The following is a 55,453-nucleotide window of genomic DNA, read 5'->3' as shown; positions in this document are numbered from 1 at the left end:
CCGCGCGCGGCGTGCTCGAAGTGCGCTGCCATGAGGCGCCCTTTGTTCTGGAGGACGGACAAAGCGTGGGCCGCCTGGTCTACGAGGCGATGTCCGAGGTGCCGGAACAGCTCTACGGACAGGACATCGCGTCGAACTATCAGGGCCAGGGTTTGAAGCTGTCGAAGCACTTCGCCGCCCCTTAGGCGTCGTGCAACGCGCCGCCAGCGACCACGAGAAACAGGCAACGGGCGCCGTCCGGGTCGCGGATGAAGACCGTAAGGAACCGAGAACAGATTGTCCCGGTCCGGCACGGCGTCCTGCGCAGGCCTGCCCGGGACGTCCCGGTCATTCGGACGGCGCCGCACGGTCGAGCAGATCACCCTGCGGATCCTGACGCCGCTCGGCGCGGACCATGTCGGTGATCGTCGTGTCGGCGGCGACCGGCTCGGCCTTCGGAGCGGGCGGCTTCGCTCCGGGTTCGCCCTCGGTCGCGACGAGCGCGTCCGGACGGTTCGCCCGGTCCGGCATGTCGAGCACGGGCAGCCCCCCGCCCGGGATGCTCAGCCGGTAGCCCGGCTCCGGCAAGCCGATCCCGGCCCGTGTGAGGGCGCCCATCACCACCCGCAGCGCCTCGCCCCGGGCCGCGTTGAACGCCGTCGTCCGCTGGTCCAGCCAGCCGTAGAACTCCATCGTCACCGTGCTGTCCCCCGCCTCCGCCACCCAGACCTGCGGCGCGGGCTCGTCGAGCACGAAGTCGAGCGAGGCGAGCGTTTCCGCCCCGATGCGCTTCGCCGCCGCCAGATCGTCGTTCGGGTCGATGCCGAGCGCGAAGCCGAAGCGGCGCTCATGGTTGCGGGTGTAATTGACGATCCTGGCCTTGAAGACGACCGCGTTCGGCAGGCGGACGTGGTTGCCGTCCGAATCGAGAAGGATCGTCGCGCGGCTCGTCAACCGGATCACGGTGCCGAGCGAGCCTTCGATGTCGACCACGTCGTTCGGCTGGAACGGCTGGCGCAGCGAAAGCATGACGGAGGCGATGAAGTTCTCCACCGTGTCGCGGACCGCGAAGCCTACGGCGAGGCCGACGATCCCCGCGGCGCCCAGCAGCGTGGAGAGAAGCGCCGTTGCGTTCAGAATGTCGAGCGCCACGACCACGCCGATCACGACGAAGGCGAGGCGCAGGATGGTGCGGTAGATCTCCGCGATGAACGCGTTGGGCGCGAGCCGGGTCCAGGGTCGCTCCCAGCGGGCAAGCGCGAAGCCCGCCGCAGCCACGAGCCCGCCCGCGACGAGCGCGATGACGAGGAGCGGCAGGTAGCTTACGGCCTGCGCCAACCGCTCGCGGAACCGGTCGAGCACCGGGTCGATCCGGCGGCTCACGTCCGTGTCCTCCGCCACGTCGTTCTGGATCGCGACCACGCCGTCCACACGCGCCGCGATCTCGTCGAGGCGCGGCACCTGACCCGCGTCGAGGACCTCGCCCGAGAAGGTCACGATTCCCTGTCGGACCGCGACATCGACCGTCTCGAACCCGTCGAGTTCGCCGATGATCGCGCGGATGCGCGCGCCGATCGCCGCGTCGTCGCCCGCGTCCCGCTCGGTCGCGATCTCGTCGGTAGGCTGCGACTGCGCCGTCCCCTCCTCCTGTGCGAAGACGGGGGCGGCGAAGAGGATTAGGAAAGCGGCGAGCCAGGCGCGCATGCCTTAGAAGGTCTGGTCGTAATCGCCGACATTCGGCTCCTCGCGGATGATCGCGTCCAGATCCTCGAAGATCGCGCGCAGCTCCTCCTGCGACTCGGGGCTTTCGCAGACCACGACGAGGTTCGGCGTGTTCGACGACGCCCGCACGAGGCCCCAACCGCCGTTCTCAAGCATGACCCGGGCGCCGTTCACCGTGATGACGTCGACGATCTTGCGGCCGCCGAGCGATCCCTCGCCCTTCATCGGGACAAGCCGGTCGACGATCCGCTGAAGCGTGTCGTACTTCTCCTCGTCGGCGCAGAAGGGGCTGAGCGTGGGCGTGTTCCAGACCTTGGGGAGATCCTTGCGCAGGTCGCTCATCGACTTGTCGGGGTTGCGGTCGAGCAGCTTGCAGATCTCCACGGCGACCCGCATCCCGTCGTCGTAGCCGCGTCCCACCGGCTCCGCCAGAAAGAAGTGACCCGACTTCTCGAACCCGGCCAACGCGCCGATCTGATGAACGCGGCGCTTCATGTGGCTGTGGCCGGTCTTCCAGTAATCGGCCTTCGCGCCATTCGCCTGCAGCACCGGATCGGAGGCGAAGAGGCCGGTGGACTTCACGTCGGCCACGAAGGTCGCGTTCTCGTGCAGCGCGGACAGGTCGCGGGCCATGATGACGCCGGTGATGTCGGCGAAGATCTCCTCGCCCTCGTCGTCCACCACGCCGCAGCGATCCCCGTCCCCGTCGAAGCCGAGCGCGAGGTCGGCGCCGGACGCTTTCACCGAGGCCGACATGTCGTGCAGCATCTCCATCGCTTCGGGATTCGGGTTGTAGTTCGGGAACGTGTAATCGAGCCGGTTGTGGCTATCGACGACCTCGACCCCGATCCGCCGCAAGACCTCAGGCGCATAGGCCGCCGCGGTGCCGTTGCCGGTCGCACAGACGATCTTGAGCTTGCGCGACATCTGGAAGTCGCCGACGAGGTCGTCGAGATAGGCCTCCATCACGCCGTCGACGCGCTCCCACTTGCCCCCGTCGCGCGCCTCGCCCCGGCCGTCGAGCACGATGTCGCGCAGCTCCGCCATCTCCTCCGGCCCATGGGTGAGAGGTCGCTCGAAGCCCATCTTCACGCCGGTCCAGCCGTTCGGGTTGTGGCTTGCCGTGACCATCGCCACAGCGGGCGCGTCGAGGTGGAACTGCGAGAAATAGGCCATCGGCGTGATCGCCGGCCCGATATCCTGCACGTGGATACCGGCCTGCACGAGGCCCAGGATCAATGCGTTCTTGATGGCGAGGGAGTAGTCCCGGTAATCGTTGCCGACCGCGATCCGCGGTTCGATCCCGCGCATCTGCATCTGGGTCCCGAGGCCAAGGCCGAGCGCGGTGACGCCGGGCAGATTGATCCCCTCGGGATACTTCCAACGTGCGTCGTACTCGCGGAAGCCTGTCGGAGCGATCATCGGGTCGCGCAGGAATTCCCAGGTGTTCGGGGTGACGTCGGCAATCGGCTTCATGAAAGGTCCTCGGGGTGAATGACGTGTCGAATCCCAACTAGCTTTCACACGGCGCTTTGCAAAGCGCGACGACGGCGGAGGGCGCGGGCGGCATGCACTGACTCAGGGAAATGGTTGAGCTTGGGGGCGAAGCCGATGGCTCACCCTCCCGGGCGCGTGCGGGGGGCTCCGGTCCGTCGTCGAGGCTCCGCCTGTTGGAAATCGAGCGCACCTGACGCGTTTCCGGGAAGCCTTCTTCCCCTCCGGGCGCGCTTCCCTGCGGGCCGGGCGAACTCGCGTTCGTCCCGTTCGGCGCGAGGACCGTCCACAGGACGCCCCTCCGGGCGCGCCTCACCCCGAAACCTGCTCGCGGAGAATGGCGGCGGTGAGGGAGACCATGAGGTAGATGCCCGAGAAGACGAGAAAGGCGAGGATCGTGTTCTCGAAGGCGCGCGGATAGGTCGGCTCGTCGGGCGCAAGGGGCGGCACCGGGGTGGAAAGGTACCGCACCTGACGGTTCGCCTGTATCCGCGCCGTTTCGAGCTGCTGCGCGGATTGCTGCAGCATCAGCTGGCGCGTGACGAGGTCCTGCTGCGCGACCTGCAGCTCCGCCGTGGCACGCGCCAGGTTCGCATTCCCGGTGCTGGCCGAAGCCAGTTCCCCGCGCAGCGCCCCGATCTCCCGCTGGAGCCGCGCGATGTTCGCCTCCACGACCGCCACCCGCGTCGGGTTCGGCCGGTCGTTCTGGCGCAGGCGGTCGAGGCGCATCCGCTCTCCGCGCAGCTCGGTCTCAAGCGCGCCGATCTGGGCATAGCTGTTGGAAACCTCCGCATCCGCCGAAACCACGCCCAATCGCTCCTGAAGCGCGACGATTCTCTGCTGGCTTTCGCGCATGCGGCTGTCGGCATTGGTGTAGCTCGCCTCGGCTCCCTCCATCTGATCGCGGCGCAAGCGGGCGGTCAGCTGGTCCACCCATTCCTCTGCATATCCGATCAGGGCCTCCGTGAAGGCCAACGAGACCTTCGGGTTCGCGGCGACCACCTCCATCTTGATGATGCCTTCCGTGGGATCGAAGCCGATCTTCACCTTGCGCTTGTAAAGCCGGTACGCGTCCTCCTGCGTGCCGTCGGGTTCGAGCCGCTGAAGCGGATCGATCTGCTCTCCGGCGAAATGGCCCTGGAAATCGAGGTCCTCGTCGAGCCGCTGCAGCGCGGCGCGGGACAACAGATAGGCCTGCACGTTGGTGCTGTCCTCGTCCATCGCGAGCCCGGTGCCGGAGAACAGCCCGCCGAGCCCGCTGATGCCGCCCTCCGCCGGGCTGGCCTGCTGGATGATGAGCTGGGATTCGGTGGCGTACATCGGCGTGGCGATACGGAAGTAGTAGATGCCCGCCAGCAATGTCGGCAGCCCGACGAAGAACAGCAGCCGCGTCACAAGCAGTGCCAACCGCCGGCGTCGCCGCCGCGCGATGTCGCGCTGGATACGGATGATTTCGCCTGCCCGCTGGTCGTCCGTCGAGACCGGAAGCATCGGCTGCGCGGGCGGGGGGGCATCGCGGTGCAAGGCGGGCAAGTTCCGGGCGTCCTCGACGCCCTTTCCCGGCACGAGTTGCAGCATGTTCGCGCGTTCGAACGGGTCGATGCCGCGTTTCCGCAAGGCTTCGACCGCCTCCTGATCCGTCGACGCCTTGATCCCATGCCGAAGCGCGATGCGGCGGGCCATGCGAAGCTGCCGTCCCGTCGGCTGGTCCGCAGGCGCGGATTCGGGATCCGTCTTCGCCGGTATCGCTATCTTCAATGGCATGGGCACGTCCATCTCGTCCTGGGCGGCCGCGACGGGCCCCTGCGGCAAGGTCTCGGGGACGGACGCCCCCGGGCGGTTGAAGCCGTCATCCGGCCGGATGCGATATTTCCGGGCTCTAGGCATCGTACTCATAGAGCCTCCGGGCTTCGTCGAGCGTGTCAAAATGATAAAGCCGCCCGTCGCGAAGAACGGCCGCGGTCGTCGCGAAACGTTCGAGCACCTGCGGTTGATGACTGACGATCACGACCGTCGCCTCGCGCAGTCGATCCTTCAGGATCGACCCGGCCTTGCGGTTGAACTCCGCATCCGTCGTGGTCGGCATGCCCTCGTCGATCAGGTAGATGTCGAATTCGAGCGCCAGCATGAGCGCGAAGGCGAAGCGCGCCCGCATTCCTTGCGAAAATGTACCGACCGGGCGGTCGAAATATTCCTCGATCCCGCAAAGATAGCGACAGAACGCCTCCACGTAGTCAGCGTCGAGGCCGTAGAGCGTAGCGATGTAGCGCGCGTTCTCGGTCGCCGTGTTGCGGTTGATGACGCCGCCCATGAAGCCAAGCGGAAAGCTCACGCGGGACGTACGGCGGATCTCGCCCTCGTCGGGCTTCTCGAGCCCCGCCATCATGTTGACGATGGTCGTCTTGCCGGTTCCGTTTGGCGCGAGGATGCCGACCGACCGTCCGAGCTCCACGCGGAAATCCGCGCGATCGAGGATCACCTTCCTCTGCGTACCCGTCCAGAAGGATTTTGAAACGTTCTCGAACTCGATCATCAGGCCGGAATCATCCGAATCATTCTGCGCTTTGCCCGTTGTTACCGTTCCCTGTTGCACGGATCGTTAACATGCGGGGAATTTCATGACGGCGCGGCCGTTTGCCCGGCCGTGCGTGGTGCCGTTCCGGCGTCGAGCGGCATGCGGATATAGCGAAACACGACGTCGTATGGGCCGCCCCCGGCCAGCGGACTGGCCCCTTCACGTCATTGCATCCGGATATGGAAAAGCAAAGGGCACCCCGAAGGGTGCCCCGCCGTTTCGTCATGTATAGCTTCGGTCAGATCCAGTAGGGCGCGACGCCGTAATTCTCGTAGGTCCGCGTTTCCCAGTCCCGGTTCGATTCCCAGCCCTGTTCGACCTCGGGGGCTCCATTGAGCTGCGTTTCGGTGATCGAGGTGCGGAACCCGCCGAGCGAGGTGTCGTAGGTCAGCGTGTTCCACGGCACGGGACGTTCGTCACCGCCGATGCCGAGGACGCCGCCGAAACTCATCACGGCATAGGCAACCTTGCCCGATTGCTTGTCGATCATGACGCGATCAATGGTGCCGACCCGCTCGTCGTTCGCACCGTAGACCACCGTACCGGAAACGTCGCCCGCGGCGACAAGATTCGCATTGTCATGGGTCATCGTCTTCCTCCGATTCTCTGGAACAGCCGCATTCGGCTGCTTTGAATCAAACGCGGGGAGTCCGCGGGCGTTCCGAAAACTCTCCGAAAGCCCGGCCGGGGCAATACGGGCGCCAGCCAGAGCGGAACCGGGGTCGGGCCTGCCCTCGCCCGACAAAAAGGGCCCCCGAAGGGACCCTTTCCGCCGGTCATGCCGGTCGGTCTCGCGGCGCCCGGGACCGGGCCCGGACGCGCGACGATTGTGGGGGTGGCTTACATCATGCCGCCCATGCCGCCCATGCCGCCCATGTCGGGCATGCCGCCACCCTGGCCTTTCGGCTCAGGCTTGTCGGCGACCATCGCTTCGGTCGTGATGAGCAGACCGGCAATCGACGCGGCGTCTTCCAGCGCGGTGCGGACGACCTTCGCGGGGTCGATCACGCCGAACTTGAACATGTCACCGTATTCCTCGGTCTGCGCGTTGAAACCGAAGGACAGGTCCGACGATTCGCGCACCTTTCCGGCGACGACCGAGCCGTCGACGCCCGAGTTCTCGGCGATCTGACGCAGCGGCGCCTCGAGCGCCTTGCGCACGATGGTGATGCCCGCAGTCTGATCGGCGTTCGCCCCCTGGAGGCCTTCCAGCGCCTTGCCGGCCTGAACCAGCGCGACACCGCCGCCGACGACGACACCTTCCTGAACCGCGGCGCGGGTGGCGTTCAGCGCGTCGTCGACGCGGTCCTTGCGCTCCTTCACCTCGACCTCGGTCATGCCGCCGACGCGGATGACGGCGACACCGCCGGCCAGCTTGGCGACACGCTCCTGCAGCTTCTCGCGGTCGTAGTCAGAGGTGGTCTCCTCGATCTGCTGACGGATCTGGCTGACGCGGGCCTCGATCTCGGCCTTCTCGCCGGCACCGTCCACGATGGTCGTGTTGTCCTTCGTGATCGAGACGCGCTTGGCGGAGCCCAGCATGTCCATCGTGACGTTCTCGAGCTTCATCCCGAGGTCTTCCGAGATCACCTGACCGCCGGTCAGAATCGCGATGTCCTGCAGCATGGCCTTACGACGATCGCCGAAGCCCGGCGCCTTGACGGCCGAGATTTTCAGGCCGCCGCGCAGCTTGTTGACGACCAGCGTGGCCAGAGCCTCGCCTTCCACGTCCTCGGAAATGATCAGCAGCGGCTTCTGCGACTGGATCACCGACTCGAGCAGCGGCACCATCGGCTGCAGCGACGAGAGCTTCTTCTCGTGCAGCAGGATCATGCAGTCTTCCAGATCCGCCGTCATCTTTTCAGGATTGGTCACGAAGTAAGGCGACAGGTAGCCGCGATCGAACTGCATGCCCTCGACGACGTCGGTCTCGGTCTCGAGGCCCTTGTTCTCCTCGACGGTGATGACGCCCTCGTTGCCGACCTTCTGCATCGCATCCGCGATCTGGCGGCCGATCTCGGCTTCGCCGTTGGCCGAAATGGTCCCGACCTGAGCGACCTCGTCGCTGTCGGTCACGTCACGGGCGGCGGCGCGGATGGCCTCGACGACCTTCGAGGTGGCCATGTCGATGCCGCGCTTGAGGTCCATCGGGTTCATGCCGGCGGCGACCGACTTCATGCCCTCGCGGACGATAGCCTGCGCCAAGACCGTCGCGGTGGTGGTACCATCGCCGGCCTCGTCGTTGGTGCGGGAAGCGACTTCCTTCACCATCTGCGCGCCCATGTTCTCGAACTTGTCCTCGAGCTCGATCTCCTTGGCGACGGTGACGCCGTCCTTGGTGATCCGCGGGGCGCCGAACGACTTGTCGAGGACCACGTTGCGGCCTTTGGGGCCCAGCGTGACCTTGACGGCGTCGGCCAGAATGTTGACGCCCTTCAGCATGCGATTGCGGGCGTCGGTTTCGAACTTCACGTCCTTGGCGGCCATGTTATTCTCCTAGAATGTAATGCGTTGAGGGGCGATATTCAGGTAATCGCGGCGATCAGCCGATGATCCCGAGAATGTCGCTCTCCTTCATGATCAGAAGTTCTTCGCCGTCGAGCGTGACTTCCGTGCCGGACCACTTGCCGAACAGGATACGGTCGCCGGCCTTCACGGACGGCGCGATCAGCTCGCCGGAATCCTTGCGGGCGCCATCGCCCACGGACACGATCTCGCCCTCGGCCGGCTTTTCCTTGGCGGTGTCGGGAATGATCAGACCACCCTTGGTCTTCTCGTCGGATTCGACGCGACGGACCAGAACGCGGTCGTGCAACGGTTTGAAAGCCATCGTCAGCCTCTCAGCTTGGTATTTCGGGCCTTAGCACTCACCTTGGGGGAGTGCCAACAACCGGCTAGGTAGGAGAGGTGGCGAGGCCTGTCAACAGCGCGTTCATTGTTTTCCCGCGGCTGCCCCACGGACCCGCGGCGGACCGCCGTGGACAGGGTGCGGAGGCAGGGAATCCGCGCAGCGCCCGGCTCGCATCCCGGCTTGGCAAGCGCAAGGATCGTCCTGTCGGTGCAAGGAAAACGACGCGTTCGGCCCGCCCGCGGACCTGCGGCGGCCACGGCATGTTCGCCGCAGGCTCTTTTTCGGTCCCGCCGAACATCAACGGGATCTTAAAACGAGCGCCGCTCCATCCTACGTGCTGGAACCATGACCGTGACATCCGAGATTGCAGCCTGCCGAATTTGCGCCGGGCGGTTCGCCGCAACGGCTTCCGCGCACCGTCCCCAACCCGTCGTCTGGTTCCGCCCCGGCGCGCGCGTCCTGATCGCGTCGCAGGCGCCCGGCATGCGCGCGCATGTCTCCGGCAAGCCCTTCGACGATCCCTCCGGCAAGCGGCTCCGGGAATGGATGCAGGTCGACGACGAGACATTCTGGGACCGCGACAAGGTGGCCATCGTGCCGATGGGGTTCTGTTTTCCCGGCTACGACGCCGCCGGGGGCGACATTCCGCCCCCGCGGATCTGTGCCCGGACTTGGCGCGATCGGGCGCTGGCGCATGCCGGCGATGTGCCGGTGACGCTCCTGATCGGCGGCTACGCGCAAAGCTGGCATCTGGGGAAAGGCCGCGTCACCGACCGGGTGACGCACTGGCGCGACTACGCTCCGCGCATCTTCTGCCTGCCGCATCCGTCCTGGCGGAACACCGCCTGGCTCAAGAAGCATCCGTTCTTCGAGGCGGAGACCCTGCCCGCCCTACGCGCCGCGATCCAGGAGGCCCTTGCATGACACCGATCGACGAGGCCCACCTTCGGGCGGAGACGGCAGGGACCGACGAGGCCCGGCTCGCCTTTTACGAGCGTCTCGCGGAGGCGGAGCTGCACCTGCTTCTCCAGTCCTCCGACAAGGAGACGATGTCCCCCCGGCTACTCGATTTCGAGGGCGCGCGTTACGCTTTCGCCTTCGACCTGCCCGACCGTCTGGAGGCGTTCGCGGGGGAAGCGGCGACGGCGACATTATCCTGCCGGCAGCTTGCGCGGATGCTCGCCTCGGAACGGCTGGGCCTCGCCCTCAACCTCGAAGACGCCCCCTCGGCGCAACTCCTCCCGCCCGAAGCCATCGACTGGCTGCTGCGGACGCTGTCCCATGCGCCCGCGGAGGAGGAGCGGCGGGTCTCGACGATCACGCCGCCGGGCAACCTGCCGGAGCTTCTGCTCGTGGCGCTCGACTCGAAACTGCGACTCGCGGCCGGACTCGCGCGGCAGGCCTACCTTGTCGGCGTGACCTATACCGACCGCTCGCGGTCGCACATGCTGGGCATCGTCGATCCCGTTCCGGGCGCGGAGCCTGACCTTGCCCGCGCCGTGTCGGAAGCGCTGATCTTCTCCGGCCTCGACGCCGGAAGCCTCGACGTCACCTTCCTCCGGGCGTCGCAGCCCTTCGCTGCCACGCTGGCCCGCCACGGCCTGCGCATCGACCTGCCGGACCCGCCCGCCACAGGGCCGGTTCGCGCCCCGGACGCGCCGCCCCGGCTACGGTGACGCAGCGAAAAGAGCCGCCGGAAAGGTTCGGGCGTATCAGCCCCGCCGCGCGACCATCGGCGCGAGCGTGATCCCCTCGGCCTCCAGCGCCGCCCGGACGGCGCGGGCGATGGCCACCGCCTCGGGGCCGTCGCCGTGCAGACAGATCGAGTCGATGGCCGCCGGGATCTCGCGCCCCGACGCGGCCTGGATCGTCCCTGTCGTCACGAACCGCACCATCCGCGCGGCCGCCGCCTCCGGGTCGTGGATCATCGCGCCGGGCTGGCCACGGGCGACCAGCGTCGCGTCGTCGTTGTAGCCGCGGTCGGCGAAGATTTCCCCCGCCCAACGCGCGCCGAGATCCCGGGCCGCCCGCTCCTGCACCGTCCCGGCGAGGACCAGCAGGATGATCTCGGGATCGACGCGCAGCGCCGCCGCGTAAGCCGCGTGCGCGAGCGCCTCGTCCTCGCAGCTCATGTTGGAGAGCGCGCCGTGCAGCTTGAAGTGCCGAACCTCGGCACCGACCGAGGCCGCCACGCCCCGCGCCGCGCCGAGCTGCCAGGCCACGAGGTTCGCCACGCTGTCCTCGGGCATCGCGATCCGCCGGCGGCCGAAGCCCTGCAGGTCGGCGAAGCCCGGATGCGCGCCGATCCCGACCCCGCGCTCGGCAGCCCGTCGCATCGTCGCGGCCATCACGTCCCAGTCGCCGGCATGCGCGCCGCAGGCGACGTTGGCGGAAGTCACGATGTCGAGGAGGGCCATGTCGTCGCCCATCTGCCAATCGCCGTAGCCCTCGCCCATGTCCGCGTTCAGATCGACCTGATTCATTCGTCCTCCATCCGCGCCGAAACGACGCCGCTCACGAGTTGCATCGCGCCCAGATCCGCCACCTCCGCCGGCGCGCGGACGAGCGGCGCGGCCGCAGGGCGACGATGCGCCGCTGCCCGTGCCTCGTCCAGCGTCACGAACCGGAAGGTCAGTTCGTCCCCCGGCATCGCCTGCAATGCCCGCGGCAGGTCGGCGCCGATCACCGTGCCGATCCGGGGGTATCCGCCTGTCGTCTGGCATTCGGGGCCGAGGATGTAGGGCACGCCGTCGCCGGTCATCTGCACGTCGCCGGGCAGGATGAAATCCGACAGGAGATTGAGCTGTCCTTCCGTCGCAAAGCCTGCGCCGTCGAAGGCGAGCCGCACGCCCTGGCGATTGCCGCGCGGGTCGCGCCTGAAGATCGTGCCCTCGAACCGCGCCCGCTCCGCCTCGGGAAAGAGCGCGGTCTGCGGCGTGGGCACGACGCGCAGCACGCCGCCGCCGAAGCGCCGGACGGGTTCGACCGTCCGATCGGTCCCCCGCGACGCAGCGCAGGACAGCGTGTCGCCGGCCGCGAGCGGCGTACCGATCCCGGCGATCAGATGCGCCGCCCGGCTGCCCATGATTTCAACCGTGTCGAAGCCGCCCTCGACATGCAGATAGGAATAGGCCCCTCGACCCGACGGCCGGAGGTCGAGGACCGAGTCCACGGGAAGCGCATGCACCGCGTTCCAGGCGAGCCGGCGCCCGTCCGTCTCCGCCCGCATCGGCGCGCCGGTCAGCGCGACGAGGGCCGGCACGCGCAGCGCGACCTGCAGCGGCGTGCCCGGCATCTCGATCCCCGCGCCGATCTCGCCCAGCAAAGCCCGCGCCTCGAGCCGCGCCAGGGTGTCGGCCGCCCCGCCGCGGGCAAGCCCTTGCGACAGGTGGCCCGGCCGCCCGTCATCCTGCACCGTGACGAGGGGACCGCAGGACAGGACCTCCATCATCGCAACACCTCGCAGGTCGCGCCGCCATGACCTTCCGTATCCGCTTCCGCCCGGGCGCGAAGCTCGTCCGGCGCGACCACAGGGAACGTCACCTCGTCCCCCGGCGCGAGCGCGATGGGCCGTGTGCGTTCCGGCCGGAAACAGCCGAAGGCGGTGCGTCCGACCTGCCGCCAGCCCGTGGGGGCGGCAGTGCCGAACAGAACGAGCTGGCGCACCGCGACGACGAGCGCGCCCTCCGGCACCTTGGGCGTGAGCCCGGTCTGGCGCGGCAGGTCCCAGGCCTCGGGCAGGATGCCGAGATAGGGCATGCCCGGCGCGAAGCCGAGCGCGAGCACGCGGATCCGCGCCGAGGAGAGCGCCTCGACCGCCGCCTCGATCGACATTCCGGCGAGTCCGGCCGCTTCCGCGAGCTGCGGTCCGTCCGCGCCGCCGTAGCTGCAAGGGATCGCCCAGACCCGTCGCGGCGGTGGAGGCACCCGCGCCCAGTCCTCTGCCGCAAGCCGCCCGCGCAGCTCGGACGCGACCGTAACCGGGTCGCCCTCGACGCGGACGAGGACGGAGCCCAGAGACGAGGCCGTCTCCGCCACGCCCGGCACGGGGTCCGCCTCCAGCGCGGCGCGGAAGGCGACGCAGGCGCGGTTGGCGTCGTCGTCGAGTGCGGGCGCGAAGCGCACCAGCAACGCCGCCTCGCCCAGGGGCTCGATCCGGGGGAACGTCTCGGTCATGGAACCGGGGTCGCCCGGGCCGGACCGCGCGTCAAGACTTGCGCAGGGCGGAGCGCCGTGGAACGGGGGCGTCATGCGGCTGGCCTATACGATGACCGACGGGCGCGGTGAGCTGGACCCGCTGCTCCATGACCTCGCGCAGGACGCGATGGCGCGGGGCCTCCGCGTCGCAGGGATCGTGCAGGTGAACCGCGACCGGCCGGGCTGCGCGCGGTGCGACATGGACGCGATCGTCCTGCCCGACGGCCCCGTTATCCGGATCAGCCAGTCGCTCGGACGCGAGGCGCGCGGCTGCCGGCTCGACCCGGAAGGGCTGGAAACCGCCGTCGCCGTCGCCGAGACCAGGCTCGCGGCCGGCGCGGACCTCCTCCTCGTGAACAAGTTCGGCAAGCAGGAGGCGGGCGGCCACGGCTTCCGTCCGGTGATCGCCGCCGCCCTCGAGGCGGGGACGGATGTCCTGGTCGGCGTCAACCGGCTCAACATCGACGCGCTCCTCGCCTTCGCGGGCGACATGGCCGAACGGCTACCGGCCGAGGCGGGCGCCTTGCGCGACTGGCTGCCCGCTTCCTGCGGATCGCAAGGTCGCTAGCCCGGTTCGCCGGGCGACCTGCGCGCTCGGGATCGCCGTACCCGCGGCCGCACATCCGCGGGTCGGTTCGCGCCGTCGCGTCGACCATGTTGTCGGATAAAGCGTTCCAATCCGGCTTGATCCGGGTCCGGCTGGCCTTCCCTGCAAACACGCATCCTCCATGCCGGTCGCCGTGCCCTCACACCGGCTGTCCGGCGCGGCGATAAAGATGCGCGGCATTCGCCGCCCCTTGCGGCGGTCACGGGGTCGCACCATAGGGGGCGCGCGATGTCCTCCCCTGCTTCTCCCGTGCCTGTCTGGCAGCTGTGGCTCTGGCCCGCGATCCTCGTCGGTCTCGCCTTTGCGATGTGGCTGCTGCCCTGGGGCCAATGGGTTCCGATCCTGCGCGACCAGGTGGACAATCATGGGGCCTGGGGCGTTCTGATCTACCTTGTCGCCTATGCCGTCGTGGTGATCCTGCCCCTGCCCGCGGCAGCCATGTCGGTCGTCGGCGGGCTCGCCTACGGATGGTGGGGCTTCCCGCTGGCGATGGCGGGCAGTGTGCTCGGCGCGATTCCGCCCTACCTGATCGGGCGTCACTGGCTGCGGAACATGCTGCTGCGCCGGGTGCACGGACCGCGGCTGATGGCCGCGGACCGGGCGATCGGGCGGAACGCGATGGTGTTCGTCACGCTCCTGCGCCTTACGCCGATCCTGCCGTTCACTGCGCAGAACTGGCTCCTCGGCCTTACCTCTGTCCGCACCCTGCCCTACATGGTCGCCACGATCGTCGGTCTGACGCCCGGGACGCTGGCGATGGTCTGGATCGGGGAGGTCGGGGGCCTTGCCTCGGTCGGCGCGACCCAGACGCGTCTGATCCTCGCGGCGCTCGGGCTTCTGGGCTTCGGCGGCATCATCGTCTGGTTGGGCCGCGTGGCGACGATGGAACTGCGCCGTGCGGGCTTCGATGCGAAGCACGAATCGCAGGAGACGTGAGGCTTCCGACCCGACTGGTCGCGCCGGACCGCCGCCCCATATCGCCGAATGCGAAGAACGAGACCGGGGCGACGCCATGATCGAACAGGACGACGTGACCACCGGGCGCGATCCGCATCGGCGGCGGCACCGGATCCTGATGCTGATCCTCATCTGGCTTGCCGTCTACCCGACCGTGACGTTGCTGACCTATCTGACCTCCGGCCTCGACGTGCCGACCTTCGTGCGGACGTTCCTCACGACGCTTCTGACGGTGCCGGTCATCACCTTTCTGGTGGTCCCGAACGCAAAGGCGTTGATCTCGAAGGCCGACCCGAAAGCCTGAGGCTACTCCTCGTCCGCCGCGGCGAAGAGGGTGGCGGGGCGCGTCTCGGCTTCCGGCGGGGGCGTGCCTTCCAGAAGACCGGCCGCGCGAAGCTCCGCCAGACCCGGCAGGTCGCGCGGCGAGGCGAGGCCGAAATGGTCCATGAACGTCCGCGTGACCACGAAGGTGACGGGCCGGCCGGGCGTGTCCCGCCGGCGTCCGAGACGGATCCAGTCGAGCTCCATCAGTTGCTCCACGATGCCCTTGGACACCGACACGCCCCGGATCTCCTCGATCTCGGCGCGGGTCACCGGCTGGTGGTAGGCGACGATGGCGAGCGTCTCGGTCGCCGCGCGGCTGAGCTTGCGCGTCTCCACGACTTCCCGCATCATCAGATGCGACAGGTCCGGCGCTGTCCGGATCGCCCAGGCGTCGCCCAGTTTCCTCACCTCGACGCCACGACCCGCATAGAGCTCGGCAAGGCGGGAGAGCGCCGCGGCCGCGTCGCATCCGTGTGGCAGGCGGGCCTGAAGCTCCCCCACGCTGAGCGGCTTGGCCGAGGCGAACAGGACCGCCTCCACCATCCGCTCCTGTTCGGCCGCATCGGGCACATCGAAGAGGCCGCCGTCGCTCATGTCCGCCCCCGGATACGGATCGGGCCGAACATGTCCGCCTGTTCGAGATGCAGCCGGCCATCCCGTGCAAGCTCCAGCGCCGCCGCGAAGGTCGAGGCCGTGGCCGAACGGCGGCGCGCGGCGTCCCCGTCCCATCCTTCGGGCAGAAAGGCAGCCAGATCGGTCCAGATCGTCGCATTTCCGATCAGGGGACGCAGACGGTCCAGCGCCTCCTCCATCGTCCAGACGTCGTCGCGGTCCATCACGAACGGGCGAAACTCGTCGCGGGTCCGGGTGCGGGCATAGGCCTGCATCAGGTCGAGAAGCGTGGCCGTGTAGGTAACGCGACGGGTGCGGGCAACGCCTTCGGGCGCGCCCCGGGCGAAGACGTCGCGACCCAGCTGGTCGCGCGCCATCAGCGCCGCCGCGGCCCGGCGCATCGCCTCCAGCCGTTCGAGCTGAAAGGCCAGATGGGCGGCCTGCTCCTCCGCCGAAGGCCCCTCCTCCTCCGGATCGGGCGGCAGCAGGAGGCGGGATTTCAGGAAGGCCAGCCAGGCCGCCATGACGAGGTAGTCGGCGGCGAGCTCGATCCGCATCTCGCGCGCACGCTTCACGAAGGCGAGGTATTGCCGCGCGAGGTCGGTGACGGAGATCTTCCGGAGATCGACCTTCTGCGTCTGCGCGAGCCGGAGCAGCAGGTCCAGCGGCCCCTCGAACCCCGCCACGTCGACGATGAGCGCCTCCGCGGCCAGCCGGTCGGCCACCGCATCCCGTACCGGTCCTTCGGAAAGATCGTCGGCCACGAACGCCCCCTCAGGCGGTGAGGGCGTCAAGTTCCGCGCGGGCCGCCGCGGTGTCAAGCGCCGCCGGCCCGGTGCGCATGGCGAGCGCCCGCCCGCCCCGCGCCGCGGCCATATCGGTCATCGGCGGGCAGGCTTCCGCGATCGCCTGCATGTCGTCCCATTCGCCGTTGCAATGCAGGACCACGTCGCAGCCCGCCGCCAGTGCCGCCGCGGCCCGGGTCGCGACATCGCCCCCGAGCGCCCCCATGCCGATGTCGTCGGTCATCAGAAGGCCGTCGAACCCGATCCAGTCGCGTATCTCGGAGATCACCCGGGGCGAGATCGTGCCCGCCGCCTCGTCGAGCGCGGAATAGACGACATGCGCACTCATCCCGAGCGGCAGATCGGAGAGGCGCCGGAACACCTCGAAATCGCTCGCCCGAAGCTCCTCCAGCGACGCCTCGACCCGCGGCAGGCCGAGATGGCTGTCGACGGTGCCACGGCCGTGGCCGGGGATGTGCTTCAGGACCGGCAGGACGCCGCCGGCGCGGCACCCTTCGGCATTGGCGCGTGCCCGCGCGACCACGGTCTCGACGCTGTCGCCGTAAAGCCGGGACAACAGGAACGGATGCGTCCCGTCGCAGGCGATGTCCGCCGTCGGCGTGCAGTTCACGTCGATGCCGACCGCCCGCAGCTCCTCCGCGATCAACCGCGCCCGGAGGAACATCGCCCGCTCGGGATCGCGCGCGCGGCTCATCTGCGTCAGGGGCCGGGGCCAGCGGGTCCAGAAGGGCGGACCCATCCGCTGCACCCGCCCGCCTTCCTGATCGATCAGCACGGGCGCGTCGCGTCCGACCGCCTCCCGCAAGGCGTCCGTCAGGGACCGCAGCCGCTCGGGGGTCTCGATGTTGCGGGAAAAGAGAATGAAGCCCCACGGATCGGCGTCGCGAAAGAACGCCGACTCGCGGGGCGACAGGTCGGGGCCTTCGCAACCGAGGATGAAGGCCCCGGTCATGCGCTCAGCGTGCCGTCACCGGAAAGCAGGACGCGCCCTGCGCCGAAAGCTCGGAACAGAAACGGCGGGCCTCGTCGCCGTCGGCGAAGCCCACGACGCGCAGGCGCCAGATGGTCCGGCCCTCGGATCCCGCCTTCTGGATCGCGCGTTTCTTGCCGTCGAAATAATCGCGGAACCGCGGCGCGAGCCGGTCCCATTCCGCCCGCGCGACGCCCGCGCTGTCGAAGGCGCCGAGTTGCACGACGCTGCTGCCGGCGGCGATGGTCGCGGGGTCGACCTCGATCGCGGCGGGGCGAACGGGGTCGATGGACGCGACCTGCACGCCCATGCCGGCAGCCGGCGCGTCGATCGGGAGGGAGGATGGCGCGGCCAGCGCGCTGCGCAGGTCGGTCGGGCGGCGCTTGGGGCGGATCGACGTCGCGATGCCGCGTCCGTCGGTCACGGAGGAAGCCGCGTCGCTCCCGCCGAGCGCTTCCATCAGGGCCGCCTGGACGGAGTTTTCGATCGCGTTGGACGTCAGCGGCTCTGGCGCGGCCTCGATCGGCTCCGCTTCGGCCATGTCCGCATCGACCGCTTCGCTCCCGTCCGGCATCTCGACCATTTCGAGCGCGGCGAGCTCGATCATGGCTTCGGCGTCGTCCTCGGGCGCGGCCTCGACGATCGCGACCTGCTCGGCAGGCGAGTCCTCGACCGCCGCCTCAACCGCCGCGACGCGCGCGGCCAGAGCGGGCGCGTCGAGCGCGACCGGCGGCGGAGCCAACACGATCTCCTCCGGGGCGGGCGTGGCGGCGCCGCCGCCGGTGATGTCGGAAATCGCCATGCCCTGATGCGGCGCGACCGTGCCGCCCGGATCCTCCGGCGCGACGCGCATCGGCCCGTCCAGCGCGACGATCACCGGAACCGTCGAGACGTCGCGGAACGTCAGGTCGATCGCCCAGGTGGCGAGCCCCGCCGTGAGCCCGATCGACGTCAGCGCCCCGGCCCAGTTCACCAAGCCGAAGCCACGGATCGCATCGGCGAGACGCGAAGGCGCCTCGGCTCCGTAATCCGCACCGAAGTAGTCGAAATCCGCCATGTGCCTGTCCTCCACCGGCCGGACGGCGAAGCCCGGCGGTCGTGTTCACTGCTCAGGACCGGGGCCGTCCCCGCATCCGCCTCGACGGGCGCGCCGTTGAACCGACGCTGCCCCTTTACCGCTCTGGCCCGCGCGCCATGCCCCTTCGGGGTCTTCAGCGCATCTCGTTCGCAGGCTCGACCCCGAGAATACCCAAACCGCCAGCGATTACAATGGAGACGGCGCGGGCCAGCGCGATCTTCGCGCGGCTCGCATCGGGGTCGTCCTGCAGAAAACGCAGATTCGGCTCATCGTGACCCCGGTTCCACAGCGCGTGCAGCCCGGAGGCAAGATCGTAAAGGTAGAAGGCGATCCGGTGCGGCTCGTGCGTGCGGGCCGCGATCTCCACCAGCCGCGGCCATTCGGCGAGCTTCGCGGCGAGCGCCTGCTCGGCCGGGTGGTCGAGACGCGCAAGCTCCGCCATGCGCAGGCTCTCGTCCGTGACGTCGATCCCCGCCGCCCCGGCCTTGCGCAGGACCGACATCACGCGGGCATGCGCGTACTGGACGTAGTAGACCGGGTTGTCCTTCGACTGCTCCAGCACCTTGGAGACGTCGAAGTCGAGCGGCGCGTCATTCTTGCGCGTCAGCATCACGAAGCGGGTCACGTCGGCGCCCACCATCTCGATCACGTCGGCCAGCGTCACGAAGGTGCCCGCGCGCTTGGACATCTTGAGTTCCTCGCCGTCGCGGGTCAGCCGCACCAGTTGCGTGAGCTTGATGTCGAGCGGCACGCGTCCATCGGTGAGCGCGGCAACGGCCGCCTTCATCCGCTTGACGTATCCGCCGTGATCGGCGCCGAAGACGTTGATAAGCTGATCGAAACCGCGCTCCACCTTGTCGTGGTGATAGGCGATATCGGGCGCGAAATAGGTCCAGCTACCGTCCGACTTCTGGATCGGCCGGTCGACGTCGTCGCCGTATTCGGTCGACCGGAACAGCGTCTGTTCCCGCGCTTCCCAATCCTCCGGCAGCTTGCCCTTGGGTGGCTCGAGCGTGCCGCGATAGATCAGGCCCTTCGCGCGCAGCGCCTCGATCGCGGCCTCGATCCGGCCGGTCCCGTAGAGCGACTTCTCCGAGAAGAACACGTCCATCTCGACGCCGAGCCGCAGGAGATCCGCACGGATCAGTCCCATCATCGCGTCGGTCGCGAAGTCCCGGATCGGGGCGAGCCAGACATCCTCGGGTCGGTCGACATAGTCCGCGCCGACCTGCTCCTTCAGCGCCACGCCCACGGGCACGAGGTAGTCGCCCGGGTAGACGCCGTCGGGAAAGGCGACGTCCCGGCCGTGCGCCTCGAGGTAGCGAAGGTAAACGGAGCGGGCCAGCGTGTCGATCTGGCTGCCGCCGTCGTTGATGACGTATTCGCGCGTCACGTCGTGGCCGGAGAATTCCAGAAGCGCGGCGAGCGCGTCGCCGAAGACCGCGCCGCGCGTGTGGCCCACATGCAACGGTCCAGTCGGATTCGCGCTTACATACTCGACGTTCACCCGGCTGCCCGCGCCCAGTCCGGAGCGGCCGAACGCCGTGCCCGCCGCGAGCACGGCCCCGACCACGTCCTGCCAGATTGCGGGCGCGAGACGGAGGTTCAGGAAACCCGGCCCGGCGATTTCGGCCGTGCGGATGCGGGGATCGGCGGCGAGCCGGGCGGCCAGCGCCTCGGCAATGTCGCGCGGCTTCCGTCCGGCAGGCTTGGCCAGGACCATCGCGGCGTTCGTCGCCATGTCCCCGTGCGCGGCGTCGCGGGGCGGCTCGACCGTCACGTTGGCGACATCGAGCCCTTCGGGCAGCGCACCGTCGCGGACGAGCCCGTCGATCGCATCGAGGGTCAGGGCGCGGATGTCGGCGAAGAGGTTCATGGGATCGGTCCGTGGTTCAGGGCTCCGCCTCCTTAATGAAGGCCCGGGGCGGGATCAACGCGGGCGGCGCCGGTCCGCGGCCTCAGGAGGAGCGCGCGGTCCGCTCCCGCGATGGGTTCCGCTGGCCGCCGATCAGCCGGTCGTGGCTTTGCAATGCGAAGCGGTCGGTCATGCCGGCGATGTAGTCCGAAACGATCCGCGCGAGCGCGACCTCGTCCGCCGCCTCGGCCACGTCCTTGCGCCATTGCCGGGGCAGCTCTTCGGGATGGGCGAGATAGAACGGGAACAACTCCTCGATCACCTGCGTCACCTCCCGGCGCACGACGACCACGGAGGGCGCGCGGTACATCCGCTCGAACAGGAACCGGCGGATCACCTTCAGGTCGGACCAGAGCGCGGGGGTGAACTGCGCCATCATGCGTTCGGCATGACGGACATCCCCCGGCGTGCGCGGGTCTATCTCGCGCAGGTTCGCCTCCGTCACCCCGATCACGTCCTCGACGAGGACACCGAAGAACCGCCGCAGTGCCTCGTGCCGGCGGCGGTAGTAGTTCAGCCCGGGATACTTCATGTCCACCTCGGCGAAGCAGTCGTGCAGGATCGGCAGATCCGCCAACTCGTCGGTGGAGAAGAGCTCGGCGCGCAGCCCGTCATGGAGGTCGTGATTGTTGTAGGCGATGTCGTCGGAAAGCGCCGCGACCTGCGCCTCCGCGCTCGCATGGGTGTCGAGCTCGAGCGCGTGCACCGCGTCGTATTCGGCGAGCGCGTAGGGCACCGGCGGCAGGACGGGCCCGTTATGCTTGGCGATGCCCTCCAGCGTCTCCCAGGTGAGGTTCAGCCCGTCCCATTCGGCGTAGTGCCGTTCCAGTCGGGTGACGATGCGGATCGCCTGCGCGTTGTGGTCGAACCCGCCATAGGGCGCCATCAGCCGGCCGAGCGCGTCCTCCCCGGTATGGCCGAAGGGCGGGTGGCCCAGATCGTGGGCCAGCGCCACCGCCTCGGTCAGCTCCATGTTGAGGCCCAGATGCCTGGCGATGGTGCGCGCGACCTGGGCCACCTCGATGGAATGGGTGAGACGGGTGCGGAAATAGTCGCCCTCGTGCTCAATGAAGACCTGCGTCTTGTGCTTGAGCCGCCGGAACGCGCTCGCATGGATGATCCGGTCGCGGTCGCGCTGGAACGGGGAGCGGAACGCGCTTTCCGCCTCCGGGTGCAGCCGGCCGCGGGTCTGAGCGGGATCGCAGGCGAACGGGACGGTGGCGGTTGTCACGGGGCCTCACTTGGCAGGCGGCTCAGCGGCCCATATATCCCATCGCGACGAAGATGCACGTGCCTCGGAGGCTAACCCCATGGATCTCGCCCTGCCCCCCAAGGTCACGCCCCGCGCGTTCGAGCGCCTGTCGGAGATCGGCGCTGCCGGTCAGGGCAAGGCGCTTCGCGTCGCGGTCGAAGGCGGCGGCTGCTCGGGATTCCAGTACCAGATCGAGCTCGATGCGCCGGCCGAGGGCGATCTGGTCCTCGAGGGCGCGGGGGAGAAGGTCGTGGTGGACGAGGTGTCGCTGCCGTTCCTGTCGAACGCGGTGATCGACTTCGCCGAGGAGCTGATCGGCGCGCGATTCACGATCGACAACCCCAACGCCGCCTCGAGCTGCGGTTGCGGCGTCAGCTTCGCGATGTGAGCGGCGCGCCGCCCGTGAGGCGGACGAAGCGGGCCGTCAGCGTTACCGTCGCCGCCGCGAGGCCCACGACGAGGCCGAGCCAGATGCCCTCCGGCCCGAGGCCGAGCGGAAAACCCAGAAGGTAGCTCGCCGGAATGCCGAGGCCCCAATAGGCCCCGATCGCGTACACCATCGGCCGCCGCGTGTCCTGCACCCCCCGCAGGAGGCCGAGCGCCATGACCTGCCCCGCATCGACGAGCTGGAACAGCGCGGCCAGCATCAGGAGCCGTATCCCGAGCGTTCGGATCACGGCCGCATCCGGGTCCGCCGGGTCGAGGAACAGGTCCACCAGCACTCTTCCCGCGCCGAAATAGAGCAGGATCGCAAGAAGCACCGCGCCCCCCGACAGCAGGAGCGCGGCCTGCGCCGCGCGGCGCAGGCCCGTCGCGTCCCCCTGCCCCCAGGCACGCCCGACGCGGACAGTCGCGGCCTGGCTGAGGCCCATATGGACCATGAAGGTCAGCCCCGCGATGCCGATGGCGATCCCGTGGGCGGCCAGCGCCACCGTGCCGAGCGCCCCCATCATCAGCGCCGAGGCGGCGAACAGACCGGATTCCGACACATGCGTCAGCCCGATGGGCCAGCCGAGGCGCAGTATGTCGTTGAAAATCGGCCAGTCCGCCCGATGGAGGTTCCGGAACAGATCGAACCGCGCCATGCCGGGTCCGCGTGCGGCATAGGCCGCGAGCACCGCGACCGACAGTGTCTGCACCGCGACCGAGGCGATGGCCGCGCCGCGTATGCCCAGCTCCGGCAGGCCCAGATTGCCGAAGATCAGCAGCCAGTTCACGCCTGCGTTCAGCACCGCCGCCGCCAGCGTCGCCCAAAGCACGATCCGCGTATGCTCGAGCACCGAAAGGTGGCTGCGGAACGTCGCGGTCAGGAGCGCCGGCAGCATGCCGATCCCTGCGATGCGCAGATAGGCCTGTGCGTCGGCGGCCACCTGCGCGGTCTGGCCGAGTGCGAGGAGGATGGCCTCGGACCAGAGGAAGGCCGGCAGCATCGCCAGCGCGGTGAGCGTCGAGAGCCAGATGCCCATCCGCGTGACCCGCCGCACCGCGACCTCGTCGCCGCGCCCGAGCGCGCTTGCGGCCATCGGCACGCAGGCGACCGCGAAGCCCGAGCCGAGCACGAAGAGCGAGAAGAAGACCGTATGCCCCATCGTGCCCGCCGCAAGGGCCTCCACCGAGTACCGCCCGAGCATCAGCGTGTCGGTCAGCCCGATCAGGATCTGCGCGACTTGACTGCCCACCAGAGGCAGGCCCAGCACGATGGTGCGTCGAAGGTGTCTGGCGAGCGTCTCGGACATGCGCGGGCGCTACGCGAGCGCCCCCGGCAAGGCAATCGGGTCAGCTGCAGCGGCGCTCTTGCGCGCGGTGGACGACCTCGTCCACGGCATCCCGCGCAAGGAGCAGCATCTTGCGGTCGGCCGGGCCGCGGATGACCTCCACCGCGGCGCAGATCGCGCTGCGGAGCCGGTCGCCGTCGGCGATCACCGCCGCGAGGCCCGTCCCCTGCGTCAGGTCGCGCAGCTCGCTGCGGAACGCCATCGCGACGGAAACGTCCGGCGCCGGCGGCGCACCACGCTCCCGGAGCATGTCGGCAAGTCCGGCCAGAAGCACGGTGAGCGTGTCGTGCCAGGCGACCAGCAGGGCAACGTCGCGTTCGGCGACGCGGCCGACGTCGATCCGCCCATCCGCGTCGCTCGCGACCCGCTGAACGTGTCTCAGTCGGCGAATCGTGACCGCCGAGGGGCAGGCCACCGTTCCGCCGCCGACCGCCCTCCGGACAGTCTGGAAATGAGCCGCCATACGAGGCGGCGGGGCTGATTCAATCATCGCACGGCTCCTCTTGCAGGGCTGAACACCTGCAAGAGGGCCGGGTTCCGCGTAACCGTCCGGAAAGAAATCGCCGTGCGCCAAGGATTTGTTAACGATTCCTTAAGCGCTCTCACGCGTTCAGCCGACGAGTTCGAGCCCCGAGAAGAAGTACGAAATCTCCTCCTTCGCCGTGTCCGGCCCGTCGGAGCCGTGCACCGAGTTCTCCCCGATCGAGACCGCGTAGTCCTTGCGGATCGTGCCGGCCTCGGCCTCCTCGGGATTGGTCGCGCCCATCACCTCGCGGTTCTTCGCGATGGCGTTCTCGCCCTCGAGGACCTGCACCACGATCGGCTCGGAGGACATGAACTCGCAAAGCTCGTCGTAGAAGGGACGCTCCTTGTGGACGGCGTAGAACGTGCCCGCCTGCGTCTTTGTCAGGTGGATGCGCTTTGCCGCGACGACGCGCAGGCCGGCCTCCTCCAGCTTGGCCGTGATGGCGCCGGTCAGGTTGCGCCGCGTGGCGTCGGGCTTGATGATCGAAAAGGTGCGTTCGAGGGCCATGCGCGTGCTCCGTGCGTAAAGGTTCGGCGGGCCTCTAGCAGCGGTGCCGGGCGAAGGGAACCGCGTGTTGACAAGGGGCGAGAGGCCCCGCATGGGCACGGCCATGCTGCAGATTACCGACCTGACCTATTCCGTCGCGGGCCGTCCCCTCTTCGAAGGCGCCAGCGCCACGATCCCCGAAGGCCACAAGGTCGGCCTCGTGGGACGCAACGGCACCGGAAAGACGACGCTGTTCCGCCTGATCCGGCGCGAGCTCGCGCTCGACGCGGGCGAGATCGCCCTGCCGTCCCGCGCGCGGATCGGCGGCGTCGCGCAGGAGGTGCCGTCGTCGGAGACGAGCGTGCTGCAGACCGTGCTCGACGCCGATACCGAACGCGCGAGCCTCATGGCGGAGGCCGAAACCGCCACGGATCCGACCCGCATCGCCGAGATCCAGACCCGGCTGCAGGACATCGACGCCTGGTCCGGCGAAGCGCGGGCTTCGAGCATCCTCAAGGGGTTGGGCTTCGAAGTCGAGGAACAATCGCGCCCCTGCTCGGCCTATTCAGGCGGCTGGCGGATGCGCGTGGCGCTGGCCGGCGTCCTCTTCGCCGAGCCCGACCTGCTGCTTCTCGACGAGCCGACGAACTATCTCGACCTCGAGGGCGCGCTCTGGCTCGAGAGCTATCTCGCGCGCTACCCGCATACCGTGATCATCATCAGCCACGACCGGGGCCTTCTGAACCGCGCGGTCGGCGGCATCCTGCATCTCGAGGAAAAGGGCCTGACCTACTATACCGGCCCCTACGACAGCTTCGTGCGGATGCGGGCGGAGAAGCGCGCCGGGCTCGCCGCGGAGGCCGCCAAGCAGGAGGCGCGGCGCAAGCACCTCCAGAGCTTCGTCGACCGCTTCAAGGCCAAGGCGTCGAAGGCCAAGCAGGCGCAGTCCCGCGTGAAGATGCTGGAACGGATGGAGACGATCACCGCGCCCGAGGACGCGGCCCGCGTGGTCTTCACCTTTCCCGCGCCCGAGGAGTTGTCGCCGCCCATCGTCCGCCTTGAGAGTGCTGCCGTGGGCTATGGCGGAGAGCCGGTCCTGAAGCGGCTCAACGTGCGGATCGACCAGGACGACCGGATCGCGCTTCTGGGCCGGAACGGCGAGGGAAAGTCGACCTTCTCCAAGCTGTTGGCGGACAAGCTTCAGGCGTGCGAGGGCAGCAAGATCGCGTCGGGCAAGCTGCGCATCGGCTATTTCGCGCAGCATCAGGTGGACGAGCTGCATGTGGACGAGACGCCGCTCGACCACATCCGCCGGGAGCGGCCCGACGACGCGCCGCCGAAGCTGCGCGCCCGTCTCGCCTCCTTCGGGCTCGGCGTGGATCAGGCGGACACGCTGGTGGGCAAGCTGTCCGGGGGGCAGAAGGCGCGGCTGTCGCTCCTGCTGGCGACGCTCGACGCCCCGCACATGCTGATCCTCGACGAGCCGACGAACCACCTCGACATCGAGAGCCGGGAGGCGCTGGTGGAGGCGCTGACGGCCTATACCGGCGCGGTCGTGCTGGTGAGTCACGACATGCACCTGCTGAGCCTTGTGGCCGACCGGCTGTGGCTGGTGAAGGGCGGCACCGTCGGGCCCTACGACGGCGATCTGGAGCAGTATCGCAAGATGTTGCTGCAGGGCGAGGAACGCCCCGCAAAGGCCGGTAAGGAAAAGAAAAAGGCGCCCGCTGGACGGGACCGGATGCTGGAGCTGCGCTCCGAGGCGCGCAAGGCCGAGGCGCGGGTGAAGAAGATCGACGAGATGCGCGACAAGCTCGCGAAAAAGCTGGCCGATCCCGCGCTTTACGAGAACGGGCGTGCCAACGAGCTCGAGACGTGGAACAAGAAATACGCCGAGTTGATGGAGGCGGCCGACCGGGCCGAAGCGATCTGGATGAATGCGATGGAAACGCTGGAGAAGGCGGAGGCGTGACCCGCGGCGGGACGTGTTACGGCCGTGTTACCGCTGTGTTACGGCTGTGTCACATCCGTGGGACATCTCCATGACGCTGACCGAACTCGTCACGGCGTTCACCGCCCTTTTCGTGATCATGGATCCGATCGGGCTCGCCCCGATCTTCGTCGCGCTGACCGCCGGCATGTCGCGCCGCGCGCGGCGGGGGATCGCGATCCGCGCCTGCGTGGTGGCCGCGGGCATCCTCGTTCTCTTCGCGCTGGCGGGCGAGGCCGTGCTGGCCTTCCTCGGCATCTCCATGCCCGCCTTCCGGATCGCGGGGGGCTTGCTGCTGTTCCTCACCGCGCTCGAGATGCTGTTCGAGAAGCGCACCCAGCGGCGGGAGGGCCAGGCGGACGCGCCGGTCAGCGATCCGTCGGTCTTTCCGCTCGCGATGCCGCTGATCGCCGGGCCGGGCGCGATCGCGACGATGATCCTGCTGACCGACGAGGCGGCGCCGCTGGGCGCGGCGCAGGCGATCGGCGTGATGCTCGCGGTGGTCGCCGTGGTGTTCGTGCTCTTCGAGCTCGCGGGGCCGATGGAGCGGCTCCTGAAGGCCACGGGGATCAACGTCGTGACCCGGCTTCTCGGCATGCTGCTCGCCGCGCTCGCGGTGCAGTTCGTGCTCGACGGGCTGGCCGGGCTGCAGACCGGGGGATGAGGGTCGGACGGCGCGCCGTTCACCATCGCGACAGATGCGAGTGGCAAACGCCGCGCCGGTGCCTAGATACGTGCCATGACCGGCGACGACACCGCACAGCTTTTCTACCTGACGCTTCTCGGGGTGGCGCTGCTCGGGTCCGTCCTGTTCGGCTTTCGCGGCCGCCTCACGCAGGCCGCGCAGCAGGCGGCGGTCTGGTTCTTCATCTTCGTCGGCGCGGTCCTCGTCTTCGGCAACTGGGACGCGGTGCAGCGCGCCGCCCTGCCGCGACAGAGCATCGTGACGAGCGAGGACGGCGTGATGATCGACGTGCCCCGCAGCCGCGACGGGCATTACTATATGCGCCTCGCCGTCAATGGGGAACCGGTGGATTTTGTCGTGGATACAGGGGCATCCGATCTGGTGCTGAGCCGCGACGACGCGGCGCGCGTGGGGCTCGACCCCGACGAGCTGCGTTATTACGGGCAGGCCTACACGGCGAACGGCACGGTCGGCACGGCCGACGTGACGCTTGACGAGGTCCGTCTGGGCAAATTGACCGATCGCGGCGTCCGCGCCGTGGTGACGGAGGGCGACCTGTTCCAGAGCCTGCTCGGGATGAGCTACCTGCAGCATTTCGGCCGCATCGTGATCGAGGACGGGCATCTGCAGCTGATACGCTGAGGGGCCACGATGATCGGAACGCGTGAGGCCCTTCCCGCCCGATGCCGCCCGTCCCCGGGGCGACAAACAAGCAGGGCGCTCCCATCTGCTACTTGTCAAAGCCTTACGGGACGTTCTTCGACGCCTTCTCGGCCCATTTTCCGGTTTCCTCCGACCAGTAGCGCGCGGCGCAGCCCCGGTCGGTGAGGATCTTCCACTGCTCGCGCGCGCGGCCCAGCGCGGCGCCGTCGAACCCGTCGAAGAGGATGCAGGCGCGCTTCAGGCCGGGCAGCTCGCTCGCCGCGACCTCGGCGCCGTCGAGGGACATCAGGCAATCCGGCCGGTTCGCGCCCGCCCCGGTCGTGAGCAGGATCGGCTGGCGCGCGTCGTGCGGCCCGCCGGCGAGCCCGTGCGGCAGGAATGAGTCCGGCGGCCCGTCCCAGAGCGTCGCGTCGAGCCGTTCCAGACGCGCCCGTTCCCGCCCCCGCACGGCGATCCGCCAGCCCTGCGCGCGCGCGCGGGCAAGGAGCGTGGCGAGCGTCGTCTCGACGGGATTGCGGGTCAGGTGGTAGAAATAGACCTCACCCATCGCCCTTCTCGTAGCCGTCGCGGATCAGCCGGTCGAGCGCGCGCACGCCCCATCCCGTCGCACCGGCGGGCGCGAGGGCGGAGGACGACTTGAGCGAGGCCACGCCCGCGATGTCGAGATGGATCCACGGCGTCTCGTCCTTCACGAAACGCTTCAGGAACTGCGCCGCGGTGATCGAGCCGGCGGGGCGGCCCCCCACGTTCTTCACGTCGGCCACGCGGGATTTCAGCATGTCGTCGTAGGCCTTGCCGAGCGGCATCCGCCACGCCCCCTCGCCCGTCGCCCGCGCGGCGCCGAGGAAGGCGTCGGCGAAGCCGTCGTCGTTGGAGAAGACGCCCGCGTTCTCGTGGCCGAGGCCGATGATGATGGCGCCCGTCAGCGTGGCGAGGTCGATCATGGCCGAGGGCGCGAACCGCTCCTGCGCGTACCACATCACGTCGCACAGGACGAGGCGGCCTTCCGCGTCGGTGTTGATGACCTCGACCGTGTCGCCCTTCATGGAGCGCACCACGTCGCCCGGCCGCTGCGCCCGCCCGTCGGGCATGTTCTCGACGAGGCCGACGAGGCCCACGACATTGGCGCGGGCCTTGCGCGCGGCGATGGCGTGCATCACGCCCGCGACCGTGCCGGCGCCGCCCATGTCCATCGTCATGTCCTCCATGCCGGCGGAGGGCTTGATGCTGATGCCGCCGGTGTCGAACACGACGCCCTTGCCGACGAGGGCGAGCGGCTGTTCCTCGCCGCCGCCGTTCCAGCGCATGACGGCGACGTAGGACGGGCTTTCCGACCCCTGCCCCACGGCGAGGAGCGTGCGCATGCCGAGCCGCTCCAGCTCCGCCTCGTCCAGGATCTCGACCTCCACGCCGAGCTCGCCCAGTTTCCGCAGCCGCTCCGCGAATTCGGTCGTGGTGAGCACGTTGGCGGGCTCGTTCACGAGGTCGCGGGTCAGGAACACGCCCTCGGCCACGGCGCGCAGGCCGGCGAAGGCGGCCTCCGCCTCCTCGGGCTTCGCGGTCAGGACGGTGATCGGCTTCGGCGCCGCCTCCTCCCCGTCGTCCTTCGACGTCTTGTGGGCGTCGAAGGCATAGTCCCGGAGCGCCGCGCCGAACACGATCTCGGCCAGTTGCCGGTGCGCGCCGGCCAGGATCGTGAGCGGGTGCCGGCCGCGAAGCTGCACGAGATTCGCCCCGCCGTCCCGCGCGTCCCCCGGCTTCGCGCGGGGCGCGAGACGCAGGATGGCCACCGCCGTGGCGGCGAGACCGGCGGGATATTTGAGCTCCAGCACATCGCCTTCGTCCAGCTTCGCGAAGGCCTCGGATTCGGCGGCCCGTTTCACCGCGCCCTTGGTCAGCCGGTTCAGCCGCCGCGCCTCCGTGCCGAGCTTGCCGCCTTCGGGCACGATGCAGGCGATCACGCCTTCGGCGGTCGCGAGGGCGTCGAGGTCGGTCGGGGCGAAAGTCACGGGGGCGAGCGTTGTCATGGGCATCCTCGGTTCGGAACGGGCGCGTCCGGCTGGGGGTTCGGCATGGGTTTCGGGGCGACCCTATGCCCGCCGCGCGGGACATTCCAGCCGATGCGCGCGATCAAGGTTTGATGCGCCGCGACAACCCCGCTAGGAAATGGACACCTTTGCCCCGCGACGTCGGCAGGGGCGGCAGCCGGGGGCCCGTTGACACTCTTCGACCGATATCTCGCGGGACGGCTCTTGGCCTATTTCGGATTCTTCAGCCTCGTCCTCGTCGCGGTCTACTGGGTCAATCGCGCGATCGGGCTGTTCGACCGGCTGATCGCCGGGGGGTCGAACGTCGCGACGTTTCTCGAGTTCACCGCGCTGGCGCTGCCCAACGTCGTCTACGCCGTGCTTCCGGTCTCGGCGCTGGTGGCGACGCTCTACGGGCTGAACCGGCTGTCCGCCGACAGCGAGATGGTGGTGGCGCAGACCACGGGGCTTTCGCCCTGGCGGCTGGCGCGGCCGGTCCTGCTGTTCGGGCTCGCCGTGGCGGTGATGGTCTCGGTGCTGGGCCACGTCCTCGTGCCGCTGTCGCGCACCGCGCTCGCGGAGCGGGGCGAGGCGCTGTCGCAGGACGTCACCGCGCGGTTCCTGAAGGAGGGCGAGTTCCTGCATCCCGGTTCCGGCGTCACCGTCTATGTCCGCGCGGTCACGCCCGAGGGGGAGCTTCTGGGCCTGTTCCTGCAGGACCGGCGCAGCCCCGCGGTGCGCACCTCCTACACGGCGGAGCGCGCCTTCCTCGTACGGGCGGCGGGGGAGACGCGGCTCGTGATGTTCGACGGCATGGCGCAGACGCTGGATGTCGAGACGCGCAGCCTCGTGGTGACCACGTTCGACGACTTCGCCTACGACCTCGCGGGGCTCGCCGGCGGAAGCGACGTCGCGCGGCGGCGCGATCCGCGGGAGATGTCGACCGCGACGCTGCTGCGCGCCGATGCGGCGACGCAGGCGGAGACGCGGGCGGACGTGGCGGAGCTTCGCGTGGAGGGGCACGCGCGCTTCGCGGAGGCGCTCTTCGCGCTCGCGCTGCCGCTTCTCGCGCTCGGCTGCATGATGCTTGGCGGGTATTCGCGGCTTGGTCGCTGGCGGCAGATCCTCGGCGCCGTGGTCGCGGCGGTGACGCTGGAAATGCTGGGCAACGTCGCGGAGAACGCGGCCGGGAACGACGCGGCGCTCTGGGGGCTGATGTACGCGCCGGCGCTGCTGACGGCCCTTCTGGGCGCGGCGCTCGTCTGGCGCGACACCCGCGGCCCGCGCCTGATCCGCCCGCGGGAGGGGCTCGCGTGACGCTGCAATACTACATCGCCCGGCGGTTCCTCGGGCTTGTCCTCGTTGTTTCGCTGGTCTTCACGGGGCTTCTGGTGCCGATCGACCTGATGGAGCAGCTGCGCCGGCTCGGCGACGACGGCGCGGGGATCGGCGACGGGCTGCGGCTCGCGGCGCTGAACCTGCCGGCGGCGCTCTACCAGATCCTGCCGCTTATCGTGATCCTGTCGACGCTGGCGCTGTTTCTGTCGCTGTCGCGCTCCTCCGAGCTCGTGGTGATCCGCGCGGCGGGACGCTCGGCGCTCCGGGCGGCGGCGGCGCCGGCGGTGACGGCGTTCCTTCTGGGCGTCGCCGCGCTGGTCGTCGTCAATCCCATCGTCGCCGCCACGCAGGCCGCCTACGAGCGCGAGGTGGCGGGGTTCCGCACCGGCATCAGCAGCGTCCTGTCGGTAAGCGAGGAAGGCGTCTGGCTGCGGCAGGGCGACGGCGCGGGACAGACGGTGATCCGCGCCGGGCGGGCCTCGCTCGACGGGACGATCCTGTTCGAGGCGACCTTCATCGCCTTCGACGCCGAAGGCTCCCCGGTGGAACGGATCGACGTGGAGCGCGCGGCGCTGGCCGAGGGCGAATGGCTCCTGCGGAACGCCAAGACCTGGCCGCTCGGCACGTCGGACAACCCCGAACGCGACGCCACGGTCGCGCTTCAGGCGACGATCCCCTCCTCGCTCACCCGCGCGCAGATCCGCGACAGCTTCGGCGTCCCCTCCTCGATCCCGATCTTCCAGCTGCCGGGCTTCATCGCGCAGCTCGACGCGGCGGGCTTTTCGGGACTCACGCACCGCATCTGGCTGCAGACGGAGCTCGCCAATCCCACGATGCTCGCCGCGATGGTGCTGATCGGCGCGGCATTCTCCATGCGGCACGCCCGGGCGGGACGGTCGGGGCTGATGGTCCTTTCGGCGCTGCTTCTGGGCTTCGGCATCTTCTTTCTGCGCAACTTCGCGCAGGTCCTCGGCGAGAACGGGCAGCTGCCGGTCTTTCTCGCCGCCTGGGCGTCGCCTGTCGCGGCGGTGCTGCTTTCCCTCGGGATCATCCTGTTTCTGGAGGACGGATGACACGCTGGCTCCTCCTCGCGGTCCTTGTCTGCCTGCCGTTCGGCGTTCCGGCGCAAACCGGGCCGGCCACGCTGGTCGCCGACCGCATTTCCTTCGACGAGGCGGTGCTGACCGCCGAGGGCAACGTGGAGATTTTCGCGGACGGCCGTGTGCTGCGCGCCCGACGGATCACCTACGAGCGCGGGGCGGACCGGATCTCCGTGGAAGGCCCGCTCACGCTTCTGGACGGGCCGGACCGCATCCTCGTCGCGGACTACGCCGAGCTCGGCGCCGACCTGCGCCGATCGGTCGTCGCGGGCGCGCGGCTCGTCCTCGACCAGCAGCTGCAGATCGCGGCGACCGAGGTCGCGACCGGGGCCGAAGGGCGCTACACGCAACTCTACCAGACCGTCGCCTCCTCCTGCGAGGTCTGTGCCGCCTACCCGGTCCCGATCTGGCAGATCCGGGCGCGGCGCGTCGTCCACGACCGCGAGGAACGGCAGCTTTATTTCGAGAACGCGCGCTTCGAGGTGGCGGGCGTACCGGTCGCCTGGTTCCCCCGGCTGCGCCTTCCCGACCCGACGCTGGAACGGGCAACGGGCGTGCTCGCGCCGCGCTTCTACTCCGACGACCTGCTCGGGACGGGGGTGGAGGTGCCCTACTTCATCACGCTCGGCCCCTCGCGCGATCTGACCCTGCGTCCCTTCGTGACCAATCAGGAGACGCGGAGCCTCGGCTTCCGCTACCGGCAGGCCTTCGATTCGGGCGACATCGTCGTCATCGGCGCCGCCTCGCGCGACGAGGTGCGGCCGGGCGAGTTGCGCGGCTACGTCTTCGCCGAGGGGATCTTCGACCTGCCCCGCGATTACCGGCTCGAATTCGACCTCGAGGGCGTGTCGGACGACAATTACCTCCTGAACTACGACATCACGGAGAAGGACCGCCTCGACAGCCGGCTGGCCATCACCCGGGTCGACCGGGACGACCGGTTCCTGGCCGAAGTGATCGCCTTCGACACCTTGCGGGCGGGCGAGCGGAACCGGTTCCAGCCCACCCCCGTCCTCACGGTCGAGCGTCAGCGGCGCGAGCCCCATCCGGTGCTGGGCGGCGATCTGGTCTGGACGCTGCAAGCCCATGCCCGGCGGCGCAAGGCGAGCGAGGTGCCCGCGGGCCGCCCGGGCGACGCGGCGCGCGACGTAGAGCGGATGTCGGGCGCCGTGGCCTGGCGGCGGACGCACCTGACGGCCGACGGGCTGGTCCTGACCGGGCTGGCCGGGCTCGACCTCGACGCCTATTCGGTGCGTCAGGATCCGGACTTCGCCGAGGACACGACCTTCGCGCGCGCGGTGCCCCATGCCGGCCTCGAGATGCGCCTGCCGCTCGCCAAGGGGACGCCGTCCGCGGTGCGCCACGTGATCGAGCCGGTGGCGCAGGCCCTGTTCGTGCCGAGCGACGTCAAGCGCACGCCCGACGAGGACAGCCTCACCCCCGAATTCGACGAGGGGAACCTGTTCGCGATCTCCCGCTTCGCCGGGCGCGACCGGCGCGAGCTCGGCAACCGGCTGAACGTGGGCCTGAGCTACACGCGCTTCGATCCGTCCGGCTGGCAGACGGGCGCCACGCTGGGCCGGGTCTGGCGCGACCGCGACAACGAGCAGTTCCGGGAAGGCACGGGGCTCGACGGGACGGCCTCCGACTGGCTCCTCGCGATCTCCGCGGCGGACGGCGACCGCTTCGGCGTCGAGAGCCGGGCGCTCTTCGACGATGCGCTGGACTTCACCCAGTCGGAGACGATCCTCGGCTGGCGGGGGGCGCGGCACCTGCTGGAGACGCGCTACACCTGGCTCGAGGAGGACGCGAATGCGGGCCGGCCGCTCGCCACCTCCGAATGGGAGCTCGACGCGGCCTACGACCTGACCCGCGACTGGACGGGCCGGGTGAACTGGCGATATGAAGCCGTCACGAACGACGCCAGCCGCGCCGGGTTCGGTCTGACCTACCGGTCGGACTGCTTGACCGTGGCCTTCGACGTGGAGCGGCGCTTCACCTCGAACGACGATCTCGAGCCGTCGACGCGGTTCGGACTCGGGGTGGATCTGGCGGGGTTCGGCGCGGATGACGACCGCACCAGACGGCGGCGTTGCGGAATCTGAGGAGCAGGCGATGACGAGACTTCTGGCGGCGATGCTTGTCGCCCTGTGCACCGCGACCGGGCCCGCCGCCGCGCAGCAGCCCTTCGCCGCGGCCGCGACGGTGAACGGCATGGTGGTGACCAACTACGCCGTCGACCAGCGCGCGCAGTTCCTGTCCCTCCTGCGCGCGCCCGACACCGACCGGGCGAGCGTGACCGACACGCTGATCGACGAGACGCTGCAGGTCGAGGCGGCCCGGCTGGCGGGGATCGAGGTCACCGAGGAGGAGCTCGCCGAGGGCATGACCGAGTTCGCCGGTCGGGCGGACCTGTCGGCGGAGGCGTTCACGGCCGAGCTCGAACGCGCCGGCGTGGCCGCGGAGACGTTTCAGGACTTCGTGCGGAGCGGCCTCTACTGGCGCCGTCTCGTGCAGGCCCGGTTCGGAGAGCGTGCCCGGCCGGAGGACCGCGAGGTGCGGCGGATCGTGGATCGCGGGCCGGAGGGCGAGATCCGCGTCCTGCTTTCGGAGATCGCGCTGCCCTTCACGCCCGAGAACCGCGCCGAGGTGGAGGCGCTGGCCGAGCGCCTGTCCGGAACCCTGCGGGGTCAGGCCGCCTTCGAGGACGCCGCGCGGACCTATTCGCGCGCCTCCTCCGCGCGCACGGGCGGGCGCGTCGACTGGCTCGCGCTGGCCGGTCTCGCGCCGCCCATCGCCGGGGAAGTCCTGACGCTCGCGCCGGGCGAGGTGACGGAGCCGATCAATCTGGGCAACTTCATCGGCCTGTTCCTGCTTCGCGACCTCGACGATCAGGCCGGCGCCGCGACGGTGGAGCGGATCGACTACGCCGAATACCTCATACCCGGCGGCCGGAGCGTGGCGGCGTTGCAAGCGGCCGCCGCGCTCGACGCGCGCGTCGATGTCTGCGACGACCTCTACGGCGAGGCGCGGGGCCGGCCGGAGGGGACGCTGACCCGTCAGGACGCGGCGCCCGACGCCCTGCCGGCCGACCTGCGTCAGGAGCTCGCGAAACTCGATCCGGGCGAGGTGTCCACGCTGCTCACGCGCGGCGATTATCTTCGCGTCGTCATGCTGTGCGAACGGCAGGTCGCCACGTCCGAGGACGCTTTCGAGCGCGTGGGCCAGCAGATCCTGAACCAGCGCCTGACCGGCCTCGCCGACGGCTACCTTGCCGAGCTTCGCGCCGATGCCGTCGTCACCCGCTGACGGCCCCGCCCCGCTCGTCGTCACCTGCGGCGAGCCGGCGGGGATCGGGCCGGAGGTCGTCGCGAAGGCGCGGGCGCGTGTCGCGGACGTGCCGTTCGTCGTGCTGGGCAATCCCGACCATTTCGCGGGCCACGGCGTCGCGGTCCGCGTGGTCGACACGGTGACGGACGCGCGCGCGGACGCGCTCTGCATCCTGCCGCACGACATTCCCGGCCCCGCGCGGCCCGGCCGTCCCGACCCCGCGCAGGCGACGGGCGTCGTTTCCGCCATCGCGCGGGCGGTCGCGCTGGCGAAGACCGGAGAGGCCGGCGGCATCGTGACCGCGCCGATCCACAAGAAGGCGCTGAAGGACGGGGCGGACTTCGCTTATCCGGGGCATACCGAATACCTCGCCGCGCTCGCCGACGGGGCGGACGTGGTGATGATGCTGGCCTGTTCCGAGCTGCGCGTCGTGCCGGCCACGATCCATGTCGCGCTGGAGGCGGTGCCGGCGCGTTTGACGCCCCCGCTTCTCGAGACCGTGCTGCGTGTGACGGAATCCGGGCTTCGCCGCGATTTCGGCATCGCCGCGCCGCGGATCGCCGTGGCCGGGCTCAATCCCCATGCCGGCGAGGGCGGCACGATGGGACGGGCGGAGGTCGACTGGATCGCACCGCTCGTGGCGCGCCTCGGCCCCAAGCTCGGATGCTTCGGCCCCCTGTCCGCGGACACCATGTTCCACGCGGAAGCGCGGCGGACCTACGACGCCGCGGTGGCCATGTACCACGACCAGGCGCTCATCCCGATCAAGACGATCGACTTCGCCGGAGGCGTGAACGTGACCCTGGGCCTGCCCTTCATCCGCACCTCGCCCGATCACGGCACGGCCTTCGACATCGCGGGCACCGGTCGCGCCGATCCGACGTCGATGGCGGCGGCGCTGCGAATGGCCTGGGACATGGCGCATCGGCGGCAGGGCCGGCCGTCCCCCGTGGCGAGCGTCCGATGAGTATTCGGACCAGGACGAAAACGGGGCGTCGGCGCGGCGGAAACAGCCGCCGCGCGTCGCCTGCGCCCGACGATCGCCCGCGGGGCCGCACGACGTGAGCCGGATCGACTCTCTGCCGCCGCTGCGCGAGGTGATCGCCGCCCACGGGCTTCGCGCCAAGAAGTCGATGGGTCAGAACTTCCTGCTGGACCTCAACCTGACGGCACGGATCGCGCGCGCCTCGGGACCGCTCGACGGCGCCTCCGTACTGGAAGTGGGGCCGGGCCCCGGCGGCCTGACGCGCGGGCTTCTGGCCGAGGGGGCACGCCGGGTTCTGGCCGTGGAAAAGGACGCGCGTTGCCTGCCGGCGCTGGCGGAGATCGCGGCGGCCTATCCCGGGCGGCTCGAAGTGGTGGCGGGCGACGCGCTCGACGTGGACGTCGCGATGCGGCTGGACCGGCCGTGGCGCGTGGTCGCGAACCTGCCCTACAATGTCGGGACGGAACTGCTCGTGCGCTGGCTCACGCCCCGCGACTGGCCGCCGGCTTGGGAGAGCCTGACGCTGATGTTCCAGAAGGAGGTCGCGGAACGCATCGTCGCGGCGCCGGGCTCCAAGGCCTACGGACGGCTCGCTGTACTGGCGCAATGGCGCTCGGAGGTGCGGATCGTGCTGACGCTTCCGCCGGAGGCCTTCGCCCCGCCGCCCAAGGTCGCCTCCGCCGTGATCCACCTGACCGCGCTGCCGGAGCCACGCTTTCCGGCCGAGCCGGACGTGCTGGAGCGCGTGGTGGCGAAGGGGTTCAACCAGCGGCGCAAGATGCTGCGCGCGGCGTTGAAGGGGTTGGCGCCGGATATCGAGGACCGGCTGCGCGCCGCCGGGCTCGATCCGACCGCGCGGGCCGAGCAGGTGCCGGTCGAGGGCTGGTGCGCGCTGGCCCGGACGTTCGGCTAGGGCGCTAGCCCTCCGAGGTCGTCTCGCTCGGCGTCTGGCCCTCGTCCGACTTGGGCGTCTCGACGGCGGGCGCCTTCTTGCGGGGCCGGCCGCGCTTCGGCTTTTCGGGCTTGGGCCCGTCCTCGACAACTTGCGATTCCGGCGTCTCGACCGGACCGGTCTCGGCATCGGGGGCGTCGATCACCGTGGCGGCGTCCACCGGCTCGACGGGGGTCTGCGTCTTGCGCGGCCGGCCCGGCTTGCGGCGATTGCGCGGCTCGCCCTGGGCGGCCGCGTCGTCGCTCCGCGGCGCGTCGGCCGGCGCGTCCTGCTCCGGGGCCTGACGTTCGGTCCGGGCGTTCTCGTGCCGCTCGTCGCCGCGCGTGTCGGATTGCCGGTCGGCGCCCTGCGCCTCGGCGGGCTGGCGGTCGTTCTGCCGGTCGGACTGGCCCTGCGACCCGCTCTGGCGGTCGTTCTGGTTTCCGCCGCCGTGCTGGCCGCCGTGCTGGTTGCCGCCCGGCTGATTGCCGCTCGGCTGATTGTTCTGATAGTTCTGTTGGTTCTGCTGCCGGGCGTCCATTTCCTTCTGCGCGGCGGCGAGCATGCGGGTGTAGTGCTCCGCGTGCTGCTGGAAGTTCTCGAGCGCGACACGATCGCCGGACAGCTGCGCGTCGCGTGCAAGCTGATTGTATTTCTCGATCACCTGCGCCGGCGTTCCGCGCACCTTTCCCTCGGGTCCGGAGCTGTCGAAGACGCGGTTGACGATGTTGCCGCCCTGGGGACGGTTACGGCTCTTGTTCCGCGAACGGGACTTGCTGCTTCTCATGCGTGGGAAATTCCGCTGGTCATCTGCAGGGGGCGTCTCATGGCCGGGTGCCGGACCCGCCCCGCGGGTCGTCATGGTCCGGTGTCGGTCGGGCGTCGCAACCGGGGGCGGACCGGAGCCCGTCAACCGCTGGATGCCTGTCGGTTATGGAAGCCGGCGCCGCGAGTTACAAGTCGATTCTCGTCAAGTCGCCGCTTTTCCGCCGGCAACCACACGATCCCGGCCAGCCAGATCGCGACAAACCGCGATATCCGTCAATCCGGCACCGGCGAAGAGGGCGGAGACGGCATCCGCCTGCGTCGGGCCGATCTCCACCATCAGGCGGCCGCCGGGGGTCAGGCGTTCGGGCGCGTCGCGCGCGATCGTCCGGTAGGCGTCGAGCCCGTCGCCGCCGGGGCTGAGCGCGAGGGCGGGTTCGAAGCCGAGCTCGGGCGCGAGGGCGGGCAGCTCCGCCTCGGCGATATAGGGCGGGTTCGAGACGACGAGGTCGAAACGCCCCTCGACCCCGGCGAGCCAGTCGGCGCGGCGGAAGGCCGCGCGGTCCGCGAGCCCGAGCGCCGCCGCGTTTTCCCGCGCGACGTCGAGCGCGGCCTCCGACAGGTCGGTGCCGAGCCCGGTCGCCGCCGGCCGTTCGGCCAGAAGCGACAGCAGGATGCAGCCCGAGCCGGTGCCGAGATCGAGGACGCGCGCGAACGGCGCGGCGAGCGCCTGTTCCACCAGCGTCTCCGTTTCCGGACGGGGGTCGAGGACATCGGCGGTGACGCGGAACTCGTGGTTCCAGAACGCCCGGCGGCCGAGGATGTGGGAGACCGGCTCCCGCGCCGCGCGCCGGGCGATCCAGCCGGCGAGGGTCCGCGCGTCCGGCGCGGCGCGGGCCAGCACGTGGGCGTCGCGCGCCGGGTCCGGCACGCCGGCGGAGGAAAGGGCCGCGCGCGCCTCCCTCTCGGTCACGCCGACATCTCGGCCAGAAGCTGTGCCTGCAGGTCCGCGGTCAGCGCGTCGATCACCTCGTCGAGGTCGCCCTGCATCACCGCGTCGAGGCGGTAGAGCGTCAGGTTGATCCGGTGATCGGTCATGCGCCCCTGCGGGAAATTGTAGGTGCGGATGCGCTCGGATCGGTCGCCGCTGCCGACCTGCGCGCGGCGGTCGGAGGCGCGTTCGGCGTCGGCGGCGGCGCGCTGCGCCTCGTAGAGCCGGGCGCGCAGGACGTTCATCGCGATCTCGCGGTTGCGGTGCTGCGACTTTTCGGAGGAGGTGACGACGATGCCGGTCGGCAGATGGGTGATGCGCACGGCCGAGTCGGTCGTATTGACGTGCTGCCCTCCCGCTCCGCTCGCGCGCATCGTGTCGATGCGGATGTCGGTGGCGGGGATGTCGATATCCACCGCCTCCGCTTCGGGGAGGACGGCGACGGTGGCGGCGGAGGTATGGATGCGGCCGCCGGATTCGGTGGCGGGGACGCGCTGGACGCGGTGCACGCCGCTTTCGAACTTGAGGCGGGCGAAGACGTTGTCGCCCTCGATCCGCGCCACGAGCTCTCGCACGCCGCCGAGATCGGTCTCCTGCCGCTCCACGATCTCCATACGCCAGCCGCGCGCCTCCGCGTAGCGGCGATACATTGCCTCAAGGGCGCCGGCGAAGAGCGCGGCCTCCTCGCCGCCGGTGCCGGGCCGGATCTCGAGGATCGCGGGGCGGGCATCGGCCTCGTCCTTCGGCAGGAGCGCGAGCTGCAATGCCGCCTGCGCCGCCGCGCGCGCGCGCCGGAGCTCTTCCAGCTCCGCCTCGGCCAGTTCGCGCATCTCCGGGTCGGCAAGCATCGCACGGGCCTCGGCGATCTGGCCGTCGAGCGCGCGAAAGGCGCGGACGCGGTCGGCGATCTCCCGCAGCTCGGCGTATTCGCGCGTGAGCGCGCCGATCTCCTCGGACGACGGCCCGGCATTCAGCCGCGCTTCGAGATACTCGAACCGGGCGAGGATCTGGTCGAGGCGGTCCTCGGGGATGGCGGGCGCGTTCATGGCGGCGTGATGGTGCGGGGGCGGGACTAGGTCAAGGGCGCCCGGTCTGCTAGGATCGCGGCCGGAGGTTCCGCCGATGCGACCCCTCACGCTCGCGCTTTGTTTCGCCGCTCTGCCCGCCCTCGCGGATACGACCGCGCCGTCCGGGCGGGCGATCGAATGCTATTGCACCGATTCGACCGGCGGCCGCGTCGAGATGGGCGAGCGGATCTGCCTGACCGTGGGCGGCCGGGTCTTCGTGGCCCTTTGCGCGATGTCGCTCAACGTGCCGATCTGGCGCGATACCGGAGAGGCCTGCCCGCTCGGATGAGGTCAGGCGCGCGCGGGCCGGTCGTAGCGCGTCAGGGCCCGGTAGTCCTTGCGCGGCCCCGTCACGCGCCAGCGCACCGACCAGCGGGGCCAGGCGCCGAAATCGTAGCGCAGGTGGTAGAGGTCGGGCGCGCAATCGTGCCGCGCCGCCGCGTCGTCGGTGATGCAGTGGAACGGCCGGCCGTCGGCGAACAGCACCTCGATCCCGTGCGGCGTGGCCCGCCAGAGCGTTTCGCGCCGGGCGGCGAAACGTTGGCCGCCCTGCCGGAGCGTGCCCGCCTCGACGCAGTGCAGCAGCGTGCCGTCGGGGGACCAGACGCTTTCGCCCGCGAACCGCGCCCACGTCCCGTCGGCGTGGCGCAGGACGCGCCGCGTCCTCCAGGTTCCGGCCAGCGCGGCGAGACGTGAGGCAGGGATCATGCGGCTTCCTTGCGGGGGCGGCTGGCGCATCCTATGACGCGCGCGACCCCGCCGCCAGCCGTCCGGCCCTGAACCCTCGCGGCGTCCGCCCAACGAAAAGGCCCGCCATGATCCCCCGCTATTCCCGGCCCGAGATGGTCGCGATCTGGTCCCCCGAATCGAAGTTCCGCATCTGGTTCGAGATCGAGGCGCATGCCTGCGACGCCATGGCGGAGATGGGCACGATCCCGCGGGAGAACGCCGAGGCCGTCTGGACGGCGCGGGACGCCGAATTCGACGTGGCGCGGATCGACGAGATCGAGGCGGTGACGAAGCACGACGTGATCGCCTTCCTCACGCACCTGTCGGAGATCGTGGGCGCCGACGCGGCGCGGTTCGTTCATCAGGGGATGACCTCCTCGGACGTGCTCGACACGACGTTCAATGTGCAACTCGTCCGCGCGACCGACCTTCTGATCGCGGACATGGAGGCGCTGCTCGCCGCGCTGAAGCGCCGGGCGTTCGAGCACAAGGACACGATCCGCATCGGCCGCAGCCACGGCATCCACGCGGAGCCCACGACGATGGGCCTCACCTTCGCGCGCTTCTACGCCGAGATGGACCGCAACCTGCGACGCCTGAAGACGGCGCAGGCGGAGGTCGCGACGGGCGCGATCTCCGGCGCGGTCGGCACCTTCGCCAATATCGATCCGGCCGTGGAGGCGCATGTCTGCAAGAAGATGGGCCTCTATCCCGAGCCGATCAGCACGCAGGTCATCCCGCGCGACCGCCACGCGGCCTTTTTCGCCGCGCTCGGCGTCGTCGCCTCCTCCGTCGAGAACGTCGCGACCGAGATCCGGCACATGCAGCGGACCGAGGTGCTGGAGGCGGAGGAGTTCTTCTCGAAGGGCCAGAAGGGCTCCTCCGCGATGCCGCACAAGCGCAACCCGGTCCTGACGGAGAACCTGACCGGGCTCGCCCGCCTCGTGCGCTCCGCGGTGACGCCCGCGCTCGAGAACGTCGCGCTCTGGCACGAACGGGACATCAGCCATTCGAGCGTGGAGCGGATGATCGGGCCGGACGCGACCGTCACGCTCGACTTCGCGCTGGCACGGCTCACCGGGGTGATCGACAAGCTCGTCGTCTATCCCGAGAACATGCTCGCCAACATGAACCGCTTCCGCGGCCTGGTGATGAGCCAGCGCGTCCTCCTCGCGCTGACGCAGGCCGGGGTGAGCCGGGAGGACGCCTATACCCTCGTGCAGCGCAACGCGATGAAGGTCTGGGAGGCGGGCGCCGACTTCCAGACCGAGCTGCTGGAGGACGCGGACGTCCGTGCCGCCCTGTCGGAGACGGAGATCCGGGAAAAGTTCGACCTGGGCTACCACACCAGGCACGTCGACACGATCTTCGTCCGCGTCTTCGGCGACGCCGAGGGCTGACGCCCCGGCGCGCTCAAGCGGGCCGCCCGTCCGTGCCTTGCGACTTGTTGTTGGAGCAGAGCTCGGGCACCCTGCCGTTGTCGGACCCCGCGTTCACGAGCGGACGGTTCACGGTCACCCTTGGGCCGATCTCGTCGTGCCCGCGCTCTTCGTCGATCGCGTCCGCCATCATGTCGATCAGGCCCTTCGCGTCGAGCTGCACCAAGGGGGCGTGGAACGGGCCGCCCTCGCCGGCGTGACCGATCGCGGACGGAGTGATCTCCGCGAAGGCCATGTCCCACCCGTCGAAAAGGCGGAACCGGCGCGTGCCCCGCTCCAGCGTTCGGATGTCGCGGTGGCGCCAGTCGGACCGTATCATCGCCTCGATCTTATCGAGATTGCCGACGGGACCCTCGATATACTGCGCGTAGTGCAGGCCGACACGATGGAGGTAGCCCGTCAGGCCGAGTTTCCTGTTCCGCGCCCGGGCGGAAAGATAGATCAGTCCGTCCTCGACGGAACGTAGCCGAGAGACCGCCTCCGATATGTAAATCCAGTATCCGAACACGTCTCGACCTCCGCCGTTTCGTTCATCAATAATTAGGGTTACCAAAGCGTTAAGTCGTGAAATTCCATTATCGCCCTCGGCGGTCGTCCGCCTGAACGGGTCGTGGCGCCGCACGCGGGTCTGCGACCGTACGCCCCCCTCCCGCAACCGTTTGCGCGTCGATTCGCCGGGATGCTGTCAGCATTTCGCGATTGCGTTCCAATGCACCACGTTCGGAGCCAGGGACCCGAAGGAGACGATGGAAACCCTTCTCGCGGCCGCCGGAGCCCGGTCCTTGCCGACTGCGACTACAGCGAACACCGGAAGGCGGCGATCACCTGCGCGCGCGGCGCCGCACCCGGCACCGCGAGCGGAACCTGCGCGGCCGAGGCCGACGGCCAAGCTACGGGCGGCGCAGCATCGCCTGCCCCGCAACATAGGTCTGCGCGACTGCGCGGTCGTCACCCATCATGATCGTCGGGAAGACGGATTCCCAGATATCCTCCGCCTGCCCGGCCCGCTGGGCGATGGCCGGCGTCGAGGCGAGGTCGAGCACCACGAGATCCGCCGCTCCGCCGATGGCGAGGCGGCCCACCTCCTCGGTCTGCAGCGCGCGCGCCGAGCCCTCGGTCGCCAGCCACAGGAGCTGCGCCGGATGCAGCGCCGTTCCACGGAGCTGCGCCACCTCGTAGGCCGCCGCCATCGTCCGGAGCATGGAGAAGTTCGAGCCGCCGCCCGTATCGGTGGCCAGGCCCACCCGCATCCTCGCGGCCAGCCCCATGTCGAAAAGGCCCGACCCGATGAAGGTGTTGGAGGTCGGGCAGTGGATCGCCGCCGCCCCGACCTCGGCCAGCCGGTCCCGTTCCCGCTCCGTCAGGTGGATGGCATGGCCGTAAAGCCCGCGCGCGCCGAGCAGTCCGTGCTTCTCGTAGGTATCGAGATAGTCGCGCGCCTCCGGAAAGAGGCTCCGGACCCAGGCGATCTCGTCGGTCTGCTCGCTCAGATGCGTCTGCATCAGGCAATCGGGGTGCTCCGCCCAAAGCGCGCCGAGGGCCTCGAGCTGCGCTGGCGACGAGGTCGGCGAGAAGCGCGGCGTAATGACATAGGCGGCGCGGCCCCGCCCGTGCCATCGTTCGAGCAGCGCGCGGCTGGCGTCGTAGGCCGAGTCCGGCGTGTCGCGCAGGTTCTCGGGCGCATTGCGGTCCATGCAGGTCTTGCCGGCCCAGATCGCCATGTTCCGCGAAGCGGCTGCGGTGAAGAAGGCATCGACGCTTTCGGGGTGGATCGTGCAGAAGCTGCACATCGACGTCGTCCCGTGCGCGAGCGCGAGGTCGAGGTAGCAGTTCGCGATCTCGGCCGCGTACTCCGCGTCGCCGAATCGCGCCTCCTCGGGGAAAGTATAGGTCTCGAGCCAGTCGATCAGGCGCTTGCCCCAGGAGGCGATGATCGCCGTCTGCGGATAATGCACATGCGCGTCCACGAAGCCGGGCAGGATCAGCGCCTCGTTGTGATCGATCCGGTCCGCCTGCGGATAGGCGGCCAGAAGCGCGTCCACGGGCCCCGCCGCCGCGATGCGACCGCCGTCGATCGCGATCGCGCCGCGCCGCTCGTGACGCGCGGCCTCTGTCGGCGGAACGGCAAAGGGATCGGCATCGAAGGCGAGCGTCTGGCCGAGGATCAGCGTGGTCATGGCCCCCCCTACTCCGCACCGAAAATGGTCGCTACCCCTCGCGGCCCGCCCGCGCTATCGACGGCGCGACACCCGCCGATCGAGGACATGCCATGACCGAGCCGGAGCCGCGAACTGACGCAGAGACCGACCTCCTGACACGCCCCGAGGAGGCGGACGAGGAGGCCGCCCTCGATCAGCCGCGCCTGCGTCTGGTGCAGGAGGCGATCGAGGCGGAGGACGGACCGTCAATCGACGCGTTGCTCGAGCCGCTCCACGGCGCCGACATCGCCGACCTCCTCGAACAGCTCGACGAGGGGCCGCGACGGGCCCTGCTGCGCCTGTGGTCGGGCGGCATCGACGGTGAAATCCTGTCCGAACTCGACGAGGGCGTGCGCGAAGAGATCCTGCGCGAGCTTTCCAGCGAGGACATGGCCGACGCCGTCCGCGAACTCGAGACCGACGACGTCGTCGACCTGATCGAGAACCTCGAGGACGAGAGCCACGCCGACGCCATTCTTGCCTCGCTGACGGATATCGACCGCGTCGCGGTGCAGCAGGCGCTGACCTATCCGGAATATTCCGCGGGCCGTCTGATGCAGCGGGAGGTGGTGATCGCGCCGTCCTTCTGGAACGTCGGTCAGGCCATCGACCACCTGCGCGGCGCCGATGAGCTGCCGGCGCAGTTCTACCACGTAATTCTCACCGATCCCCGGATGCGTCCCGTCGGCTACGTGACGCTCGGCAAGCTGCTGGGCGCATCGCGGGACACGCCGCTGGCCGATATCGAGGAGGAGAGCTTTCGCACCTTCGAGGCGAACGAGCCGGAGAAGGACGTGGCCTATGCCTTCAACCAGTACCACCTAATTTCCGCGCCGGTGGTCGATGCGGACGACCGTCTTCTCGGCATCATCACCATCGACGACGCGATCCGCATCCTCGACGAGGAGGCGGAGGAGGACATCCTGCGTCTGGCCGGCGTCGACGCGGAGGAATCGCTGTCGAACCGGACCCTCGGCGTCGTCCGACGCCGTTTTCCCTGGCTCGCCGTCAACCTCGTCACGGCGATCCTCGCCTCGCTTGTCATCTCGCAGTTCGAGGGCGTCATCACCGAGATCGTCGCATTGGCCGTGCTGATGCCGATCGTCGCCTCGATGGGCGGCAATGCCGGGACGCAATCGTTGACGGTCGCGGTGCGCGCGCTTGCCACGCGCGACCTGACAGGCGCGAATCTCTGGCGCGTGATCCGGCGGGAAGTGTCCGCGGGCGCGATCAACGGCGCGGCCTTCGCGATCATCATGGCTGTCGTGGGGCTCGTCTGGTTCGGATCGCCGATGCTGGGCGCGGTGATCGCGGTGGCGATGGTCATCAACCTCGTCATCGCCGGGCTCGCGGGCGTCGGCATCCCGGTCATCCTGGAGCGCGTCGGCGTCGACCCGGCGCTCGCTTCGGGCGCCTTCGTGACCACCGTGACCGACGTGGTCGGCTTCTTCGCCTTTCTCGGCCTCGCCGCGCTCTGGCTGCTCTAGCGGGTTCGCCGGCGAATCGCCGTATCCGGACACGCCGCCGTAGCGGTGTCGCTTTCGATCTGTCCCGATAATCCGACGAAGGCGCCGAGGCGATGGTTCTCGCTGTCACGGTGACAGCAGCGGGTATCTGATGCCTGAACCGGTCTGCGGTCAGTCGAGTGCGTATCCTGCGGCGCTGAAGACGTTCCGGCCCTCCCCGGGATCGAACAGGCCGCCGATGTCGGCGGGGGCATGGAGACGGGGATCGCGACGGTGGCGGGCGACCGGGCTGGGGCGAGCCGGGTCTCGACGTGGATGCCGAGCGCAGCCCGGTCCATCGCGTCGCGGGTGAGCCCGGGGCGCGATCCCAGCGTCGCGGTTGAGCCCGACGATGACGGTCCGCGGCTTCCCGCGCCCGAACGGCGTCGTGCCGGACAGCCGTTCGCCGGCAGCGCTCCGGCCGCGCGGGCGATCTGCCAGGAGGGGAGGAAGACCGGCCGACGGGCCCTGTCGCGCCTGAAAGGCTGGCTCCGCATGGTCCGGTCATGCCGGACCGGCCTGATACCGGCCCGCGGACGCTCCCGTGCGGCCAGGCCTTTCCTTGCATGAAGCCCCGGTGCCTAGTGCCCGGTGGATCGGGGAGCGCCGCGCCGGCACGCCCCGCCTCCGGCGCCCCGACCGGCTCCAGCAGGGTCCAGCTCCTTCAGGGCGGTGTCCGGCGCCGCAGGGACGATCCCGGCCAGGAACGCCATGTGCGGTGCGGGCTTGCCCGCGGGTCCCGGTGCGCGACCCCGCCGCTTCGGGGCGACCGCCCCCCGGTCACGGCGATCGGACACCGACCGGATCGTCGGACTTGCGCCGACCCCGACCACCCGCGCTTATGACCTGCGGCGATGCGGCCGGGGATCCGCTCGCGACGATCCATCGCGTGGGACGTGCCCGTGTTCCACCTCTTGCCGAAAGCGAACCGGACGAACGACCCCGCGGGAATTCCGATGAGTCGGGATGGGGGCAGACCGCTTTAACCTCGGCAACGGAAATGCTTGCCGCCGTCAGACCGTGGCATCGTCCGTCAATGGACGTCCCGCAGGATAGACTTCACGAAAGCCCCGCTGAGATGGAGCCTTCGGCCGGTTTGGCTATAGTGCCCAAGTTATTCCGTACGCGGAACGGATACGGGGCAGTTGACGGCGATTGTCTGCGGCCGACACGATTCGTGCCACCCTCGACGCGTATGACGACAGGTCTTTCCTGGCCTCAACTCGTTGATCGCGACGCACCGGCCGCGCGCGGGTTAAACGGCTCAACAAACGAAAAAGGCCGACCCGAAGGCCGGCCCTGTCGTCAATCCGATCTAATCGATTAGGCGGACTTCTTCTTCGCACGAGCAAGCATGCCACCGGCACCCAGGGCCGAAAGCAGCATCAGGCCAGCGGCCGGAACCGGAACCGGAGCCGGGGTCGGCGCCTCATTCGTGGTGAAGGTCAGGTTCACGAAGGCCGAACCCGCGCTCTCGCCCGGGACGATCTCGTTGAAGAAGAACGAGAACATCGAGCCCGCCGAGAAGGAACGGTCGTCGAGGAAACCGGTGGCGTTGGCGACGTTGCCGCGGACGTTGACGTCCTCGAACGTCATGCCGTCGCCCGAGTTGAACCCGAAGCGGATGTTGTTGAGATCGGCGCCGCCCGAGAAGCCGTTGCCGGTGACCGAGAAGTTGTCGATCGTGACATCTTCCAGCACGTCGAAGTCGAACTGGACGGTGCCCGTGGACGGGTCGATGTCATCGTCGATGAGACCGGCGAGGTTCATCGTGCCGCGGGCGCCGAAGTCGCCACCGGCGAACACGTCGATTGAAGCGGCGGACGCGGCGGTCGTCGTCAGAGCGGCGACTGCGGCAGCAGAAAGGAGAGCGTGAATTTTCATTTCGTATCCTATGATTTGAGTTCAATCAGGTCGTCTGTCCAAACGCCTTCACGTTTTCTAACGCTATGGCGAATGTACTGCATCAACTCCGACGATGTGAAGAGGTTTCAACGATCCGTTAGGAATATTTTAACGGGTTAACGTTGCGGCATGATTACAAAAAAGGGTACCGCCTGCGACAGCCTGATCTGTCCAACGTCCTTGCCCGCGCGTCGTTCCTTGGGCATTTTCCGCAGCGAGAGCCCGAAGGAGCACCGCCCATCGTGATGCAGGACCCACGTCGCGGGCTGACGCTCGTCGCACCGCCGCTCGGATACGCGGTCGCGCTTCTGGCGGGGCCGCTTCTGGCGATCTTTCTGTTCAGCTTCTGGACGCAGGACTACCTCACCATCGACCGGACGCCGACGCTGGCGAATTACCGCGAGGTGCTGAGCGATCCGATCTACCGCACGATCATGGCGCGCAGCCTGTGGATCAGCGGCGCGGTGACGATCATCACCGTCGTGCTGGCCTTTCCGGTCGCCTACTACATCAGTTTCCGCGTGCGGGCCGACCGCAAGTCGCTCTGGCTGTTCCTCGTCACCATTCCGTTCTGGACGAGCTACCTTTTGCGCATCTTCCTGTGGAAGGTGATCCTCGGCTACAACGGCGTGATGAATTCGGGGCTCATGGGGCTCGGCCTCGTCGACGAGCCGCTGACCGCGCTTCTCTACAACGCGAACGCCGTCGTGATCACGCTCAGTCACGCCTTCGCGCCCTTCGCGATCCTGCCGATCTTCGTGGCGCTGGAGAAGATCGACCGCGCGCTGCTCGAAGCCGCCCGGGATCTGGGCGAGAGCGCGGTGACGACGTTCTTCCGCGTCACGCTGCCGCTCGCCATGCCGGGCGTGGTGGCCGCGCTGCTCATCGTGTTCATTCCCACGGTCGGCGACTACGTCACGCCGGCGCAGGTCGGCGGGCCCGGCGGCCTGATGATCGCCAACATGATCCAGACGCAGTTCCTCGGCCTGAACAACGCGCCCATGGGCGCCACGCTCGCCGTTGTCGCGATGGTGCTCGTCACGATCATCTCGCTTGCCATCGTCTGGCTTGCCCGTCGCCTGGCCGGGGGGCGGAGGTGATGCTGCGCGGCTACGTCCTCCTGTTCCTCGCCTTCCTCTACGCGCCGATCCTGCTTTTGCCGGTCTTCGCCTTCAACGACGGCACGGCGATCGCCTTTCCGCTCAACGGGTTCACCACACGCTGGTTCGCGGAGATGACACAGAGTCGGGAGCTGCATGCGGCGCTCCTCAACTCGCTGATGGTGGCCGCCGCCGCGTCGGTCCTCGCGGTGCTGCTCGGGCTCGCGGCGGCACGGGCGAACGTGCGCTACCGCTTTCCCGGCAAGGCGGCGGCGATGGGGCTCGTCATGCTCCCGCTGGTGCTTCCCGAAATCATCGTGGCGACCTCCCTCCTCGTCGTCATCGTGCAGTTCCTGGAATGGCCGCTGACGCTCTGGACGGTGACGGCGGCGCATGTCCTGATCTGCACGCCGTTTGCCGTGGCCATCCTGAACGCGAGCTTCCAGGCGCTCGACCCGGCGATGGAGGAGGCGTCGATCGACCTGGGCGAGAGCCGTGCCTCGACGTTCCGGCTCATCACCCTGCCCCTCGTCATGCCCGGCATCGTGGCGGCGCTCCTCATCAGCTTCACGATCTCGCTCGACGAGTTCATCATCGCGTTCTTCCTGACCGGCAGCGACCCGACCCTGCCGGTCTACATCTGGTCGCTGCTGCGCTTTCCGAAGCTCCTGCCGATCATCATGGCGCTGGGCACGATCCTGGTGATCCTGTCGATCCTGATCCTGACGCTTGCGGAATGGAATCGCCGGCGGGGGCTGGCGCGGGCGGGCGTGAAAGACACCGGAGGGTTCCTTTGAACGATTCGAGCGGCACGACCCATGCGGGAAGCGATCCGCTGATCCGTCTCGGCGGCGTGGACAAGCATTTCGGTGACTACCACGCGCTTCGGGGCATCGACCTCGACATCCGCGCCGGCGAGTTCTTCTCGCTTCTCGGCCCGTCGGGCTGCGGCAAGACAACGCTCCTGCGCGTGATCGCCGGGTTCGAGGACGTGTCGGAGGGCACGGTGACGCTCGACGGGCGCGACATGAAGGGCGTTTCGGCCAACAAGCGGCCGACCAACATGGTGTTCCAGTCCTACGCGATCTTTCCGCATCTCAGCGTGGCGCAGAACGTGGGCTTCGGGCTGCGCAAGCTCGACGGGACGAAGGCGGAAAAGGCCGCGCGCGTGGCCGGGGCGCTGGAGATGGTGGGGCTCGCCGGCTACGGCGCGCGCGCGGCGCACGCGCTTTCGGGCGGGCAGCGCCAGCGGGTCGCGCTCGCCCGCGCGCTTGTCCTGCGTCCGAAGGTGCTGCTTCTCGACGAGCCGCTCTCGGCGCTGGACAAGAAGATGCGCGAACAGATGCAGGTGGAGCTGATCCGGCTCCAGCGGCAGGTCGGAATCACCTTCATCCTCGTCACCCACGACCAGGAGGAGGCGCTGGTCATGTCCGACCGGATCGCCGTGATGTTCGAGGGAGAGATCGTGCAGGTCGCGGAGGCGGAGGCGCTTTACCGGCGTCCGGCCTCCCGCCGTGTCGCGGAGTTCATCGGCGTGATGAACTTCCTTCCGGCGAGTGTGACGGGCGATACCGTCTCCGTGGCGGGTCTGGGCGAAATGCGGATCGACGCGCTGCAATCCACCGCGCGGTCCGACGGCGATCCCGTGGCCGGGTTCCGGCCCGAGACGGCGACGCTCCTTTTCCCCGGTCAGGATGCGCCGGACCGGGTGGCCGAGGGCACGGTTCAGGAGGTCGTCTATTACGGCGACATGACCTATTACGACGTCGTGCTGGACAATGCGGAAATGCCGGTGCGGATCTCGATGCGCAACGTGTTCGGCCGCCCCGTACTGGAGATCGGGACGCGTACGCGGCTGGCCTGGTCGCCCGGCGCGATCACGCTGTTTCGCTAGCGAAGGACGTATCCATGCGACTTGCCCCCCTCCTTGCCTGCCTCGCCCTGCTGTCCGGGCCCGCATTCGCGCAGACGCTTTATGTGCGCGATTCGGAGGAGGGCTATTTGAACATGCGCGACGGGCCGGGCACGCGGCACGACGTGGTCCGCCGCCTCGATCCCGGGGACCGCGTCAGCGTGCAGGAGTCGCTGGGACTCTGGACGCGCGTGCGCCTGCCCGACGGGAACGAGGGCTGGGTCTCGGGGGACTACCTGGAACGAGGCGAGCCGATCGCGGCGGCGCTCTTCGTGAAGCCCACGAATGTCGGCTACCTGAACCTACGGCAGGGTCCCGGAACCGAAACGCCGATCCTGCGCCGCATCTATCCCGGCGACCGACTGGCCCCGCTCGGGCGGGACGGCGTCTGGATCGAGGTGCGCCACGCGACAGGCGCGCGCGGCTGGGTCCATTCGGACTACGTGACCCGTTAGAGCGGCACGATCTGCACGTCGCGCCCCTTGCAGGCCAGTGCGATCTCGCCCGCGCAAAGCCGCAGCGCGTCCGCGCCGAAGACCTTGAGCCGCCAGCCATGCGCCCAGTCCCCGTCGCGCGTGCCGGCGGCAATGTCGTCGAGGTCGGCGGACGAGGCCAGGAGTTTCGGCGCGACGCCGGTCTGCTCGGCCTTGGCCTTGAGAAGCACGCGAAGGAGGTCGGCCAGCGCCCCGTTGATCTGCTCGCGCCCCTTTTGCGCCGGCGGCACCGGCAAATCCTCCTTCGGGATGGCCTGCCCCGCGGCGATTGCGGCGAGGATGCCCTCGGCGATCTCGCCCTTGCGCGCCTCGCGCAGCAGGAGCCGCGCCTTGCCGAGCTCCCCCGGATCCTTCGGCTTCAGCCCGGCGAGCTCCAGCAGCGCGTCGTCCTTGAAGACCCGGTTGCGCGGCACGTCGTTCGCCTGTGCGTAGCGTTCACGGAAGGCGGCGAGCTCGCGGGCGAGCGCGATGGTCCGCGGCGCGGGGTTCCGCATCTTGAGCCGCAGATAGGCCTCTTGCGGCTCCACGCGGTAGGTCGCGGGGTCACGCAGGATGTCGAGCTCCTCCTCGACCCAAGCCTTGCGTCCGGACTTGTCGAGCTCCGCCGACAAATACTCGTAGATCTCCCGCAGATGGGTCACGTCGGCCAGCGCATAGCTCTTCTGCGCGTCCGAAAGCGGGCGGCGGGACCAATCGGTGAAACGGGAGGACTTGTCGACCTGCGCGCGCGCGACCTTGCGCACCAGCGTCTCGTAGCCGACCTGCTCGCCGAAGCCGCAGACCATCGCGGCGATCTGCGTGTCGAAGAGCGGTTCGGGGATCGTGTCGCCCTCGATGGCGAAGATCTCGAGGTCCTGCCGCGCGGCGTGGAACACCTTGACCACGCCGACATCCCGGAAGAGCGCGTAGAGGGGCGCGAGATCGAGCCCGTCCGCGAGCGGATCCACGAGGACCGCGTCGGTCTCGCCGTCGCCGGGATAGGCGAGCTGCACGAGGCAGAGCTTGGAGTAGTAGGTCCGTTCGCGGAGGAACTCGGTGTCGACGGTGACATAGGGAGCACGGGCGGCGGCGGTGCAGAAGGCGGCGAGCGCGTCGGTCGTGGTGAGCGTGGTGATCCTGGAGGCGGCTATGACGATGGCCTTTCGGGTGGTTGCCCCCGCCGTCTAGTCCATCGCAGACGCGTAGGGAAGGTCCAGACGGCTGCGGTCGCCGGTCGCGAAGCGGCGCAACACGGCCGGATAGAGCCGATGCTCCTCCACCAGCACGCGGGCGGCAAGCGTGTCCGGCGTGTCGTCTGGGCGCACGGGCACCCGCGCCTGTCCGAGGATCGGGCCCGCGTCGAGGTCGGCGGTGACTTCGTGCACGGTGCAGCCCGCCTCCGCGTCGCCCGCTCCGATGGCGCGGGCATGGGTGTGCAGCCCCGGATATTTCGGCAGGAGCGACGGATGGATGTTGAGCATCCGCCCCTCCCAACGCCGCACGAAGGGCTCCGTCAGGATGCGCATGAAGCCGGCCAGTGCGAGGATATCGGGACGGGCCGCGTCGAGTTCCGCCCCGAGCGCCGCCTCGAAGGCGGCGCGGTTCGGATCGGCGCGGTGATCCACGGTGGCGATCGGGACACCCCGAGCGGCGGCTTTCGTCAGGCCCCCCGCCGCAGGCTCGTTCGAGATCACGAGGCAGGGCCGCGCCGGGTGGTCGCCCGTCATGCTCTCGACCAGGCGGACCATGTTCGATCCGCCACCGGAGATCAGGATCGCGACGCGCGTCACCAGTTCGGATCGCCCACGTAGCGGATACCCCCGCCGGCCGTGATCGCGCCGATCCGCGTGACCCGTTCGCCTTCGCCCGCGAGCACCGCCTCCAGCGCCTCCGCCCGGTCGGGGGCGCAGACGACGACCATGCCGATTCCGCAATTGAACGTCTTCAGCATCTCGCCCTGCGCCACGCCGCCCGCCTCGGCGAGCCAGCCGAAGACCGGCGGCGGCGTCCAGGCCGACAGGTCGATGGTCGCGCCGAGGCCATCGGGCAAAACGCGCGGCAGGTTCTCTGTCAGCCCGCCGCCGGTGACATGCGCGAGCGCATGGATGCCGCCCGCCCGGATCGCCGCCAGCACCGGCAGGACGTAGAGTCGCGTCGGCACGAGCAGCGCCTCGCCCAGCGACGCGCCGTCGAAGGGCGCGGCATCGTCCCAGCGGAGCTCCGCCCGCTCCACCACGCGGCGGACGAGCGAGTAGCCGTTGGAATGCACGCCGTTCGAGGCGAGCCCGAGGAGCACGTCGCCCTCGCGCACCTCGGCCGGCAGCGCGCCGCCCCGTTCCATCGCGCCGACTGCGAAGCCCGCGAGGTCGAAATCGCCGGTCCGGTACATTCCCGGCATCTCCGCCGTTTCCCCGCCGATCAGCGCGCAGCCCGAGGCGGCGCAGCCCGCGGCGATGCCCTCGATCACCTGTGCGGCCTCTTCGGCGACGAGCCTGCCGGTCGCGAAGTAGTCCAGAAAGAACAGCGGCTCCGCCCCCTGACAGACGAGGTCGTTGACGCACATCGCGACGAGGTCGACGCCCACCGTCGAAAGCCGCCCCGTCTCGATGGCGAGGCGCAGCTTGGTGCCGACGCCGTCGGTCGCCGCGACGAGGACCGGATCGGTGTATCCGGCCGCCCGGAGGTCGAACAGCGCCCCGAACCCGCCGAGCCCCGACATCGTGCCCGGTCGCTCCGTCGCACGCGCGGCCGGCTTGATGCGTTCGACCAGCGTGTTGCCTGCGTCGATATCGACGCCCGCATCGGCATAGGTAAGCCCCTGTCTGGCGTCGGTCATTCACGGTCCCTCCCGGTTCGACCCCGCCGTAGCAGGCACCCGGACCCGCTTCAACGGCGCCCGCCGCCCGGCGGACCTTGACCCGCCACGGCAACCTGCTATCGGAGGGCGCCGGGGGCCTGTAGCTCAATTGGTTAGAGCAGGGCGCTCATAACGCCTTGGTTGCGGGTTCAAGTCCTGCCGGGCCTACCACCCCCGCCCCCGGCTCAACGCGGCAGCACGATCTCCGCCTTGAGCCCGCCCATCTCCGATTGTCCGAGACGTAGCGCCCCGCCATGCGCGCGTGCCACGTCCCGCACGATGGACAGGCCAAGCCCGACATTGCCCGCCGTGTTCGACCGCGCGGGATCGAGGCGGGAGAAGGCCCGCGTCGCCGCCGCCCGCTCCGCCTCGGGAATGCCGGGCCCGTCATCCTCGACCGTCACGACGAGGGCCGCGTCGCTCGCCTGAAGCGAGATGCGGAACGTTTCACCGTGCCGGGTCGCGTTGGTGACGAGATTCGTGACCGCGCGACGCATGCTCTCGGGATAGATGTCGACCTCGATCTCCGGCCCGGCGACCTCGACTGTCCGACCCGGCACCGCCATCTCCGCCGCCTCCCGGACGAGCGCGCCGAGCGGCACGTGTGCCCGCTCGTCGGTGGCGCTCTCGCGCGCGAAATCGAGGAACGTGTCTATGATCCGCTCCATCGCTGCGACGTCGCGTTGGAGATCCCCGACCTCCGGGCAATCCATCATCGATAATTCGAGCTTCATCCGCGTGAGAGGCGTGCGCAGGTCGTGGCTCACCCCCGACAGCAGCAGGGTGCGCTGCTCGATATGCCGCTCGATCCGCGCACGCATGTCCAGAAACGCCGTGCCAGCCGCACGGACCTCGCTCGACCCCGCGGGGCGGTAGTCGATGTCCTGCCCCCGCCCGAACGCCTCCGCCGCGCGGGCCAGACGGCGGATCGGGCGGATCTGGCCGCGCAAGAATAGAAAGGATACCGCCGTCATCAGAAGCGCGACGACGATCATCAACACAAGAAGCTGATGCGGGTTCGAGGCCGACACGTTGGAACGATCGAACCGCATCCCCGTCCCGTCCGCGAAGCCGAGCGCCACGACCTTGCGCTCAAGCCTCGTGTTGACCGTCCGCAGGTCCTCGACATTCTCGAACAGCGTGTCGCGCATGACGCGGCCGGACAGGTCCCAGAAGCGGATGCCCGACCGCGCGGGCGGGGGCGCGAGTTCGATCCCCAAAGGCTCGGCGAGGTCGGGCCGCGCGCGGACAAGCGCGATCTCGCGGGCCATGTTGGTCGTCATCTGCACGGTGACGTCTTCGTAATGCCGTTGCAGGAACATCACCGCTACGGCAAG

At 69.4% G+C, this 55,453-nt stretch carries 55 protein-coding genes and 1 tRNA gene (2 of these 56 running past the window's edge); 24 read left to right on the top strand and 32 right to left on the bottom strand.

Features of this window, described 5'->3' with window-relative positions; genetic code table 11:
• Positions 1-185, top strand: the final stretch of a protein-coding gene (locus Q1B08_RS04210; protein WP_299815232.1) for a 2'-deoxycytidine 5'-triphosphate deaminase. It extends 895 nt beyond the left edge of the window; the window shows 185 of its 1,080 coding nt (coding positions 896-1,080); its start codon lies off the left edge, out of view; the stop codon is at positions 183-185.
• Between the two features lie 142 nt (positions 186-327).
• Here Q1B08_RS04210 and Q1B08_RS04205 read toward each other — a convergent pair whose 3' ends face one another.
• From Q1B08_RS04205 to Q1B08_RS04175, 7 genes are all read right to left on the bottom strand, one after another.
• Positions 328-1,683, bottom strand: coding sequence for a mechanosensitive ion channel domain-containing protein (locus Q1B08_RS04205; protein WP_299815229.1), 1,356 nt, complete (start codon positions 1,681-1,683; stop codon positions 328-330).
• Positions 1,684-1,686: 3 nt separating this feature from the next.
• Positions 1,687-3,177, bottom strand: coding sequence for a phosphomannomutase/phosphoglucomutase (locus tag Q1B08_RS04200; RefSeq protein WP_299815226.1), 1,491 nt, complete (start codon positions 3,175-3,177; stop codon positions 1,687-1,689).
• A gap of 330 nt (positions 3,178-3,507) precedes the next feature.
• Positions 3,508-4,959 carry a capsule biosynthesis protein gene (locus Q1B08_RS04195; RefSeq protein WP_299815223.1) on the bottom strand — a complete coding sequence of 484 codons (1,452 nt, stop codon included), beginning with the start codon at positions 4,957-4,959 and terminating at the stop codon, positions 3,508-3,510.
• Between the two features lie 115 nt (positions 4,960-5,074).
• Positions 5,075-5,728 (bottom strand): ATP-binding cassette domain-containing protein, encoded by a 654-nt coding sequence (locus Q1B08_RS04190; RefSeq protein WP_299815220.1) that lies wholly within the window; start codon positions 5,726-5,728, stop codon positions 5,075-5,077.
• 280 nt (positions 5,729-6,008) lie between these two features.
• Positions 6,009-6,359 (bottom strand): PRC-barrel domain-containing protein, encoded by a 351-nt coding sequence (locus tag Q1B08_RS04185; RefSeq protein WP_299815218.1) that lies wholly within the window; start codon positions 6,357-6,359, stop codon positions 6,009-6,011.
• A 251-nt stretch (positions 6,360-6,610) separates the two neighbouring features.
• Positions 6,611-8,257, bottom strand: coding sequence for a chaperonin GroEL (groL, locus tag Q1B08_RS04180; protein ID WP_299815215.1), 1,647 nt, complete (start codon positions 8,255-8,257; stop codon positions 6,611-6,613).
• Positions 8,258-8,312: 55 nt separating this feature from the next.
• Positions 8,313-8,600, bottom strand: a complete 288-nt coding sequence (locus Q1B08_RS04175; protein ID WP_299815212.1) for a co-chaperone GroES — start codon at positions 8,598-8,600, stop codon at positions 8,313-8,315.
• Positions 8,601-8,966: 366 nt separating this feature from the next.
• Here Q1B08_RS04175 and Q1B08_RS04170 point away from each other — a divergent pair, with 366 nt between their 5' ends.
• A complete protein-coding gene (locus Q1B08_RS04170; protein ID WP_299815209.1) occupies positions 8,967-9,545 on the top strand; it encodes a uracil-DNA glycosylase family protein in 579 nt (192 codons plus the stop codon).
• A complete protein-coding gene (locus Q1B08_RS04165; protein WP_299815206.1) occupies positions 9,542-10,297 on the top strand; it encodes an SseB family protein in 756 nt (251 codons plus the stop codon). Before Q1B08_RS04170 ends, Q1B08_RS04165 begins: the two co-directional genes overlap by 4 nt.
• Before the next feature lie 36 nt (positions 10,298-10,333).
• Here Q1B08_RS04165 and Q1B08_RS04160 read toward each other — a convergent pair whose 3' ends face one another.
• The 3 genes from Q1B08_RS04160 to Q1B08_RS04150 are packed head-to-tail and all read right to left on the bottom strand — an operon-like array spanning position 10,334 to position 12,797.
• On the bottom strand, positions 10,334-11,104 hold the full coding sequence (locus Q1B08_RS04160; RefSeq protein ID WP_299815203.1) for a 5-oxoprolinase subunit PxpA: 771 nt from the start codon (positions 11,102-11,104) through the stop codon (positions 10,334-10,336).
• Positions 11,101-12,072, bottom strand: coding sequence for an urea amidolyase (locus tag Q1B08_RS04155; RefSeq protein ID WP_299815200.1), 972 nt, complete (start codon positions 12,070-12,072; stop codon positions 11,101-11,103). The genes Q1B08_RS04160 and Q1B08_RS04155 overlap by 4 nt, the downstream gene beginning before the upstream one ends.
• Entirely contained in the window at positions 12,069-12,797 is a 729-nt protein-coding gene (locus Q1B08_RS04150) for a carboxyltransferase domain-containing protein (RefSeq protein ID WP_299815197.1), read from the bottom strand. Before Q1B08_RS04150 ends, Q1B08_RS04155 begins: the two co-directional genes overlap by 4 nt.
• 73 nt (positions 12,798-12,870) lie before the next feature.
• On the opposite strand from Q1B08_RS04150, the gene Q1B08_RS04145 reads away from it, so the two are divergent.
• The 3 genes from Q1B08_RS04145 to Q1B08_RS04135 all read left to right on the top strand — a co-directional run bounded on the left by Q1B08_RS04145 (position 12,871) and on the right by Q1B08_RS04135 (position 14,686).
• Complete coding sequence (locus tag Q1B08_RS04145) at positions 12,871-13,386, top strand: DUF2478 domain-containing protein (RefSeq protein ID WP_299815194.1); 516 nt, start codon at positions 12,871-12,873, stop codon at positions 13,384-13,386.
• 267 nt (positions 13,387-13,653) lie between these two features.
• Positions 13,654-14,361: a TVP38/TMEM64 family protein gene (locus Q1B08_RS04140; protein ID WP_299815191.1), complete on the top strand. Its 708-nt coding sequence runs from the start codon at positions 13,654-13,656 to the stop codon at positions 14,359-14,361.
• 76 nt (positions 14,362-14,437) lie between these two features.
• A complete protein-coding gene (locus tag Q1B08_RS04135) occupies positions 14,438-14,686 on the top strand; it encodes a hypothetical protein (protein ID WP_299815188.1) in 249 nt (82 codons plus the stop codon).
• Between the two features lie 2 nt (positions 14,687-14,688).
• Here the strand turns inward: Q1B08_RS04135 and scpB are convergent, their stop codons facing one another.
• The 6 genes from scpB to Q1B08_RS04105 form a co-directional block, all read right to left on the bottom strand.
• Positions 14,689-15,300, bottom strand: coding sequence for an SMC-Scp complex subunit ScpB (gene scpB / locus Q1B08_RS04130; RefSeq protein WP_299815185.1), 612 nt, complete (start codon positions 15,298-15,300; stop codon positions 14,689-14,691).
• On the bottom strand, positions 15,297-16,082 hold the full coding sequence (locus tag Q1B08_RS04125; protein WP_299815182.1) for a ScpA family protein: 786 nt from the start codon (positions 16,080-16,082) through the stop codon (positions 15,297-15,299). The genes scpB and Q1B08_RS04125 overlap by 4 nt, the downstream gene beginning before the upstream one ends.
• 10 nt (positions 16,083-16,092) lie before the next feature.
• Complete coding sequence (locus tag Q1B08_RS04120) at positions 16,093-17,076, bottom strand: glycoside hydrolase family 3 N-terminal domain-containing protein (RefSeq protein ID WP_299815180.1); 984 nt, start codon at positions 17,074-17,076, stop codon at positions 16,093-16,095.
• Positions 17,077-17,080: 4 nt separating this feature from the next.
• Positions 17,081-18,151, bottom strand: coding sequence for an SPOR domain-containing protein (locus Q1B08_RS04115; protein WP_299815178.1), 1,071 nt, complete (start codon positions 18,149-18,151; stop codon positions 17,081-17,083).
• Between the two features lie 154 nt (positions 18,152-18,305).
• The gene (gene argS / locus Q1B08_RS04110) at positions 18,306-20,048 is read right to left on the bottom strand and encodes an arginine--tRNA ligase (RefSeq protein WP_299815176.1); all 1,743 of its coding nucleotides are present in this window, start codon (positions 20,046-20,048) and stop codon (positions 18,306-18,308) included.
• Between the two features lie 82 nt (positions 20,049-20,130).
• On the bottom strand, positions 20,131-21,318 hold the full coding sequence (locus tag Q1B08_RS04105) for a deoxyguanosinetriphosphate triphosphohydrolase (RefSeq protein WP_299815172.1): 1,188 nt from the start codon (positions 21,316-21,318) through the stop codon (positions 20,131-20,133).
• Positions 21,319-21,397: 79 nt separating this feature from the next.
• On the opposite strand from Q1B08_RS04105, the gene Q1B08_RS04100 reads away from it, so the two are divergent.
• Complete coding sequence (locus tag Q1B08_RS04100) at positions 21,398-21,727, top strand: iron-sulfur cluster assembly accessory protein (protein ID WP_299815169.1); 330 nt, start codon at positions 21,398-21,400, stop codon at positions 21,725-21,727.
• On the opposite strand, the gene Q1B08_RS04095 is transcribed toward Q1B08_RS04100, so the two are convergent.
• The 3 genes from Q1B08_RS04095 to ndk form a co-directional block, all read right to left on the bottom strand.
• A complete protein-coding gene (locus Q1B08_RS04095) occupies positions 21,711-23,075 on the bottom strand; it encodes an MATE family efflux transporter (RefSeq protein WP_299815166.1) in 1,365 nt (454 codons plus the stop codon). The genes Q1B08_RS04100 and Q1B08_RS04095 overlap by 17 nt on opposite strands.
• 40 nt (positions 23,076-23,115) lie before the next feature.
• On the bottom strand, positions 23,116-23,604 hold the full coding sequence (locus Q1B08_RS04090) for a hypothetical protein (protein ID WP_299815163.1): 489 nt from the start codon (positions 23,602-23,604) through the stop codon (positions 23,116-23,118).
• A gap of 120 nt (positions 23,605-23,724) precedes the next feature.
• Positions 23,725-24,147 (bottom strand): nucleoside-diphosphate kinase, encoded by a 423-nt coding sequence (gene ndk / locus Q1B08_RS04085; protein ID WP_299815160.1) that lies wholly within the window; start codon positions 24,145-24,147, stop codon positions 23,725-23,727.
• 103 nt (positions 24,148-24,250) lie between these two features.
• Here ndk and Q1B08_RS04080 point away from each other — a divergent pair, with 103 nt between their 5' ends.
• The 3 genes from Q1B08_RS04080 to Q1B08_RS04070 all read left to right on the top strand — a co-directional run bounded on the left by Q1B08_RS04080 (position 24,251) and on the right by Q1B08_RS04070 (position 27,443).
• Positions 24,251-26,098: an ABC-F family ATP-binding cassette domain-containing protein gene (locus Q1B08_RS04080; protein WP_299816332.1), complete on the top strand. Its 1,848-nt coding sequence runs from the start codon at positions 24,251-24,253 to the stop codon at positions 26,096-26,098.
• A gap of 70 nt (positions 26,099-26,168) precedes the next feature.
• Complete coding sequence (locus Q1B08_RS04075) at positions 26,169-26,780, top strand: MarC family protein (protein ID WP_299815157.1); 612 nt, start codon at positions 26,169-26,171, stop codon at positions 26,778-26,780.
• A gap of 75 nt (positions 26,781-26,855) precedes the next feature.
• Positions 26,856-27,443, top strand: coding sequence for a TIGR02281 family clan AA aspartic protease (locus Q1B08_RS04070; protein ID WP_299815154.1), 588 nt, complete (start codon positions 26,856-26,858; stop codon positions 27,441-27,443).
• Positions 27,444-27,546: 103 nt separating this feature from the next.
• Here Q1B08_RS04070 and Q1B08_RS04065 read toward each other — a convergent pair whose 3' ends face one another.
• On the bottom strand, positions 27,547-28,011 hold the full coding sequence (locus Q1B08_RS04065; RefSeq protein ID WP_299815151.1) for a DNA polymerase III subunit chi: 465 nt from the start codon (positions 28,009-28,011) through the stop codon (positions 27,547-27,549).
• Positions 28,004-29,491, bottom strand: a complete 1,488-nt coding sequence (locus tag Q1B08_RS04060) for a leucyl aminopeptidase (protein WP_299815146.1) — start codon at positions 29,489-29,491, stop codon at positions 28,004-28,006. The genes Q1B08_RS04065 and Q1B08_RS04060 overlap by 8 nt, the downstream gene beginning before the upstream one ends.
• A 189-nt stretch (positions 29,492-29,680) precedes the next feature.
• On the opposite strand from Q1B08_RS04060, the gene lptF reads away from it, so the two are divergent.
• The 6 genes from lptF to rsmA all read left to right on the top strand — a co-directional run bounded on the left by lptF (position 29,681) and on the right by rsmA (position 37,157).
• Complete coding sequence (gene lptF, locus Q1B08_RS04055) at positions 29,681-30,808, top strand: LPS export ABC transporter permease LptF (protein WP_299815143.1); 1,128 nt, start codon at positions 29,681-29,683, stop codon at positions 30,806-30,808.
• A complete protein-coding gene (gene lptG, locus Q1B08_RS04050; protein ID WP_299815140.1) occupies positions 30,805-31,902 on the top strand; it encodes an LPS export ABC transporter permease LptG in 1,098 nt (365 codons plus the stop codon). The genes lptF and lptG overlap by 4 nt, the downstream gene beginning before the upstream one ends.
• Complete coding sequence (lptD, locus tag Q1B08_RS04045) at positions 31,899-34,034, top strand: LPS assembly protein LptD (RefSeq protein ID WP_299815137.1); 2,136 nt, start codon at positions 31,899-31,901, stop codon at positions 34,032-34,034. Before lptG ends, lptD begins: the two co-directional genes overlap by 4 nt.
• Positions 34,035-34,044: 10 nt before the next feature.
• The gene (locus tag Q1B08_RS04040) at positions 34,045-35,238 is read left to right on the top strand and encodes a peptidylprolyl isomerase (protein WP_299815135.1); all 1,194 of its coding nucleotides are present in this window, start codon (positions 34,045-34,047) and stop codon (positions 35,236-35,238) included.
• Entirely contained in the window at positions 35,219-36,226 is a 1,008-nt protein-coding gene (gene pdxA, locus Q1B08_RS04035; protein ID WP_299815132.1) for a 4-hydroxythreonine-4-phosphate dehydrogenase PdxA, read from the top strand. The genes Q1B08_RS04040 and pdxA overlap by 20 nt, the downstream gene beginning before the upstream one ends.
• Positions 36,227-36,320: 94 nt before the next feature.
• Positions 36,321-37,157, top strand: coding sequence for a 16S rRNA (adenine(1518)-N(6)/adenine(1519)-N(6))-dimethyltransferase RsmA (gene rsmA, locus Q1B08_RS04030; protein ID WP_299815130.1), 837 nt, complete (start codon positions 36,321-36,323; stop codon positions 37,155-37,157).
• A gap of 4 nt (positions 37,158-37,161) precedes the next feature.
• Here rsmA and Q1B08_RS04025 read toward each other — a convergent pair whose 3' ends face one another.
• The 3 genes from Q1B08_RS04025 to prfA form a co-directional block, all read right to left on the bottom strand.
• Positions 37,162-37,962 carry a DUF4167 domain-containing protein gene (locus Q1B08_RS04025; protein ID WP_299815127.1) on the bottom strand — a complete coding sequence of 267 codons (801 nt, stop codon included), beginning with the start codon at positions 37,960-37,962 and terminating at the stop codon, positions 37,162-37,164.
• Between the two features lie 183 nt (positions 37,963-38,145).
• On the bottom strand, positions 38,146-38,913 hold the full coding sequence (gene prmC, locus Q1B08_RS04020; protein ID WP_299815124.1) for a peptide chain release factor N(5)-glutamine methyltransferase: 768 nt from the start codon (positions 38,911-38,913) through the stop codon (positions 38,146-38,148).
• Positions 38,910-39,977, bottom strand: a complete 1,068-nt coding sequence (gene prfA / locus Q1B08_RS04015) for a peptide chain release factor 1 (protein WP_299815121.1) — start codon at positions 39,975-39,977, stop codon at positions 38,910-38,912. Before prfA ends, prmC begins: the two co-directional genes overlap by 4 nt.
• A 76-nt stretch (positions 39,978-40,053) precedes the next feature.
• Between prfA and Q1B08_RS04010 the strand changes: the two genes are divergently transcribed.
• Positions 40,054-40,287: a hypothetical protein gene (locus tag Q1B08_RS04010; protein WP_299815118.1), complete on the top strand. Its 234-nt coding sequence runs from the start codon at positions 40,054-40,056 to the stop codon at positions 40,285-40,287.
• A gap of 2 nt (positions 40,288-40,289) precedes the next feature.
• Here Q1B08_RS04010 and Q1B08_RS04005 read toward each other — a convergent pair whose 3' ends face one another.
• Positions 40,290-40,706, bottom strand: coding sequence for a DUF6314 family protein (locus Q1B08_RS04005; protein WP_299815115.1), 417 nt, complete (start codon positions 40,704-40,706; stop codon positions 40,290-40,292).
• Between the two features lie 107 nt (positions 40,707-40,813).
• Between Q1B08_RS04005 and purB the strand changes: the two genes are divergently transcribed.
• Complete coding sequence (gene purB / locus Q1B08_RS04000; RefSeq protein WP_299815112.1) at positions 40,814-42,127, top strand: adenylosuccinate lyase; 1,314 nt, start codon at positions 40,814-40,816, stop codon at positions 42,125-42,127.
• 13 nt (positions 42,128-42,140) lie between these two features.
• Here purB and Q1B08_RS03995 read toward each other — a convergent pair whose 3' ends face one another.
• Positions 42,141-42,674: a BLUF domain-containing protein gene (locus Q1B08_RS03995; protein WP_299815109.1), complete on the bottom strand. Its 534-nt coding sequence runs from the start codon at positions 42,672-42,674 to the stop codon at positions 42,141-42,143.
• 382 nt (positions 42,675-43,056) lie between these two features.
• Positions 43,057-44,343, bottom strand: coding sequence for a guanine deaminase (guaD, locus tag Q1B08_RS03990; protein WP_299815106.1), 1,287 nt, complete (start codon positions 44,341-44,343; stop codon positions 43,057-43,059).
• A 92-nt stretch (positions 44,344-44,435) separates the two neighbouring features.
• On the opposite strand from guaD, the gene mgtE reads away from it, so the two are divergent.
• Positions 44,436-45,851, top strand: a complete 1,416-nt coding sequence (gene mgtE, locus Q1B08_RS03985) for a magnesium transporter (protein ID WP_299815103.1) — start codon at positions 44,436-44,438, stop codon at positions 45,849-45,851.
• A gap of 1,341 nt (positions 45,852-47,192) precedes the next feature.
• Here mgtE and Q1B08_RS03980 read toward each other — a convergent pair.
• Complete coding sequence (locus tag Q1B08_RS03980; RefSeq protein WP_299815100.1) at positions 47,193-47,753, bottom strand: hypothetical protein; 561 nt, start codon at positions 47,751-47,753, stop codon at positions 47,193-47,195.
• A gap of 266 nt (positions 47,754-48,019) precedes the next feature.
• Between Q1B08_RS03980 and Q1B08_RS03975 the strand changes: the two genes are divergently transcribed.
• The 4 genes from Q1B08_RS03975 to Q1B08_RS03960 are packed head-to-tail and all read left to right on the top strand — an operon-like array spanning position 48,020 to position 51,241.
• Positions 48,020-48,874 (top strand): ABC transporter permease, encoded by an 855-nt coding sequence (locus Q1B08_RS03975; RefSeq protein ID WP_299815097.1) that lies wholly within the window; start codon positions 48,020-48,022, stop codon positions 48,872-48,874.
• Entirely contained in the window at positions 48,874-49,671 is a 798-nt protein-coding gene (locus Q1B08_RS03970; protein WP_299815094.1) for an ABC transporter permease, read from the top strand. The genes Q1B08_RS03975 and Q1B08_RS03970 overlap by 1 nt, the downstream gene beginning before the upstream one ends.
• Positions 49,668-50,768: an ABC transporter ATP-binding protein gene (locus Q1B08_RS03965; protein ID WP_299815091.1), complete on the top strand. Its 1,101-nt coding sequence runs from the start codon at positions 49,668-49,670 to the stop codon at positions 50,766-50,768. The genes Q1B08_RS03970 and Q1B08_RS03965 overlap by 4 nt, the downstream gene beginning before the upstream one ends.
• A 14-nt stretch (positions 50,769-50,782) precedes the next feature.
• Positions 50,783-51,241 (top strand): SH3 domain-containing protein, encoded by a 459-nt coding sequence (locus tag Q1B08_RS03960; RefSeq protein WP_299815088.1) that lies wholly within the window; start codon positions 50,783-50,785, stop codon positions 51,239-51,241.
• Here Q1B08_RS03960 and rnd read toward each other — a convergent pair.
• Genes rnd through purM form a run of 3 tightly spaced genes read right to left on the bottom strand, consistent with a single transcriptional unit; the run spans position 51,238 to position 54,095 of the window.
• Entirely contained in the window at positions 51,238-52,395 is a 1,158-nt protein-coding gene (gene rnd / locus Q1B08_RS03955; RefSeq protein WP_299816330.1) for a ribonuclease D, read from the bottom strand. The two genes, Q1B08_RS03960 and rnd, sit on opposite strands and share 4 nt — an antisense overlap.
• A gap of 48 nt (positions 52,396-52,443) precedes the next feature.
• Positions 52,444-53,049: a phosphoribosylglycinamide formyltransferase gene (gene purN, locus Q1B08_RS03950; protein ID WP_299815085.1), complete on the bottom strand. Its 606-nt coding sequence runs from the start codon at positions 53,047-53,049 to the stop codon at positions 52,444-52,446.
• Positions 53,046-54,095 (bottom strand): phosphoribosylformylglycinamidine cyclo-ligase, encoded by a 1,050-nt coding sequence (purM, locus tag Q1B08_RS03945; protein WP_299815082.1) that lies wholly within the window; start codon positions 54,093-54,095, stop codon positions 53,046-53,048. The genes purN and purM overlap by 4 nt, the downstream gene beginning before the upstream one ends.
• A gap of 115 nt (positions 54,096-54,210) precedes the next feature.
• On the opposite strand from purM, the gene Q1B08_RS03940 reads away from it, so the two are divergent.
• Positions 54,211-54,287 (top strand) — tRNA-Ile (locus tag Q1B08_RS03940).
• Between the two features lie 14 nt (positions 54,288-54,301).
• Here Q1B08_RS03940 and Q1B08_RS03935 read toward each other — a convergent pair.
• Positions 54,302-55,453, bottom strand: partial view of an ATP-binding protein gene (locus tag Q1B08_RS03935; RefSeq protein ID WP_299815080.1) — the 3' portion only. 141 nt of this gene lie beyond the right edge of the window; only the last 1,152 of its 1,293 coding nucleotides appear in the window; its start codon lies beyond the right edge, outside the window — the gene reads right to left on this strand; it ends in the stop codon at positions 54,302-54,304.

The organism is uncultured Jannaschia sp. (genome assembly GCF_947494025.1).
Classification (GTDB): Bacteria; Pseudomonadota; Alphaproteobacteria; order Rhodobacterales; family Rhodobacteraceae; genus Jannaschia.
The sequence above is the reverse complement of the archived record's forward strand: the minus strand, read 5'-3'. Positions and strand labels throughout refer to the sequence as shown.

Bases quoted from the DNA above. Each gene is read 5' to 3' on its own strand.
- Q1B08_RS04205 (WP_299815229.1), bottom strand. From the start codon at position 1,683: ATGCGCGCCTGGCTCGCCGCTTTCCTAATCCTCTTCGCCGCCCCCGTC.
- Q1B08_RS04200 (WP_299815226.1), bottom strand. From the start codon at position 3,177: ATGAAGCCGATTGCCGACGTCACCCCGAACACCTGGGAATTCCTGCGC.
- Q1B08_RS04195 (WP_299815223.1), bottom strand. From the start codon at position 4,959: ATGCCATTGAAGATAGCGATACCGGCGAAGACGGATCCCGAATCCGCG.
- Q1B08_RS04190 (WP_299815220.1), bottom strand. From the start codon at position 5,728: ATGATCGAGTTCGAGAACGTTTCAAAATCCTTCTGGACGGGTACGCAG.
- Q1B08_RS04185 (WP_299815218.1), bottom strand. From the start codon at position 6,359: ATGACCCATGACAATGCGAATCTTGTCGCCGCGGGCGACGTTTCCGGT.
- groL (WP_299815215.1), bottom strand. From the start codon at position 8,257: ATGGCCGCCAAGGACGTGAAGTTCGAAACCGACGCCCGCAATCGCATG.
- Q1B08_RS04175 (WP_299815212.1), bottom strand. From the start codon at position 8,600: ATGGCTTTCAAACCGTTGCACGACCGCGTTCTGGTCCGTCGCGTCGAA.
- Q1B08_RS04170 (WP_299815209.1), top strand. From the start codon at position 8,967: ATGACCGTGACATCCGAGATTGCAGCCTGCCGAATTTGCGCCGGGCGG.
- Q1B08_RS04165 (WP_299815206.1), top strand. From the start codon at position 9,542: ATGACACCGATCGACGAGGCCCACCTTCGGGCGGAGACGGCAGGGACC.
- Q1B08_RS04160 (WP_299815203.1), bottom strand. From the start codon at position 11,104: ATGAATCAGGTCGATCTGAACGCGGACATGGGCGAGGGCTACGGCGAT.
- Q1B08_RS04155 (WP_299815200.1), bottom strand. From the start codon at position 12,072: ATGATGGAGGTCCTGTCCTGCGGTCCCCTCGTCACGGTGCAGGATGAC.
- Q1B08_RS04150 (WP_299815197.1), bottom strand. From the start codon at position 12,797: ATGACCGAGACGTTCCCCCGGATCGAGCCCCTGGGCGAGGCGGCGTTG.
- Q1B08_RS04145 (WP_299815194.1), top strand. From the start codon at position 12,871: ATGCGGCTGGCCTATACGATGACCGACGGGCGCGGTGAGCTGGACCCG.
- Q1B08_RS04140 (WP_299815191.1), top strand. From the start codon at position 13,654: ATGTCCTCCCCTGCTTCTCCCGTGCCTGTCTGGCAGCTGTGGCTCTGG.
- Q1B08_RS04135 (WP_299815188.1), top strand. From the start codon at position 14,438: ATGATCGAACAGGACGACGTGACCACCGGGCGCGATCCGCATCGGCGG.
- scpB (WP_299815185.1), bottom strand. From the start codon at position 15,300: ATGAGCGACGGCGGCCTCTTCGATGTGCCCGATGCGGCCGAACAGGAG.
- Q1B08_RS04120 (WP_299815180.1), bottom strand. From the start codon at position 17,076: ATGACCGGGGCCTTCATCCTCGGTTGCGAAGGCCCCGACCTGTCGCCC.
- Q1B08_RS04115 (WP_299815178.1), bottom strand. From the start codon at position 18,151: ATGGCGGATTTCGACTACTTCGGTGCGGATTACGGAGCCGAGGCGCCT.
- argS (WP_299815176.1), bottom strand. From the start codon at position 20,048: ATGAACCTCTTCGCCGACATCCGCGCCCTGACCCTCGATGCGATCGAC.
- Q1B08_RS04100 (WP_299815169.1), top strand. From the start codon at position 21,398: ATGGATCTCGCCCTGCCCCCCAAGGTCACGCCCCGCGCGTTCGAGCGC.
- Q1B08_RS04095 (WP_299815166.1), bottom strand. From the start codon at position 23,075: ATGTCCGAGACGCTCGCCAGACACCTTCGACGCACCATCGTGCTGGGC.
- Q1B08_RS04090 (WP_299815163.1), bottom strand. From the start codon at position 23,604: ATGATTGAATCAGCCCCGCCGCCTCGTATGGCGGCTCATTTCCAGACT.
- ndk (WP_299815160.1), bottom strand. From the start codon at position 24,147: ATGGCCCTCGAACGCACCTTTTCGATCATCAAGCCCGACGCCACGCGG.
- Q1B08_RS04080 (WP_299816332.1), top strand. From the start codon at position 24,251: ATGCTGCAGATTACCGACCTGACCTATTCCGTCGCGGGCCGTCCCCTC.
- Q1B08_RS04075 (WP_299815157.1), top strand. From the start codon at position 26,169: ATGACGCTGACCGAACTCGTCACGGCGTTCACCGCCCTTTTCGTGATC.
- Q1B08_RS04070 (WP_299815154.1), top strand. From the start codon at position 26,856: ATGACCGGCGACGACACCGCACAGCTTTTCTACCTGACGCTTCTCGGG.
- Q1B08_RS04065 (WP_299815151.1), bottom strand. From the start codon at position 28,011: ATGGGTGAGGTCTATTTCTACCACCTGACCCGCAATCCCGTCGAGACG.
- Q1B08_RS04060 (WP_299815146.1), bottom strand. From the start codon at position 29,491: ATGACAACGCTCGCCCCCGTGACTTTCGCCCCGACCGACCTCGACGCC.
- lptD (WP_299815137.1), top strand. From the start codon at position 31,899: ATGACACGCTGGCTCCTCCTCGCGGTCCTTGTCTGCCTGCCGTTCGGC.
- Q1B08_RS04040 (WP_299815135.1), top strand. From the start codon at position 34,045: ATGACGAGACTTCTGGCGGCGATGCTTGTCGCCCTGTGCACCGCGACC.
- pdxA (WP_299815132.1), top strand. From the start codon at position 35,219: ATGCCGTCGTCACCCGCTGACGGCCCCGCCCCGCTCGTCGTCACCTGC.
- Q1B08_RS04025 (WP_299815127.1), bottom strand. From the start codon at position 37,962: ATGAGAAGCAGCAAGTCCCGTTCGCGGAACAAGAGCCGTAACCGTCCC.
- prfA (WP_299815121.1), bottom strand. From the start codon at position 39,977: ATGAACGCGCCCGCCATCCCCGAGGACCGCCTCGACCAGATCCTCGCC.
- Q1B08_RS04010 (WP_299815118.1), top strand. From the start codon at position 40,054: ATGCGACCCCTCACGCTCGCGCTTTGTTTCGCCGCTCTGCCCGCCCTC.
- Q1B08_RS04005 (WP_299815115.1), bottom strand. From the start codon at position 40,706: ATGATCCCTGCCTCACGTCTCGCCGCGCTGGCCGGAACCTGGAGGACG.
- purB (WP_299815112.1), top strand. From the start codon at position 40,814: ATGATCCCCCGCTATTCCCGGCCCGAGATGGTCGCGATCTGGTCCCCC.
- guaD (WP_299815106.1), bottom strand. From the start codon at position 44,343: ATGACCACGCTGATCCTCGGCCAGACGCTCGCCTTCGATGCCGATCCC.
- mgtE (WP_299815103.1), top strand. From the start codon at position 44,436: ATGACCGAGCCGGAGCCGCGAACTGACGCAGAGACCGACCTCCTGACA.
- Q1B08_RS03980 (WP_299815100.1), bottom strand. From the start codon at position 47,753: ATGAAAATTCACGCTCTCCTTTCTGCTGCCGCAGTCGCCGCTCTGACG.
- Q1B08_RS03975 (WP_299815097.1), top strand. From the start codon at position 48,020: ATGCAGGACCCACGTCGCGGGCTGACGCTCGTCGCACCGCCGCTCGGA.
- Q1B08_RS03970 (WP_299815094.1), top strand. From the start codon at position 48,874: ATGCTGCGCGGCTACGTCCTCCTGTTCCTCGCCTTCCTCTACGCGCCG.
- Q1B08_RS03960 (WP_299815088.1), top strand. From the start codon at position 50,783: ATGCGACTTGCCCCCCTCCTTGCCTGCCTCGCCCTGCTGTCCGGGCCC.
- purM (WP_299815082.1), bottom strand. From the start codon at position 54,095: ATGACCGACGCCAGACAGGGGCTTACCTATGCCGATGCGGGCGTCGAT.